The organism is uncultured Rikenella sp. (assembly GCF_947628055.1).
Taxonomy (GTDB): Bacteria; Bacteroidota; Bacteroidia; order Bacteroidales; family Rikenellaceae; genus Rikenella.
The window spans coordinates 1-47004 of the sequence record NZ_CANQYJ010000002.1 but is presented as its reverse complement, the minus strand read 5'-3'; the positions used below and the strand labels follow the sequence as shown (position 1 = coordinate 47004).

The following is a 47004-nucleotide window of genomic DNA, read 5'->3' as shown; positions in this document are numbered from 1 at the left end:
TTCCCTCCAGCTCCACGAATTGCTGCAAATCGTTGATTTACGGTAATTTACAAAAATCATTCCGTGGTTAATTTGATGCACTTTTGTAGAGTGGCCGATTAACCGCTTCTGAGGGCTTCTGTATTCTTGAGTATGGGGATACTTCAAACACAGATGCCTTATGAAAATTCGGAATTTCAGAAAGGTGGAAGTTATCCTTCCGAAAGCTTCCACATTCAAGGGGCGCTTGTGCGTTCTCTACTCGGTTTATAACCCACGGACGGATCGTATGGAACGATACCGGATCGTTCGGGGATTCAAAGCGTGTGCAGACAGGCAGGAAGAGAACAAGCTGGCCGCCAAAATCATCAAAGAATACACACTCAAGCTCCGGGCCGGTTGGCGACCGTGGGCGGACGACGCGGTCATCTACTCCGACGAGACCGAATATCATACCATTGCTGGAATGTTCGGCACCCGGCGACAAGACGGTTCGCATATCCGGCGACATGTCTCGAAATTCATCGAAGAGAAACGGTTGGCAGTATCCAAGAAGTCGATGGAGAGCTATGTTTCCAAGCTCCGAATCTTTGTGCTTTGGCTGGAGAAAAACGACCTGCTCGATCGACGGGTGTATGAACTCGACGACGACGTCATCAATCGTTTCGTTACCTATCTGATTCAGGAACGGCAGCTGGATCGTCTGTCGATCGAAAAGTACCAGCAGAATCTGAACCAGTTTTTCAAATACTGTTTGTCCCGAAAACTGATCGACCGCCTACCTACTACTACCATTCCGAAACCTCCGAAGCGTCAGGACATGGCCGCCCGGCCGATCGCCGATTGCGACATGCAGAAGCTGCTGGCTTTGGTGGCCAAGGAAGATCCACAGTTTTTTGTGGCCTGCATGTTCGAGTTTTTCCTGTGTTGCCGACCGGGAAACGAACTTCGGCTACTAAAAGTGGAGGACATCAATCTCTTTACGCAGACCGTCCACATTCGGGCAGCAAATGGCAAGACCGGAGCGCGTAACATCACGATGCCGGAGGCATTGATAGAGCTGTGTCGAAAGCATAGAATTACCGACTACGCTGCTTCGCACTACGTTTTTGGTAACGATGGAGAGCCGGGGCCGATCCCGTGGGGCAAGAACTACTTTAACCGTCGGTTCCGGGAGTTTCGGGAACGGCTTCACCTACCGTCGGGCTACAAGTTCTACTCCCTGAAACACACGGCAGCCGGTAAATTGCTGGAGTCGGGCGCGTCGATCGTGGAGGTGCGAAACCATCTCGGCCATCGGGATTTTGAATCTACGATCCATTACATCCGCCGCCATTTCGGCGAACGCTCAGAGAAAGTGGCGAACTTCCGCCCGGATTTTTTGAAGGGGTTATAATTCAGGAGGATAAAAATATTTCTTTTTTCATTGTTATTGTGCAGCGCGCGATTATGTTTGTTGTGTCAATAATATTTAAAACGAATGAAAGAGTTAATTGCGATACTCATTCCTATCTTGAGTCTTCTTTTTCCAATTTGGAATTTACTTCAGAAACGCAAGAAAAGAAGAACCGCGTCTTTACGTTGTAACTGCCGTGATCTCGGCAAGGGAAAGTACGTTTTAAAGATCCGAAATAAGGGACAAGCAGAAGCACAGAATATCAGACTGCAAGAATTGCAGGGAGTCGATATTATTGATGAGGAGCTATTCCCTTGCAATTGTCATGCTCAAGATCTGATACAGATGCAATTCTACCTCACTAAAGATATCTGCCCTGAAAAGTTAGAAATACGGGTGATTTGGGATGACAAGGATAAAAAGGATAAATGGCTGGATAAAGTTTTTCCATTGTAAGAACTATTATCCTTTCTTCTACCCTTTTCACGCGCATAAATAAGGGCGACGAGGGCTACTCTACTTGGATTCCGAATCCCAGTCGCCTTTTGTTTTTGATCGCCCGTTCTAAGGTGGGCGGTCGTGCGGGAGATAAGGCCTATTTCGTTTGGTCGAACCCTCCGAACTCAATGTGCTTGAAGAGGTAGTAAAACGCGATCTTGTGCCAGCGGGTCAAGGGGCGGTGGCCGTTGAGCAAGATGCTGAGCGTGGATTTGGATATACCCGTATGGGATTCGATGTGCTTGGCGCGTAGTCCGAGCCGTTCCATCGTAGCCCTTACCCATTCTGCGTCCACTGCGTCGATGTCTGCCCGGTCGTAATTTACTGCCGAAACCGTTAGTTTCCATTCTGGGGGGATTTCTCCCTCGAACATGGCCCGGACACGCTGTTCGATCTCCGCTTTTGATAGAGTCTTTTCCCCGACCCGCTCTTTTTGTTCGGCCCGGACGATGAGCCGGGAGCCATCGAATGAAACAATCTCAATGAAGAGGCGTCCCATCCGGCGGTATTGTCCGGCAAAGGTGCTCAGGCGTTTTTTGGCTTCGGTGGACAGGGGTAATATCTCGATTTTTTTCATGATCCATGTTTTTATTTATAAGAGGGGGCAGGGTTGCTGCCCCCTCTCTCGTTTTACAATTTGATAAGTTCGATGTTTCCGATGTCGAAGATGGCTATTTGCTTGTTTCGTCTTCCGAACTTGATTGCCTCGTCACGGTCGGTGAAGATTTTTACGCTGTCGAAGTAAAATTGCCCGTCCTCGTCGTTAAACCACCCTCCCACTATCCTGTCGTGTGTCTCTGCGTGTTGGATTACTTTTTGGAGACCTTCGACACCGAAGCAGTTTTGTGTTTCTGCGTAGGCGGCCGAGATGCCGTTGGTTACTTTTTTCAAGGTGTCAAGCTCCACCGTGAACCCGTCCGGGTTGTTCTGTGCAATTCGGAGAATTGCGGTCGTTTTGTTGTTCATTGTGTTTCGTTTTTAAGCGGCGTTACCCGCGGTTTGACATTACAAAGGTAGTAAAAAGTTTACAAGATGCAAACTTTTCATGAGAAAAAGTAAGGTTTTGCATAAAAAAAGCGACCCCGGAGGGCCGCTTGACAGATTGAAATAAAGTTGCTTATTTTTTCCACTTTCTCCACGCCGCCCAGCCGAGGGCGAGGAGGACGAGGCCGACGGTCAGCCACGGGAGATGACTGGGGCGGGCTTTCTTTTCGGTTTGTCGGGCGACGATCGCCTCGGCTTGAGTTTCGCGGCGGGTGCTGTCTTGAATGACTGCCTCGGTCTGTTGTTTGAGCGTGTCTGCTGTCTGCCGGTGGATGTCGGTTTCCCGGTTCCGGCGGCGATCGACGACGATAACGCGCTTGAGCGGCGGACGGCCGGTGGCGGAATCGATGGGCCGGGTCGTGTCAAACTCCAGTTCGATGCGGCGGGTGTCCTCGGTTTCGGAGGTGGAGGTTTCGGTCTCGGTGCGGGCGGTCATCTCGGTCGTTTGGCGGGATTCCGTGTGCAGGTCGGTTTGCTCGGCTACGGCAGCTGTCGTATACAACGTGTCGTGCACCTTCTTCGAGGTCGAGCAGCCGGTCAATAGCAGGCCGACCGCGACTATACTATAAATAGGTATCCGTTTCATTTGAGGTGTAACGTTTGGTTTCTGTTTGCTCCTGCGCGGTAGGATATGTGGATCCACTTGTAGTCGGACTCGTCGATTAGCTGATCGAAGGCGATTTGGCCGGCGGTCTGCATTTCAATGATCTTATCGAAGAGTCGTTTGTTGTCGGCCGGCGTTCCCGCCGTGATATCCGCGGCCTCGCCTTTCAAGTGTTGGGAGGTCGATACGCCTCCGACCGCCGCGTTCAGTTTCGGGCTGCGGTAGCCGCTGTTGACGGCAATCGGGCCGCCCCACACGGCCCGGATCGGGTCTAAGAGTTGCTCGATGAGGGTTTGTAGCTTGCCGGCGATCGCTGCCGAGGGCCGGTTTTCAATGCCGCGCCGACGGGCGGTTTCCGACGCGCAGAGTTCCTCGATGGTAAAATAGGTCATGTTAAAATCTGTTTTCAATCTCAGTTACTACTTATTCAAAAAAACACGATTTTCTTTGCATATCCCAGCGACAGGTAAAGGCATCGCGCGGTTTCTTTGCATAGCCTCAGAACCCCGACTGCGGTTCCCGGTCGGCACAGCCGCGGCGGTTGCAGAGGCGGATCTCGACGGACATCAACTTCAACTCCAGCTCGTGGATGCGGGTGTCCTTCTCGTCGCATCGGTCGCGCCACTGGCCGATGGTGTCGAACAGGGCGGTGATTCGCTCCGTCTGTTCGTTGTTGCGGGCGTGGGCAGCGACGAGCTTTTGTTCGCGGTGCTCGGCGATCTCTTTCCACTCGTGGGCCGCCAGCGTGTTCAGATCGGCTTCGGCTTTGGCGGCCTCGGCCTGTTTGATACGGCGGTTTTCGCGCCGGTACATCCAGACGCCTCCGCCCAGCAGGCCGGCGGCGGAGAGGACACTCAGCAGGTTGCTAATATGGGTCAGCCATTCGGTCATAATTCACTCTTAATATTGCGTATTCTTGTTGCGCGGGGGCGTCTGCCACGGCGTGACGCCCGCTTGGTAGTCGTTACGGGTGATGATGCCTTCGATGTTGAATTTCTTGCCGGTTACCAACGTCACCTCCAGCGTGAAATAGGCGTAGTTCAGCGACGACTGACCGAATGCCGTCGAACCGGGGCCATTGGAGTTGTAATACGGGTTCCACTCGATCGTCACATATTCTTGCGGAGTATAAAAGCTCTCACGCACGGACACATAGAACGGCGAGGAGACGTTCACCAGCCGAGCGCTCTGAATCTTGACCCGCGCGGAGGTATCGGTGGTTTTGTAGAAGCACAGACACTGACACCCCTTGGCATTGTTCGGAACTTCGAATCTCATCCCCGGCCAGCTGGCGGAGAGGCCGATCCCGAAGTAGTAGTAGTCCGGGCATTGGGCAAAAGTGTTTCCGCCCACCCCGCAGATGTAGTACTTCGTAGCCGTATAGCCGCAATAGCCGTCTACCTGCGTCGCCGAGCCGCTGTTCACATTGTAGTTGGCGGAGTACTGCGTCGTGTCGCTGAACTTGAAGACATTCCGGTAGGTCGTGTAGTTCTGCTTGTAGGTGCCGGAACAGGAATAACCGCTCCCCCGGCTTTCGCGGGTGGAGGTAACCGTTTCGGTCTCGTTCGGCTGGGCGGTGGAACTTTCCGCTCCGGTTGCGCCGTTGCTGTAGATCGGCCACGTGACGAGGTTGTGCGATCGGGTGCGGCTCCCCTGTGCGCCGGTGCCGGTGGGAAGTGTATAGGCCCATGTGCCGTAGACGTGACGCGAGCCGGTGCCGGTTTGGTAGGGACAGCTCGTGCCATCGTACGACTCCTCGACGGTGTCGGCAGTCTGTGTCCATCCGCCCCAGTCGCCCCACGCGCCGGCAGTACCGTTGCTATAAATATCGCGATAGCGGTATCGGACGTAGGTGTAGCAATGTCGCGTCATACGTCCGTTCACAGCCGGGGTGTCGCACGTCCAACCGCTGTACTCGGTCTTGGACTCGGACTGCGATTCGGTGTCGGTGCGGTAGGGGCAGCTCGTCCCGTCGAACGCCTCTTCGGTCTTGGCGGCAGTCTGCTGCCATGCCGACCACTCGCCCCACGCGTCGGTGGTGCCGTCCGACCACACGGCCCGCGTCCGGCTCCGGGAGTCGGTATACCGGACGCGAGTCTTGCGGCCGTTTACGGCCGGGGTGTCGCAGACCCAGCCGGAGTATCGGGTCTTCGTCTCGCTCTCGGTGTCGGTGCGCAGCAGGTAGCGGTACCCCTCCCACGCGGCCATCGAGCGGATGTCGCGATCGGCGAAGTAGTCGGGGTTCCGGCAGTTCTCGGTCTGATCGCGAAAGCTGCCGGTAGTACCGCCGTTGCGGGCGATGATCTGTCGCAGGGTGATGGCCATAGTCGTTATTCGGATTCAGGGATGCGGAAGTCGGTGGCGGTGAGCGTACCGGCGATGGTGGTGTCGCCGCTCTTCGGAACATACTTGGCGAGCTCTTCGGCCAGCGCCTCTTTCGTTACACGCTTACCCAACTCCGCAGCGATCTCGGTGGCGAAGTTCGGGTTGTCGCCGAGGGCGGCCGAAAGCTCCTGCAGGGTGTCGAGGGCTTCGGGGGCGTTGTCGATGAGCGTGGCGACGGTGTTGCGAATCTCCTCTTTGAGTTCCGACACGGCGGTTTCCAGCGCGGCGGCGAAGCTGTCTGCGAGGTTCCGGGCCTGTTCGTCGGCATACTCTTTCGCCGCTTGCAGGGTTTCTGCGAGGGCTCCCGCTACGGCGCTGGCGTCGGCTTTCTTGTTCCATGCTGTCCGCTCCTCCGGGGTGATGTGGATCTCGGTCTCATCGATGTGTTCCCGCAGCGGCTGGAGGGCGATGAAAACCGCCCCGCCGGTGGGGAATCCGGCATTGTCGGCCTCGATCAGCCCGCGGAAGACATCGCGCAAGACGCGCAGCCGGGCCTGACCGATGCCGCCGCCCATATCGCCCACGAGCACCGGGCACTCCAATCCGGAGCTCTCGAACCGGTTCAAGTCGTCGAAGACGCGAACCCCTTCGGCGAGGTTCGCGCCGTTGGTGTAGTCCTGTGCACTCATGCCTGCAGCTTGATTTGTTCGATAATGGCGAGGATGTCGGCGGTGATCTCGCAGTAGATCGTGGCACCGATCTCCTCTTTCAGGTTGAGCAGCAGGCGGCCATTGGCCAGCTGGCCGACGCCGAGCTGCTCGAAGTTACCGTCCGGAGTCGGCGCGTGAACGGCGAGGTCGATGCCGGAGGGAGAGCCGCCGTTCATCCGCTTATACGTGAAGATGTACTTTCGCCCGTGCCGCTCGGCATTGGCGTGGGTGATGGTCTCCGTCGCGGTGGTGGTGATTTGCAATTCCTGTTGTGTCATGGTATGGATTGGTTTTAGTGAATAATCGTCAGGCGGTTCGTACGTCTCCGGTGTCGATGTCGATATAGAGCGGTTTCCAGTTCCCGTCGACGCCGGATTTCGACTGGAGGCCGGAAAAAGTGACGAGCGTTTTGGGTGCTTTCAATTGAAGGAAAGCAAGTCCGTCCGCGCATCCCATTTTACCCATATCCTCACCTCCCGGCAATTTGACAATGACGAAACGATCCGTCAGGATCGCCGTGGCGGAAACATATGGATTCCCGCTACCTTTGCAGACATAGAATCCGTTTTTAGTCATTCGGGAATAATCACCGTCGTATTCATCGTAAATCGCCATCGACGGGAGTTCGTTCCAATTGAACCCGGACAGTTCGAATACTTCACGATCCCGGTAATCCACGGCACGTATCTGCTGTGTTTGATCGTCGATCTCGATCCGGGTACCGCTCTCTTTCGTCCGCAGCTTCCGAACGGTCAGGTTCTCCACGTCGATGTACTCGGCCTTGACGGTGCCGTTCAGGTTCACGATGCCGTCTAAGGTCGTCTCGCCGATCAGCCGGATGCGGTTCGCCTCGATCTTCACCTCTTCGGCGCTCTGGTTGATGGCCGAGATCACACCGTTCAACCCCACTTTCTGTTCGATGCCCTGCGCATTGACCGTAATCCGCGACTCGGCCATGTCGATTCGGTTATTCAGGTTCTCGGAGAGGGTGCCGACGGAGAGCGAGATGTCGGAGGCGGTCTGCGTCAGTTGCGAGACCTCCTGCGTAACGCGTCCGTCGAGGGTCTCGATGCTCGACACGGCCGACTCGATCCGGCCGGCGGTCACCGAGAACTCGGTGGCGACGTCCTTGCCGTTGCGCAGGACGAAGTCGCCCTTGGCGCGGATGTTCTGCGTATAGAGGCCGACCTCCTCCGGGGCGATGTCGGGGAAGTCGCCATCGACCACGTCGCCGATATACCCGACCTGCACGGCGGTATTATAAGGGCGTAGCACGGTGTCGTTCACACCCCGCAGAAAGACCATCTTGCCGCTCTTTCCATCGACATAAACGGAGTTCTGCCGGGCGGGGTCGCTGTAGTTGCCGCGCCGGGCGAGCACCATGTGGCGTTGGGGCGGAGCGCCCTGCACGAGGCGGGCGGTGAACCCCTCGCCGGGGCCGAAGACAGAGACCACGCGCAGGTAGGTGGCGGTGGGCAGCACGCCGTCGTGGCGAAAGTAACCCACCAGCAGGTCGTCCGTCCGGAAGGGAACGCGATCGTCGCCATCGTAGCTCTTCTGCACGATATGGTACATGCCGGGGCCGATGGAGGTAACGAGCTGCACGTCGTGCTGCGTCCGCAGCGGCCGACCGGCGTTGTCGACGAGCCGGGCGGTGTCGCTCACCCGATTGACGGCGATACCGTCGGTGAAGTACTTGATGTTCCCCTCGACCGACTGTCGGTTGTAGACGATCTCGGTCGTCGTGATGCCGTCCCGCACGCCGAGCGTCCGGAACCAGAAGTCGCCCTCCGGGGTGCCGCCCCATGCGCTGCCGAACACTCCCGGCACATACTCGGGATGCCCGATCGGGCCGGTCAGCGACAGCTCGCGCCCGGCGATGTCCTGTGCGACAAAATCGAGATCCGGGCGGCCGCCGTGGGGGTGGTAGTCTTCGACGATATGGCCCCACTCGTCGGCGTTGCCGTAGCGGTTGAATCGTTCGGGATCGGGAAGCGTCGGCGGCTCGTGCGAGATGCGGGCGACCCGGCCGGCCCGATCGACGCGGATCGGTGTGGTACCGGTAACAACATCTCCCCCGCCGCCCGTGCCTTGGCCTTTCAGAGAAGAAGCCGGGATAACTCCCCAGCGTTTGCTATAAGCGTATTGGGCCGGGATCAGGACATCGCCCTCCGGGTCGAGGATCGGGAACTCATTGAGCCGGGGCGTCAAAAAAAAAAAGTTCTGCCCCCGGCCCGACGATCTCCAACCGTTCGGGAAGCTCATCGCGGGCGATATTCAGATAGCGGGATTGGTGAGAATAGGCGAAGGTGAACTCGTACCCGGCGGCCTCCCCGGCGGTCGCCTCTAACTTGGGTTTGGAGACGTAGATGCACTCCAGCGAGGAGTCGGCGAGGTGGTACCGGCGGCAACTGGAGAAGAACTCCAGCACCCACTGCCGCGTCCGTTCGTCGGGCAGGTAACCGGTGTACTTCGTCCACGCCTTGCCGTAGTCGATGCCGAACTCGAAGGTATCCCCGTCGAAGACGGCGTTCCGGCTCTCGGACTCGCCCACCTCTTTCCGATCGCCGGTGAAGCGGATGGTGTCGTACCCGCCCAACGAGTTCTCGAAGACGAACCAGTCCACGGTCGGCTCTTCCCCGGTCTCGCGCAGCACGTACCGCTGCACGAAGCTCTGCCGTTCGCCGCCGGCCTCTACCCACACGTCGAAGTAGGTAGGCTGCCGGTCGAACAACCCCCGGATCCGGCCGTAGTTCAGATCGAGGCTGTAGACGCGCCCGACGGTCAGTTCTTGGAGGGTGACGGTTTCCGGCTCCGCCCCGGTCTCGTCGTCGGTCGGGGCGAAGTAGCCTTTCACCCGCACGGCGCAATCGTTCAACGCGACGTACCGCAGCCACTGGGGTTCGTGGTAGCCAACGTACCGGGTTTGAGGTTGCCAAGTCAGGAAGTTGCTCTTGAGGAAAAGCGGGGTGTCGATGCTCTTGGCGTTCACACCGCCGGGCAGCACGCAGAATGTGCCGGCCTCTTCACCGTCGATACGGTAGGTATAGGTGGTCAGGGGAAGCCCCTCGGCGGGAACGTCGTCGAGGCCGGGGGCGTGCAGGTGGGCCTCGAAGAAGGCCCGCAGGGGAATGGTAACCCGGCCGGAGGCGTCGGGTTCGTACCGCTCCTCCAACAGTCCGTCGATGGCAAACGCGATCGCCCGGTCGCTCATCACGACGAGGTCGCCCAAATTCCCGGCGAAACTATACTCCTGCGGCTGCTGTACGATATTGGACATCCCGATACTCTCCTGTTTTCAGCAAAAGTACCGGGATCACAACGCCGGGAAAGGACAAAAAAGAACCCGCACCGAAAACGGATGCGGGCTATGATCGAGACTTCAAAACAATCAATCTTCCGAAGTGCGGTATCCGATCTTACGGCGCGGCGCCGATGATTCCTCCGATTTGCTCAACAACTTCGTCAAAGCCTGATAGATTTCATTGAATTGCGTATCGGTACTGATCTCCAACTCTTCGATCCGCCGCTGCAACTCCTCATAACCGGCAGATAACCGGCGCATCATGACGAACGTCCGCATAATGGCGATATTCATTTTGACAGCCGTGTCGCTGCGAAGAACGGACGAAAGCATCGCAACGCCTTGTTCCGTAAACGCAAAAGGCATGTGGCGACGACCGCCCCGTTCGTTTGAGATCACAGATTGTGATGTCAAACTCTGTTTCAGTGAGTTATACTCGGACTCCGTCATTTCGAACATAAAATCCGGAGGAAAACGATCACTGTTCCGGCGCACCGCTTGTTTCAAGGTACGGGTCTCTACTCCGTACAATTCAGCCAAATGGAAATCAAGCATAACCCGGCATCCCCTCACCTCAAAAATCTTATTTTGAATAACCTCTAACTCCATGATAAAGCGGTACACGTTCCGAACAAAGGTAATTATAAATTTTCACACCTCTACGAATTCGACTTCTGCGGGATCGATGCGGTTCTTCTTGAGGGAGACGTTCATGGATCGGATGAAGAAGTGGCGGCCGTAGAGGGCGAACTTGTCCCGAAGATCAAGTTCGTGTAGGTCGAGCGCCGTGAAGAGCACCTCTGTCGTTACGACCATTCGGTCTTTGGCCAGCCACTCCGCGAATCGCTTGTGGCGCGCCAGCAGCCCGTCCGGGCCGTGCCAGTAGAGCGACAGGTCGCCGTACCGCTCTCCGTTCGCCCCGAAATTCGTTGCCGAGAGTGCCGGGAAGTAGTTCGGGGTGTAACCCGAAGTCATACTCCACTGTTGGATCTCCGACTGTAGCCCCTGCCACAGACCGATAAGCAGCTCATCCGATCGTTCGGTACCGATCGCCTCGATCTCCGGGCAGAGGATGTGGCGGTACCAGTTCTTGCCGATGTCGTCGTCGTTCAACCAATAGCGGTTCGCCACGCACTGCACCCGCTTCGCGTTCACCGTCATATCGTAGCCGGTGTCGGTTTCCTCGGTCTCCTCCGCATCGTCGTCGGCGGTCGCCTCGTCGGGCATATCCTCCTGTTTCACGGCATAGTAAGCGCGACTTTCGTTGTCGAGGATGATGGTCTGTACCTGCCGGGGCTTCCGCACCCGGACGGAGGTAACGACACCGGTGCCGTCGGAGAGGAAGCCCCGGCTCGCCATATAGTGAATCCCCTCCAATATGTTATCCACCTCCTTGATCTCACCCTCCGGCTGTTCGCCCTCCTCGCTGTCGGCGAAGCCGGCCGTGTACTGTTGTCCGGCCTCACGCGAGATAACAGGCGTGCCGATCAGCCGGTCGGGGCGGATGTCCCGGACGATATTGCGGTTCAACACATCGGCGTTGCTCTCGATCGTGAAGTTGTCGCCGCGGACGTACATTGATGCACACGGGAGCTTGAGCATCTCCACGACGAAGTCGGCCGACCAGACGTCGGGCATGAAGTCCTGCAGCCGAACGGCGTAACCGGCACTCCCCCACGCGTCGGTGTCCGGCGTCCAGCACGGGAGGTTGTCGGTGATGTTATACGACGGGTGCCATAAGGTCTGCAACGAGAGCTTTTTCCACTCGCCTTCTTTGAAGATGTTACGCTCCAGCTTGTCGCCGAAAATCTTGTCGAAGATATACCATACCCGCACGGCCGGGAGGATTTTCAACAGGTAGAAACGATTCGCGGCATTCTTCAGAAAATGCTGGTAACTCCGTCCGTGTATGTCCATCGGATTGATCCACCGCGCTCGGGTGTTCAGCAGGAAGTCTTCGGGGTTCTTGGGGTCGGGTTCCAGCCACTCCACGTCCTTGATCGCGACGGGCGGGGCGAAAAATGGGGCGTCCGGGTCTGTCATATTACGCCGCAGGATGCCGTCCCAAACGGTCATAGAGGTCTCTTGCGCAAACGACCCGTTGTAGGAGAGCGGTATTTTGTCCATCTCGACGTGGTAGAGTTTCCGATTCAGGGCGGCGGGGAGGACGCTGCCGGAGAAGTTCACGGTGATGACGTCGGAGATCTCCTCGATGGTCTGCACGCCGCTGGCGATCTCGATACCGGCGAAGAGAATCCGGGCGGGCCGCTCCCGGAAGCGGTCGCCGGCGGCCGCCACCCGGTCGGGGTTCCCGAATACCTGCCGGTTGCGCGGGGTCAACGGCAGGTCGTAGCTCAGGGAGTAGGTGGCGGGGATCCGGTCGCTGGAGAAGAGCGGGTTCTCGAACACGAGGTCGATGCTGATGTCGTCGCTCAGGTCGATCGGACGGTCGTCTACGTATATCTGTAACATGGTTCTTTCTTTCGTTAGGGGTTACTTGGCCCGCCCGCCAATGCCGGCGCGGCGCTGCTGCTGTTCGATCTTCTTCTGTATCGTGAATAGTCCGTCGCGCCCGTAGATGGAGAGGAACACAGGGAGCGGTTTATCCAGCTGGCGGCTGAGTTTTCCGACGACATCGCGCACTTCGCGCAACAGGCTATCGTCGTATACGGGGGTACGGGTACCGGACACATCGTTCCCGGAGGCCGCGAACGTCGAGGAGTCCCCGCCGACGTATCCGCCGGCGGCGCGCCCGGGGATCGCTCCGGCGGCCATCGCGGCGGAGAGGTTCACGGGGCGGAACGAGCCGCGCAGCCGCGCGGCTTCGATCAGGTTCACCATGCTGGCCACCTCCGGCACCCGCAGCAGGTCGTTCGGCACGACGTATTCGGTACCGGCCTCGCCGGTCAGCACGGGCCGGCCGCCGGAGGTCTGAATGACGGTAGGCCGGTGGACGAAGCCGCGCTTGCGGGGCGAGAACTCGGCGTCGAACCGCTTGCCGTCCTGCTCCCGGATGACGCCGATCGGCCCGCCCTCCTCTGCTCCGGGCAGCGGGGTGGCGAGGATCGCGGCGGTCTGGACGGCCCCCAATGCCGCTACGATTCCGGCCAAAATCTCACCCATTGGAAACGGAACTTGCAAAGCCGCAGTAACAGCCACTGCCGTATTGATCAGGCTGTTGAAAACGGCCAGCGCCTTGTCGCGTTTGGCTTGCTTCCGCTCGATCTCCTCCCGCTTGGCCTCGGTCTCGTCGTCCAACCGCTGCACGGCTTCGTTGTAACGTTCTTGCGAGATAGTGCCGCTCTTCAGCTGCCGTTCGAGCAACTGCTTTTTCTTATTCTGCGCCTTCTCGTAGTTCTTCAGCTCCCGCTGCTCCATCGCGGTCATCAGGTTGCTGACATCGGAGAACGCCGAGCCGATCGCGCCCGCCACGGCCAATATCTCCTCCATCCCGAACTTCCCATCCTTCAGGTTGGTGTAAAACTTCTTCCACTTGTCCGGAGTCATCCCCAACACATCGACGTTGTTTCGCGAGTCCTCCCCGCCGAGGGTCGGAGGAGGGGTCGCCCCCAACTCTGCCAGCTGCTTCTTCAGGTCGTCGATGATCTTCTGCAACCGTTCGATGTCGTCCTCCGTCGCGGCGACGCCGTTGGCCAACAGCCCGGTCTCGCCGACCTCCTCGACAATGGCCTGATAGGTGGCGAGCATCTTTTCGAGGTCGGTTTTCAGGGCGGCTTGCTCCTCGGCGGCATACTGCCGCTTCAGCATCGAGTCGGCTTGTTTGTCCGTTCGCACACGCCGCAGCTCCTCCTCGCTGTACCACTTCCGGAGCAATGCTTTTTTCTTCTCGAAAGTATCCGCGGCGGCCAACTCATCGTTATGCGCCTGCTTTTCGGCTGTGGCCTTGCGCTGGATCGCCTTTTGCTGCTTGCTCAGCTCTTTCGACAGCTCATCGACGTAGATCGAACTCAACTTCTCGTAGTGCGAACGTTTCAACTGGAGGTAGGCGGCCTGTTCGTTGGCGGTCATCTCCTCGAGCTCCCGCCCGAAGAGGCCGAGATCCCGCAACTGCTTCTCGTAGGCGTCGTTCTCTTTGTCCTCGGCGCTGTCGCCCTGCGCGGCGATCTCAAGCAATTTCTTCTCCCGGTCGCGGGCGGCCTTCTGCTGCTGGTAACGTTTGTCGAGCAGCTGCTCTTCGAGCTTGGCGAGGTCGGAACCTTTCTCTTTGCCGGCCTCGATCCGCTTTTCGAGGGTTTGGATCTCTAATGCGAGCAGCCGGCGGCTGTACTCCTCCTCGGTGGCGATCTCGCCGCTCATCTGCTTCTCCCGAAGCGCCGCCTTGGCCTGCAAGTATGACTCATCCGAGGACAACGACCATTTCGACCCGGTGCTGCCGGTGGTCTTTGAGGCCTTCCCTGTCAGCACTTCCAATTGTTTTTTGAGGTCGCTAACCGCCTTATCCGCATCTTCTATCTCTTTGGCCGAAGCCGTGGAATCCGCTGCGCGGAGTGCCTGCAACTCTTTTCGTGCTGTTTTGAGAGATTCTCGCAACTTAGCGACTCGAACCGAAAGAGCCTCTAACTCCGGCTCTTTCTTTGTGGTAGTGTCATTCTCGTTCTCCTGCTGAGGCTTGGCCTCCACCAGCGCGTCCAGCTGGCCCAGCTCCTCTTTCGTTTTGCGGGCGGCTTCGGTTACCTTATCGAAGGCCGCTTCGACTTTATCGACGAGGAATCCGTATTTGCGAGCCGTATGGGTGTAGGCTCCAGAGGTGGCCTGCACAGAGGTCGTGATGACAGAGTTCATCTCCTCCACACTCATACCGAACACCCGGGCGGCTCCGGCTACGAAAGCGGCCTTGTCTCCGGTCTTCTCCAACTGAACGACCAGTGCGCCGAGCTGCTGTTGCGCCAGCGCGACTTGCTTCTTGGTTTTGTCGCCGCGCGACAAATAAGCCTCCATCAGTTTATCCAATGCGCCGCGCTCCGCATCGAGCATCTCTTTCTGCAATTTCTCGGCCTCCTGCGCCCGGATCCGCATCTTGATCCCTTCCTCCATCTTCTGCGAGGCGTAGTCGAGCGCCGCGGCTACCTCCTCGTTGCTCATCTTCTCCGAGAGGAGGTTCGGCAGGTACTCCTTGTACCGTTCGTTGATAAGCCGGATCGCCTCGGCCCGCGTCTGCGATCCTTGCGCGCTCTCGGTCACTGCTCGTTTCAGGTCGTCGTGCGTGGCCCGCTCCTGCGACAGTTCCACCGCCAGCTGCGAACTGGCCTCGCTCGCCTTTTTGGTCGCGCTGGAGAAGGCGGCCATCGCTCCGACAGCCAAACCAATCGCCATCGCGATCCACCCGATCGGCCCGATCGAGGCGAAGAACGCTTTGGCGGCTACGCCCGCCGCCCGGAAGTTCCCCGCCAGCAGGAGTTTCGCCGCGGCCCACGCTTTCGTTGCGGCGGGCATGCTGCGGATCTGCACGAGGTTACGCTTGGCGGCCATCGTATTGACATTCATCGCGGCGGTCTCGGAGACCAGCGAGAGGGTGGCATCTTTCGTCCCGGCAGTAAAACGGCGTTTGGCAACGTTGTAGGCTTCGACGGCGGCCCGGCCGACTTTCAGGCTGACGAACCAAGCGGCAAAGGTGACACCGAGGACGGAGAGCGGAGTCAGCAGCGCGGTGAAGAGCTGGATGGTACCGCGGATCACGGGGTTCAGCCCGTCGCCGAGGCGGATAATCAATCCCTCGAGTTTACTCTTGAAGGTATCGAGGTCGCCCTGCACGTTGTCACGCATGATGGCGGCGGCGTGCTCGGCGGCGCCGGCGGAGTTGTTCAGGGCAGTGGTCAGTCCCTCGACGGCCGGGGCGTTGTCGGCCAGCACGGTAAGGGCGGTCATGGCGTACTTTCCCACCTCGTCCTCGGCGTCGGCCAGCGTCAGCCCCTTTTCGTTCAGGTCGGCAAGGGCTTCCGAGACGCTCTTGCCCTCGATGGAAATCTCGGACAAGATCCGTTTGAGGGCCGTCCCGGCCTGCGACCCGCGAATCCCCCGGTCGGCGAGGATGCCGAGCATGGCGGTAGTCTGCTCGATAGATATTCCGGCTTTGGCGGCGATCGGGGCGACGTACTTCATCGACTCGGAGAAGTACCCCAAGTCGAGGGCCGATTTGTTAAACGAGGCGGCCATGACATCCACGACGCGGGTCATCTGCGAACCGTCGTACCCGAAGGCCCGCAGCGTCGACCCGGCGACGTCGGCGGCAGAGGCGAGGTCGGAACCGGTGGCGGTGGCCAGGTCGAGGGTGGCGGAGGTGATCTGCAGGATCTGCCCGGGGGTGAAGCCGAGACGGGCATAATTGAGCTGCAACTCGGCGACCTGCGTGGCGGTGTACTCGGTCGAGGCGCCGAGCTCCTTGGCGTTCTCTTTTAGCTCCTTGAATTGCCCTCCGGTGGCGTTCGATACGGCGCCGACCTTGGCCATCATGTATTGGAAATTCTTGAAGGGTACGATCAGCCGGCTGACAGAATAGAACATCGCCGTCAGGCCGAGCGGCAACGCGCTGCCGAGGCTCCCCATGAACCCTTTCCCGGAGGCCTGCATCTGCTTTTGCGCGGTGTCGATCTGCCGTTGCACCCGGTTCAGCTTCTCCAGCGTCGATTTGTACTCTTTCGAGTCTTGATTCAAGAGCTTAAGGTTCTTGCGCAGATTCCGCTGGGCAGCTTCGAGCTGGTTGAGCGGGACTTTGTTGAGATTCCGCAGCACGTGATCCACATCGACCACGATCTTTTTGTACTGGTTCAGCTCTTTCTGCAGGGCCTTGATCTCTTTGTCGTAAGCTGCAGCCCCGGAGGTGTTTCCCCCCTTCAGGGCTTCCCGCCGCTTCTTACGCAGATCATCCAGATCGGCGGAGAGTTCTTTCACCTTACGCCGCGCCTGTTCGTTGTTGATGACCACGTCGACAACGGCCTGCTCTTTCTTTCGTCCCATACTGCCCGAATTTTTGACGAAAGTAGATCGCTCGCAACCGGCTGAAAGGACAATAAAAAAGCCCATCCCGTGATGGGATGGGCCGTCTATCACTGCCGTAAAAGCAGTCGTCAAACAACACTACAACGTGATAGACAAGAGTTGTGCGGCCAACTTATGCAGTCCATCTTCGATTCGTTTGCGTTGTGCCGGGCGCGGTTTACGAATGCCGGCTTCATAGTGCCATAACTGGCGTTCGTTGATCCCCGTAATTCGGCTCAGCGCCGCTTTAGTAAACACGCCGCTATACGCATGGAGCAGTGCCTCTGTGGTCAGCCGATACTCGAACTCATACTCGCCATCGAAAGGCGCCGGTACCGCATCGCCGTCCTCGCGCATTCCGTCCAAGTGGAACGGAACGATTTCATTCACGTTCCGCACGATCTCATCGAGAGAAGAACCGGTCGTTACACAGCCCGGTAGTTCCGGCAAATGCGCACCATAGTTCTTCCCGCTGTAACTTACTTCGACAATTGCTTTTTCCATATTCCTATCTCCCTGTTATCTTTGCCGGACTATTTATTTCAGTCCGGCTTGTTTCAAAATCGAATTGACCAGCATGTGATCGAGTTCGTGGCTTTTTCCATGATCGGGTATTGTAACTCGTCCCGGTTTCATCGGATGTTTGTATTGACGATGGCTGCCCCGCTGAGCGACGAGATACCAGCCGTCGGCTTCTATGATTTCGATCATCTGCTTGACTGTCTTTCTCATCTTTGGTAGCGTTTGTTTGACACCACAAAGATAGTAAAAAACCGAACGGATACAAATAAATGATACATATTTTTACTACTATTTTTACACTAAACGCAAGAGAGGCCGCCCGGATTATCCGGACGGCCTCTCTTTTTTTGGGGGGGTATTTATTATTGGTGGTTATTTTTCCGGAGCAGACAGGCTCTCGATCGCTTTGCTCAGCATCGACAACCCGCTGATGAGTTTCAATACTTCGGCAGCTTCGGAGGGTTCATAGTCCGCTGCGAATCGGGAAATAACCTCATTCAGCAGGCTGACACGCGATTGAATCAAACTGTTCCGGTCTATACCCTCTCCTTGAAGATCGGCCAATGTTTCGACCAAAGAATCGGTTAGGATGACCGTGCATTCCCGACCGTTGACTGTTCTCGAAATACTTTCCATAGCACTCCCCTCCCCTAATTCAGTTCCGGAATCATCGTCATCAACTTACCGTAATCCGGTCGTCGACGGCTGAAACACTGGAGGGCCAGCAGCGCGTCCCACTCGAACTGGCGACCATCATGGAGGGTTACGCAGATTCGTTCTCGGCGGAAGCATCGGGCCTGGTGAAGCAGATAAACTCGTTCGAATAGTCCGCTAAGGTAGAAATAATCGACCTTGAGGGTCGTGGCCGGCAAGAGACCGGAACCGGAGAAAGCGACCGTAGCTTTTGCCGGGATGAACGTCAGCAGGCGTCTTACACCGGCCGGCGTGAGAGTTGGATTAGTTTTCATTGGTGGATAGCATTTTGTGGCACGAATAAAAAACGGCGCGCCTGTCCCGTTGCTATCCACCTTGATGGGCTTTGTGAAGGCACTAACCTTTCACACGGGGGTGCGCGCCGAAGCGTTTAGATATGTTACGTATGGGTATAAAAAATCCACCGCTTGAAAAAAGGGTGGGCTTCACAGCCCATCAGAAATGGATAGCAATGCAAAGATGGCGATTCTTTCCGAATATCCAAACAAAAGAGGCGCAAATTTTTGCGCTTCTAATTGTGTTACTCAGCTGAATGAGTAAGGGTATGATATAACCCTTTTATCGCTTCCTCTTGAGTTTTACAGAAAATCCGTTTGCCTTGCAAACCTTCGAAACTGAATGCTCCGAATTTTTCCATAATGGTTCCATACACCCCATCTTCAAAGACCACATTGTCTCCTTCGACCTGATACGGTGGAGTACTAATCTCAGAATAAGGAGGCAGCACACCTTCTGATCGCGTCTCGGGAGAAGTTTCTGGCAATGGTTCTTTCTTGAATTGTTCAGCCAGTAAATTTTTCACGCCGCGAACGTCGGCTGCGATTTGGAAAAACTTGACGATCATAAGAATCTGTAAAACCAGCAATCCCAATGCGATCAGGATAAAAATTACTCCGACTGCTTCCATGATATTGATTGTATTGGTTGTTTTGTCCAAATATAGCATTTTCCCGCCGGGAAACAAAAGCACCTATCTCTCCTTTATTTTTTGGCCTAACATTTGTAGGTTATAAATTTATTACCTATCTTTGTTGTAACAAATACGATTCACAATGCCTACTCTCTTGATTATCTTCGGAATTCGATTCTATTTCTATTCGCGTGAACACCTCCCGATTCACGTTCATATTGAAACCGGAGACGGGAAAGCGAAATTTGAGATCGAGACGGATGTCAAATTGGTGGAAAACAAAGGCGTAAAGATTAAAGATATCAAATTGGCCGAAGCTATCCTTGAAGAAAATCGGGAGAACTTCGTGAATGAATGGAATAATTTCTTCAGAGAGTCATGAAAATAACGAAAGTATGGTTCGAAGATGAAAAGATATTCATCCGAACCGATACGGGAGTCGAAATGTGGCAGTCTTTGCTGTGGTATCCTCGGTTACAAGCTGCTACGGATGAACAACGCACTGCGTATAAGATCGACAAATTCGGTGATGCTTTGCGTTGGGACGAGATCGACGAGGATATCAGTCTCGAAAGCTTCACTTATGAAGAGCGGGAACCGGTCAATCCGATTGCGCAGGCTTTCAAAGCGATGCCATTTATCAATGTGTCGCAGTTTGCCCGGATGATCAATATTCCTCAGAGTCTGATGGCTTCGTATATCGCGGGGCGTAAAAAACCATCGGAAATGCAGCGAGCTAAGATTGAAGCTGCGTTGCACGAATGCGGAAAAATTATGCAAACAGCCTCTCTGTAAGTGAGATCTTAGGCGGTTATGAAAGCTCTGAAAATATGGTTCGAAGAGGGGCGGATACACCTCACGACCGACGAGGGGCGGACGGCGAGCCTCCCGTTGAAGGCTTTCCCGCGCCTGTATAATGCTACAGATGAACAGCGACAGGATTATACCCTGTCGCCTTTCGGTATCCATTGGGAAGAATTGGATGAAGACCTGAGCTTCGAAGGTTTTTTTGCCGAAGAAGGCAAGCCCAAAAATGAGATCGCACAAATCTTCGACAACTTGCCGGAGATCAACGTGAACCAATTGGCCCGGGTGATGGGAATCAATCAGAGTCTGATGGCGAAATATATTTGTGGTGTCGCCACTCCATCGGAAAGCCGCAGACGGGAAATTGAGGCGGCCCTGCATCGGCTGGGGCACGAATTAACCGCGATTTCGATCCGATAAAAAAGCAAGGCCCCGAGATGGGGCCTTGTTCGTTACAGTTCGATCGGATCGGCGGAACTGCCCGCGTCTCGGATATTGCGGACGATCGCCAACTGGGTGTTTTGCGCCAGCCGTTCGGACAGGATGCCGCGCAGGACGGCCAGCTGCTTGTAAAACGTGTCGGTGAACCACGGTTTCGGTCGGCGGGAGGTCGCCCCGGTTCCGATCATCGCATCCCGGTTCTGTAGATTCACCCCACGCCCGACCCCCATGTCGACGAACTTCCCGTAATACGCGAACGCGAACTCCACCCGCTGGAGGTTGCCGCCGGCATGCCATAATACGTGCGTCACGAAGCTACGCACCAGTTCTCCATCATGGATACGCAGCATACGTACCTTGTTGTCGAACTCCTTAAGTACGATATCGGCCCAAGCTTGAACTGTCGGCTGGAGGGCGGTAACGGGGTCGGTCATTCTCTCGAGATCACGAAGTTGAACGAATAGCCATAACACTGAAATCCGATCGGGCCGAAGCTGGAGTACCGGATATCGGACGCCTCGAATCCGTAGCAAGGGGTGCCGTATTCGTGCGAATCGGCCTGTATCTGCCGCAGTATTCGTTTCCCGATCTCGAAAGCCTGCAGCAGGGCCGCTTTCCGATGAGCGGCGTCGGTAACGCCATCCAACTGCACCAGCACATGAAAAGCATGGAATGACCGGTCGAGGCTTCCGGCCGACCAATCCAGCGAACCGTCCGTGCCGATATCCACGGCGAGGCAGGGAAATTCGGCCGCCCGGACATCGTCGGCCAGCTCTTCCAATCCGGACAGCCCGCTAATGCGGACTACCTGCTTCAGTTCCGGGAATCGGGCGATCCGCTCTTCCAAGTATTGATCCAGGTCGATCATCACGATTCCGCTTTTTCAGCCGCCCGGACACGCCGGTTCAGCTCGTAGAACACTTCATGCAACTCTGTGGCCTTGATTCGCTCGTTGTCGATCACGCGCCCCTCGTTCAGACTCGACAGGAGTCCCAACAATACCTCGCCGCCGGATGCCGGCGACTCATCGCTCCCTGTCGCGGCGTAAAGCGCCGGGTATTTTCGCGTCAGCATCTTCTTCGCCCCGATGAACCAAAGTACCACGGCCTCCAGCTGCCACCCCGGAAGATAAGCGATCCGCCGGGCCTCGGCCTCTACCTTCTCAGGATCGAATAGGCCCGACTTCGGATAGAACGCAGCACACATCATGCGCAGCGCATCCGGATTCTGTGTGCGAACATAAGCAGCACAGGCCGTGTCCGCTGTGATAAACTGCTCGAACGTGACACCGTACAGCTGGGCATCGGGCGTCGGAAGTCCGTCGAGAATCGGGGCGGCCATCGGTTCCGGTTCTTTCGTCACCCACCGCATCGCTTCCGCGATGGACGACACCTGTTCGGCGGTCAGCAGCACATTGCCACGCTGACGATGGTAGTAGCGATAGACGATGCGGCCCTCCTCCGTTACGCGTGTTCCGCGCGGGCGGAGGTCGGCAAACTCCAAACCCAACCGGACAAGGAATTCTGTTTCGGCGACGCCTAACGACAGGTAATATGCCACCCGGGTTACCTGCCTTGAGGTCAGTTCACTCCACCCCTGCGGGAGGGTGATATTGAGCGTCTGCAACACCGGGGGTGTTGCTTTTTTCTTGCGCTTTTTCATAATTACATGACAAAAAAGGGTTGTTCTTTCTTCTCCGGGGCCGGGGCCGTGATTTCGGCATACAGTTCCGAGGCTTTGAACGCCGGAAAGGCATCCGGATCCGCCTCCAGCATGCGCCGCACCCGGGCGATCGACTGTTCGCCGAGCTCCATCCGTTCGTTGTAGAACGCCGCCAGTGCGAATTTCAGATCGCTGAGGATTCGCCGGTGGTTTTCCGAAACATTGTCGGCGGCCACTTCATCCAGTATCGCCCGCGTCAGCTCCCGGCTGATCCGCGGCTCGATGTACCGCAGGATGACCGATTGGATGGCCGGTCGTTCGGCCATGAAGTCGAGGTTGTTTCCGACGAACGATCCGTAGCGGCGGAACTCTCGCAAGGTCGGCAGGAACGAATCGGTCATGACGGTGAACGCCGGGGAGTTCGACCACAATCCCCGGTAGGCCGGGGTGTCTTCGAGATAATCCAGCAGCTCGCCGACCGCCTGTGTGATGCTGGCCTCGAAAGAGGCGACCAGCGCGGCCACCCGCTCCCTGGAGGCCGGTGCCAGCTTTTCGTCGTTCACCACAGCGAATCCGTTAGCGGTCTCCACGAGGTCGAGCTTCGGAATCGCCAGCCGGTACGCCTTGTAAGCCAGCAGTCGCTCCGTGCAGCGGTAGAGCTCCGATTCCGAATCCATCGCCTCGATCTCGACCATGAACTCCCGGCCGAGCAGCGTGGAGATGATCCAGCTGCGGGCGTCGGCGATCGCCTGTTCGTATTTCGCGATACTCCCCCCGGCGATGGTGGGGATGTATCCGCGCATGATCTCTATCGTCTTCAGCATATCAGTCGGGGTTTTGGTTGGTTTCTCGTTTGCCTGACTTCTCGATGTCGAGGGTCGGGAACTCCACGTCGGGGACGGCGAAGACGATGTTGCGATCCCAGCCGTTGAACCGGGCGACCAGCCGAAGCGGTTTCAGCAGGCGATCGCGATAGGGGCGCATCATGGCCTGTTTGATCATGAAGAGCTCCCGTTTGTCGGATCCGCCGAGGGAGCCTTTCGACCGCCCCGGGGTGGCGCCATTCAGATTCGGGTGCACACCCATCGCGTAAGAGATGATGTTGTTGGCCTCCTCGGCGTCTTCAATGAATTCGCCCCCCTTGATGGCCGATTCGACGTGTTCGATCTGTATGTATTTATCCTCGAGGGCGGCACCGCTGCCGGAGGGCGCAAACTTCCGGGTGGAGATGAGGGTTCCGCCTTTCGTGTTTTCGTTCGCCAAAAAATCGATCAGCTGCTGCGTGATCTCTTCCCGCATCCGAATCTCTTTCTCCCGATCGCCCGCGACGTTTTTGAGCCGCGCCATCTCTTTCCAGTACTCGTCCGAGATGTAGACCACGTAACGAACGGCCAAGTGGTTCTTGAGCAGGGCCGCCTTGAACTTCGGCAGCAGAACCGAAAGATCGTACCACCCGGAGCGGAAGATGCTCCACCAGTTCGGCCGCGAGTAGTAAGTATTTCCTGCGGTCGGCATCCCGACCTGCAGCACGAAGCGCCGGTTCCGGGGTTTTGTCAGCAGGGTTTTCAGGTGGTCGTACGTGTGGTAGCGGCTCAAGACGGGGGTGCGGCACAACTTGCCTTTTACAGCGCCGCCTTCCCACTGGTTGTAGTAGTGCCAGCGGATCTCCGAATCCTGTTCCTCCATCGACCCCCACCGGCTGAAGGCCGCTTCGAGATGGCGCAGACTGACGATCTTGGTTCCGGCCCGGTTTACGATGATTTCCGGAAAGACGTTAAAAAAGGTCATCATGTCGTTGACCTGTTCGAGGAAGAAGCCGTCGATATCGTTGTCTTCGAAAAAGCGCAATACCTCTTCGTCGGCACACTCCTCATAACCGACGATCTTTCCATCCTCGACAACGCGGAGCATGGGCTTGATACCGAGCCCGTAGCCGCTGAGCTGGTTGAACTGAAGGTTCGCACCCACCACGTCGTTCTTGCGGATACGCTCCAAAAGATGGGCGGGCAGATCGTTGTCGTAACCCCACGGTGCGATCTTGTACCCACCGGCCATGATGGGATCGGCCCCCGGCTCGAATACGTCGCCCGCCCCGGAGTAGTCGAGTATAGCGCGCGCCTCCGGACTATAAGCGACGCTCCCGGTGATCTGAATGATGTTGCTCATAGGTAGACCTCCTTACCGTTGAATTCGACGATCGTATAGCGGTTCACTTTGCGGATCTCGCCGGAGGTGTAGATCTTGACGTTTAACGTCTGACCGGAGCTGTGGAACGAGGTGCAGACACATCGATCCAGCCGTATTCGTTCCCCCCGCTCGCTGACGAAAGCCAGCGAGCATTCGCCGCGTTCGATCGCTCGGTGTAATTGCGAGATGTGCATCGTAATCTTTTTCTGCAATATTACGCCGCGGGTAGCCGAGGGAAAGGACACGACCGCGGCGCAACCCCTCGGCATATTACGTTCCCGCGACCATAGTGTAATTACACTTCGACGGCAGGGCGGCGCGGGGTCGGCATCGGCAAACAGATAAATTTTCGCTGCCGAACCGAGCCTAAGGCCCTGCATGCCTTCGCTTTTTGAAAATATAAGCGAGAATCGACCGACAGGCGTTTGGGGGGGCTAAAACAGCGTTTGCGAGCGATTTTCCGGCTGGTAATTACACACCATCCACTCCTCCTGTCTTCTTCGAGAGTCTTTGGAGGCCGAGATGGTGCGTTCGATGCGGTGGATCGTCCAGCCGTTGCGATCGGCATAGGCGGCGATCGTATCGTTCGGGAACATCGTCAGCATGAATTTCCCCTCGATACGTTCGAGTAACTGGAGGAGACGTTCGAGATCGGCGTCGACGAAGGTGTCCGTGTAGTGGCCGCAGTCGCTGCCGACATACGGCGGATCGACAAAGTGGAATGCCCCCGGGGTGTCGTAACACTCGATGACTTGCAGAGCGTCGCGGTTTTCGATCGTTACATTTTCCAGTCTCTTACACAGATGCTCCGTGAAGTCGTCCTTTGCGTTCCGCATCTTCTTGACCATCGTTCCTGTGAAGTCGTATCCGAAAGTGCCGTCCAGCATCGAAGCGAACGAGAGCTTCGACAAGGCCCAAACCGCCCACGCCCGCTGCGCCGGTTCGAAGAAGTGAGGATAAGTATATATGTGGATGGCATGGGCGTGCATATCGCGCGAATGCAGGGTCTTGTCGATCTCGCGCTTGAGATCGGAATAGTAGACCGACGCGCACCAGTAGAAGTTGACCAGTTCGCCGTTCAGATCGTTGATGATCTCGGCCGGAGCCGGCCGTTTGGCAAAGAGTACCGCCGCCCCGCCGCAGAACGCCTCGGTGTAAAGGTTGTGCCGTGGGACGAGCGGTAGGATGTGCTTCAGCATGGTCTGCTTTCCGCCGTAATAGGTAATCGGTGTTCTCATCTTTTTATCAGCTATTTTGGTTACTTTTGCATTGCTAAACAGGAGTACCCCCGTCAGGCTTTCGGGCCTTCGGCTGGGGGTACTCCTGTTTAGCGACTGAGACACCGTTCTATTTTATAGAGGCCCGAGGCCTTTTTATGTCCGTATTTCGATGCCGGAGAAGGTATTGCCGCCGGTTCCGGCGTACGGATAGAGGTTCATGCCGATGTAGAGCGTATCCCACGCGTCGGTACCGTCGGTTCGGTACTCCAGCACATCCTCCTCCGTCTCGGCGTACTTCTCCCCGGACTTATCTTTCTGCCACCCTTTCGGCCCGATGCGGGTTCCGGCCGCGCGCATGGCGATCAACAACGCTTCGTTGTTCGGCTCATTGAATGTGGGCTGCAAGTAGTTTCCCTGCCCTTTGAATCCTTGGTCGATGATCAAGTACTTCTCGTAATGCCGGATCGGATTGCCGATGTATTTGCGATCGACCCGCCAGCCGTTTTTCTCGAACTGGTCGCAGATCACCGACGCGAAGTCGTCCTCGTTCACGGCGTAGTTGGATCCGAGGGCGGTGCTGTCGAAATAGTAGACTACCTCGTGCCGGTCGTGGAAACGATAGTACTGACAGAAATCGTCGACCAGCTCGCGGAGCTTGCGATCGTACTTCACGTAGAACGATCGCAAGGTGCGCATCTTGATGCCGCTCTGTTGTCCGGCGACCAGCCAGTTGATATTGGCGTTGTAGTCGAATGCAACGGCGATCGGTTGGCCGGGTATCAGATCGGCATCCTGTCGGCAGTCCGGTATCCGGTCGAATTCATAACCGACCGATTCGAGATGGGCATTGTCGAACGCGGTGTAAAGATGCGCGTCGGTCAGGCCGGGATAGAAGCCGTCTTTCAGCTTACCGGGCCGGATGCAGAGGATGGAGGTCAGGAAGACCAGCGGCGGTAGGTCGCGCTTCATGTCCCGGATATACTTTTCGCCCAGCACCAATACGTTCTCGATGCTGGAGCACTCCCGGTAGTAGACGGCATGGCGGCGCAATTCGGCCAGGCTCTTGCGAAAGTAGGAGAGCCTACGAAGGTTGTATGCAGTCGGCTCCGCCTGCGACAGGCGGTGGGTTTCGAGTAAGCAGACCTTGATCGCTTCGATGGCATCCGGCGTGGCTTTGTCGGCGTAATTCAAAAACCACGACCCCTTCTTGGTCGTGGGCATATCCGACACGAAGAGCATAGAGTTCAGCCACGGGCAATCTTTCCACGGGCCGGGGAATCCGCCGTTCGCAGGAAATGCTTCGTCTTTCAGCTTCTCGAAGTTCAGAAATTTGGCTTCGTCGCCCATCAGATATTGAAGCGTCAGCGAGTTGGCAGAACCCGGAACATCCTGCGAGATGAGATACCAAATCGAACCGTTATACCAGCTCACCACATGGTCATACGAGATCGGCTCCCGGACGGGTTTGGCGAATCCGGCCGCTTTCGGCGGTCGAACACCCACAAAATAGTGGACATTGCGCTTATAACCCATATCGTCGAGGGCCATCAGCGTTCCGGGCAGCGTCCGGGTGAGAGCCTGCTGAAAGGTCGCACAGACGATGCCGCCGGTCGATCGGGGCATGTGCTGCGTGTTGCGGAGCATCCACGGGGCGACGATGCCGTGCGTCTTCCCGAAGCGCCGGCCGGCCACCATGACCGTCGTGTGGGCAGCTGTCAGGTAACACTCCAACTGAATGTCGTTCATGTATAGTCTCCGGCGATCGCTCATGACTTAGCCTCCGTATATTCGACCTCGATTTCGTCCATGTACTTCTTGCGCACTTTCTCGACCAGTGCGCGGGGGTTCTCGACATGCTCGATACCCAGCACAGAGGGGTCGGTGACGAATTCGACCGGCTGCGGCTTGATCTCCTCCCACGGCAGCGGCTCCTGCTCCTCCTTGTCGAGTCGCGTATATTTGCCGAGTTTATCGGCTGCGGCCACCATCGCTTTGATGTCGTCGCTCGCTTTCGCCCGCTGGATCGCCTCCTTCAACGTTTCGACGACCGTGTAACGGATCCACGCCTTTTCCGAGGAGCGAATATTGCCCACCAACAACTCTACATGCCCGATATAGCGATATGCCTGCCCAATGGAGGTGATGTCGAAGTAAATTTGCAGAGATTCAGCCAGCTGCGCATTTGTTACGTACGGCCTCTCCAGTCGCTGGGTGAGGAGGTATCGGTAGATCAGGATCTGCTTCTTCTCCTTCTCGGTGGCGTCGATCTTATCCAAATCGTCGAACAAGCGATCTTTGAACTTCTCTATGGTCGATACCTTCATGCTTAGTGGTTTAAAGCAAAAATAGCCCGCGAATGCGGGCTACAAAGGACTATCGGTAAGCGTGTCAGGCCGCTACTCGATCAGTCCAAGGGCTTGCAGACGAGAGGCGTTGTCTTTGAATCCGCATCCGGCAGCGGTTATCACGGCCACATATTTGCGGAGCTTGGCGAGGCAGTTTGCTCGTTTCTCTTCGTCTTGCTCCTTGTCAAGCTGGTTCAGGTACCGAGTGACTCCTGCCCGAGCCGCATTCAAGGCTTTAGCGTCCACCGTACCGGTATTGCCCGTTTCGGTAGGAGGCTCCGGCAGGGTGCCATCGACTGCCCACCGGTCGATCATCTCCCAGCAGACCCGATTCCTGTCCACCTGTTCGAGCAATGCAGCCCGGAGCGAGGCTCGTTCGGAATCGGTGGCCACAAGCTTCATCTTTTCATGGAGATGGCGCATCTGCTTGTAAGCATCGCATGCCTTCAAGTAGATCTTCTTCAACTCCTCTGGCAGATTCTCAAAACGGATGCTACCGTCCTGAATGACCTTGATCCGCTCTTGGGGTTTCAGCTCCGGAATGATCGGCAAATCTTCCTGTTTCGATGGCACCGCGGCAAAGGCATCGATACCGACCAGCTTCGACAGCTCGTATAATACTTTCAGCGGCGCGCATTTGCGCTGCAGGTAGGATTTCAGGTTCCGATTCTTACCGTACCGACAGTATAGCAGGACGCCGGCCTCGTAATCGCGCGGCCCATCCAGCCACTGCTTGATTTCTTCTTTCATTTTCGCGGTTATGAAAAAACGGGAGGGGTTCCTCCTGTTCCGGTTCGACATCGCTTACTCACCCGTACCCTACTCCGGCAGAGTCAGAGACGACTCGGTCGAAGTGAACACGCCGGTAGCACAATTCAGTGTTCCGTCGGAGGTCTCCAACAGCCCCTCGTAGTTCGGCAGCGGATAGAAGTCCGGAGCCTCCACCTCGATCGTCATGCCTTTGGCCGACCCGAACGAGTCGCCGGTGTCGCCCTTCATGCTCGTGCTGGCGTTGAAGTCCTCAGAGCCGATCACGGCGTAACGAACACCACCGCCCGCTACGTAATGAGGAATGACGTAGATCAGGTTGGAGTTGATGGTCGAAGCGGCCGTGATCTTTGCGTTGTCGCTGAGGTCTGGATAACTCAGCGTCGCCTTGTTCAGGATCCCCTGACAGTCGGTTTCGCCGGTCGGCTCCCAAGTCAGCTTGCCTTTTCCTTGGGTGCTGTAAACCGTGATCCACTTGACGCCTTCGCGCAGGACGAAGTCTTCCTTGTAGACGACAGTCTCCTTGTCGATCTTCGGAAAGGTGACGATGTCGCGCTTGAAGACCGCATAACCGATCGGTTTGATACCGGACGGATTGGCCTGACCGTCGGCCCAATCCAAATTTTTAAGTGTACTTCCCATTCGTTTCTGTTTTTACGATTTCTAAAACCTGTTGCGCTCGTTACTCGCCGGTCGTCGTGGTGAACTGACCGACCAGCAGACGCTGCGGCGAGATGCTTTCGAGTTGAACACCGAAATAGAGCATCATGAAGAACTGGAGAGCCTTCGGGTTGTCCGGACGACGGATCTCTACCTGTTCCATGTCGCTCATCTGGTCGCAGCCAACCAGCATGTTGTTGCGGACAGTGAAGATGATCTTCCCGGTATCCTTGAGCCCGGTCATCGGAACGAGTTCGACGGTATCGTCGGTGCCTTCGAGGAAGGTTTTTTTGAACTCCTTGTTGTATGCGACCGACCCGAATTCCGCCAGATACCACTTGTTGTACTGATTGTAGATCAATCGCGGCACAAAAAGTTTGATTCTGCTTTCGCTCTGAAGTTCTTCGCTGACGGCGTCGTTGTAGGCTTCCATCAGTTTGTCACCGACATTCGCTTCGTTGACCGAACCGAGATCCGCGAAGTTGCCTTTGTCGCTCGTGATGTTTTTGTCCGTGATCTCTTTGTCGATGATCGTGGCGAATCCGTCGAACAAATCCATCGTGGTGCTGCCACTGGCATTCCGCTTTGCACTCCAGATCGCCTTGTAGAACTTGTTGCTGACGCTTTGCGCCATCAGGAAAGCCATCTTGCGGGCGATTTCGCGGTCGGTCAGGGGAGTCGCTGCGCGGTCGGTAAAGAGGGTGCCGAGGAGCATGTTCGGATCGAACTCGCGGACAACATCGCCTAAGAATGTTTCGAGCTCGCGGAGCGTGATTTCGGGGATCCCTTCGACTGCGTCTTTTGCCGAGCGATACGGTCGAATTTCTGCCCCTTCGCTGATTTCACCAACCACTTCCTTTCCGCGCACATTGGCGCGCATGGTCATGTGAGCCAATACGGGCTGAAGTAATGCCAGCGGCATGGCCAGCAGTTCTCTTCGATACTTGGTGCCAGCTGCCTTAAGTGCTTGGAGCTGGTCGTCGGTTAACTTTTGCGGCATGGTATGTTAGTTTTGGGATTTGACAAATTCGATTGCATTGGAGAGGGCTTCTCCGAAGTTGGCCGCTCCGGCAACGTCTGTCTTGGTGCCGTCCGCCGGAGCAGATACGGATGCGGTTTCTGCTCCGGGGGCGTTGTCGAGCTGTTCGCGCAATTCGGCAAGCTGCTTGTCCTTCTCTTTCAGCTCCTGTTGCAGCTTAGACACCTCTTCTTGTTGATTTTTAATCGCGGAGAACGCGCCGATGTGCGATTCGACGGCTGCCGCCTGTTCGGCGGTCAGCGTGATCGACCCGTCGGCGCTCTCGAATGCGGCAACGCCGGCGGCTGCCGCCAACGCTGCATAGTTCATTTTAGACATATTGCGTGTTGTTGATTTGGTTTTCGGAGCGCTGGGAGTCGCAAAGGAGGCGGCGATCGAGAGAGCCTCCTCGAAGTTGCCGATCGTATCGACCAGCGTCCCGACGACGTCTTTGGCGAAGTAGGTGGCCCCGCTCAATTGACCGACAGCCACAAGCGGCCGATTGGCGCGCACAGTCTTTTGGAATGTGTCGGCCAGCACGGCGAGGTGGTCTTGAATGGGCTTGAGGTTCCCGGCGGCGGCTTCCCGGCTTTCGGCGTTCTTGTCCGTGGATTGCGGGGCATAGATGTCGCGAATGACAATTCCCTGCTGAGCGTAATAGCCGCGCATGTCGGCCCACGTGCACATGACGCCGATCGAACCGACAATCGAAGTGTCGGTTCCGGCCACGATCTTCCGGCAGGCAGAGGCGATCCAATAGGCCGCCGAAGCCGCCATACCGTTCACGAAAGCGACAACCGGTTTTGTCGCCGCCCGGATCGTCGCGCCTAACTCTTCGGTACCGGCGACGGTTCCGCCCGGACTATCGATGTTCAGGACGATTGCGTCGATTTCCGGATCGGCGTCGTACTCCCGGATCATTCGCCCGTACGACTCCATCCCGGCAGCACACATGCTGTCGTACTTCGAGAGGACTCCGCGCAGGGTGATCACACCGATGCGACGGGTCGTGCCGGATCCGGATGCGGGAATAATCGTATGTACCGAGGCCAGCGCGGCCCGCTCTTCCGGCGTCATTCGCTCGAACTCGACGTTCGGGGTAAACAGGCCGGCGACGAGAGCGGTCAGCTTCTCGGCCTCGGTGTTCGACAGGTAGAACGGCTCTGCGAGAACAGAGCGTAAGAGATTGAAATTGAGAATCATCTTGCAGCGGCGATTTTCCTACTGCAAGATTACTGAGCGTAAGGGCCTTAGAAAGGACTGACCTCCGCCGGATGCAGGGCGCTCAACTTAACGGTGACCTCGTACCCTCGAAACCCTCCGAATGTTCCGCCGAGGTCTCTTTTGACGGTGAATTTGAAGCGCAATTCGCCGCGATCGACCACAAAACGTGTGCGATTGACGTCGTCCACGCGAATCGTCGTTGCGCATCGCAACCGGGTTATCAAGGCCTCGTTTTCCGGCGTCAGACCGGCCACCTTGAACGACAATTCGTGTTCGTACAAGGTGCCCTGACTGCTCTCTTTCGAGGTGCAGACGTAGGCCCCGGTACGGCCTACGATGGGAATGTCGTACTCCGTCGCGTTCGAGGTGAATTGCACTGCTCGGATGACCGATATATTCTTGTCGCTCATACCCCTTGTTCTATGGTTGCGCCAAATTCACCTGTTTTTGGTGAGTTTAGACGCAAAATAATTTTAATCGACTCAGAATCAATGCCTTTCGGCTAATTCCATCTTTTTCCGCCTCCGTCGAAGGCGCATATTCGCCTGCTGGCGCATGATTTCCCGCATTCTTTTCAGGGTATTCAGCTCCGATCGGTAGAAGCGTTTCTTGAGTGTTTCGATCCCGCCCGCGAAGTGTCCGTCCATCCCGTTCGCAACGATAAACGCCTCGATCGCATCCATCAGTTTCGCCCCGGCCATCCGCGCCTCGGTGCAGCTGGCATCGAGATTCAAATCGAACTCCCGCCTGAGCACCTTGTTGATCGCATGTTCGGCATGCGGCGGCAACCACACCGCCCGCCCGCGGAACCGTTCGAAGCTCCGAGACCTCGGCAACCGAAAAGTTACCGTCTCTTTCCCGCCGTGCTCCTCCGCCGTCGGATAGTCCGACGGTTGCACGAGCGAACAAATCACCGTACCGGTCAGCGAATCCGTATTCAACGTATAGGCACCGTCTTCCCGGACAACGAACAGGCCGTTCAGGTAGGCGCGCAGAATCGGGTCTTTGATATGAATCTTGACTTCCATGATCGAACTACACAAAGTTAGTGAAAATCAAATAATTAAACAAGAAAATTCGACCTCTTTCCAGCCGGACGAAATGTCCGTTTTTTGTGCTGCAAAAATTCGTATCTCTTGTTTACCTACTACTTACAACGCCTCGCAACTCGCTGTATTTCAATACATCCAAGTAGTAAGTACGTGGCCGGGCCGAAAAAAGTAGTAGGTACGTAGTAGATACGGCGGCGGGCGGCGCATTTATTTGTTCGTCAAATCGTTATACAAAAAAGTAGTAAGTAGTAGTTAGATTGCATTTCAATTTTATAAACGCGTTCAAAATATATATCTATATAAAATTATATAGATATACACCTGAGCGTGTGCGTGTTACACGCTTACAACGTCCGTACCCGATACTTGTATCTCCGCTCCCCGGCACCGTAGATCATGTCGCGCCGGAATCCGAGCGCGGTCAGCGCCTCGCCCAGGTGCTTCGGCGTCATGTAGCGCGCCACCTCCGCGCGCACCATCCGCCGCCGCTGCAGTTCCGTCAAAATCTCGGTCGGCGTCAACCACTGCGCTGTCGCATCGTCCTCCTCCGGAATGTCGAAGGCTTGCTGCAACACCGCGCTGGCCGGCGTCTCGATCATATAGCGTTGGTTGGCCTCCTTCAGTTCGGCGAACTCCTCCTGTGTGTAGCGGTGGTCGTAGTCGGGACTCTCGGCCAACGCGAGCGCCTCGGCCCACAGCCGGTTGACATCGACGTTCTCGGCATAATCGAAGTCGATGGAGTCGAGGTAGATCGAGATGAAGCGGCGCGTCCCCAGCGCGGGGCACAGGAAGCCCGATTTGAAGCCCGTTCGGTTGTTGGTGGTCGCCACTACCGAGGCGATGCGCGGGCGCACCACAGGGCCGAATTCGCCTCGCAGCTTCACCGGCAGACTCCGGGCGGACAGCACCTTCTTGAACTCCTCGGCGGTGGAGGCGCTCAGCCCGTGCATCTCGTCGTACAGCACGAGGAAGTTCGATGTAACAGCCTGATCGATGTTGAAGACGCGCCGGTCGGCGTGGCTCAGGGTCATCATCTCCCGCAGCGGCTCCGGGCAGAGGAACTTCGCCAGCGAGGTCTTTCCGTTTCCCTCGGTGGCGCTAACGAAGACCAGCGCGGCTTCGTTGGCCGACTCGCCGATCGCGCAGGCCGCGGCGGCCACCAGCCATTTGCGGATGAACCGCGCAGCCATCTCCCGGTAATACCCCTCCGGCCGATCGTCGAATTCGCGCACCCGCAGGTGCGCGATCAGTCGGTCGATATGGGATTCTCCGTCGGGTTCGATCTCCCGAAGCCCGGCGAAGTACTCTTTCACGGGGTCGTAGCTGGCAATTTGGTTGGGCGAGTTCAACAGCATCCGGATGAGTGACTTGGTGTGCGGGATGCCGGCCTGCATCATGTGGATGCTGATGTCGTCGAGCGACGGCGGAAAGGTGTAGGCCCGTGTCCCGGTGCTGGCGATCCGCATCTGCGTGCGATCGTATCGATTCACCTCGATGCGGTAGTTGGCCTTCAGGAACTCGATGACCGGCGTCACCTTGTCGGCGGAGATTGTGGAACCGGTCGTCTTCAGCGGCTGAACGCGTGAGTTTCGTTTGGTTATCTTCATGGTCAGAATGGCAATTGTCGTCCCTCGGCCGGAACGTCGGGGTGATAGTCGGTCAATTTACTGAGGTCAGGCGAATAGCGAAAGGCCGCGGTGCCGAGTTTCCCGTCGCGCTGCTTCCGTACGAAGATCATCCCGACATCTTTCGGCAGTTCCGGGCCGCCTTCGTATTCGCTGACAACGAGTTCGGGATAGTAGGCCGGGCGGAACGGCATCAGCACGACGTCGGCGTCCTGCTCGATCGCTCCGGACTCGCGGAGGTCGTAGAGCTGCGGCTGCTTGTCGGCCCGGCCTTCGGCGGCCCGGTTCAGCTGGCAGAGCAGCACGACGGGGATGTTCAGCTCTTTGGCCAGCTTCTTGAGGCCGCGCGAGATCTCGGCCACCTCCCGCTCCCGGTTCTGTTTGTAGCTCCCGGTGGTGTTCTCGCTCTCGATGAGCTGGAGGTAGTCGATTACCAGCAGGTCGAGTTCGCCTTTGCGCCGCTTAGTACGGGAGACAGCCCGAAGACGGCTCAGTGTCGTCCCGGCGGTGTCGTCGATGTAGATGTTGAGTTTTCCGAGCTCGCCGCGGGCCTGCTCGTAGGCCTGCCAGTCGTCGCTGCTCATGCGGCCGCTGCGGAGCCGGTTACCGTCGATACCGGCGTAGGAGACGAGTAGGCGGTCGGTCAGCGAAATGCCGGTCATCTCCAACGAGGCGATCATCACGGAGGCCCCCTGCCGCTCGGCGGGCGACTTGCTGAGGTGGAGCGCGACGGCAGTCTTCCCCATGGCGGGCCGCGCGGCGACGATCACCAGCTGTCCGGGCTGCATCCCCCCGGTCAGCTCATCCAGCCCGGAGAGGCCGTACGTCAGGCCGGGCATCTTGCCGAGGTTCGCCTGCGCCAACCGCCGATCCATCACCTCGCCGTGTTCCTTCAGGATGGTGCGGATGTGCCGCTCGGTGCCGGAGCCGGCGAAGAGCATGTCGATCCGGGAGGTCATCGTACCGTACTCGGCGACGGCATCGTCGAAGTCGCCGGCGTAGCACTTCCCGGCGAGGGTGTTGCACTCGGAGATCATCGACCGCAGAACGGCCATCTGATAAAGAATTCGGGCGTGGTACCCGGCGTGCGAGGCGGAGCCGACGACCTGCGTCAGCTCGGCGAGGTACGAGGGGCCGCCGACGGTTTTCAACTTGCGCTGCTGCTGGAGTTGTTGGCCGACGGTCAGCAGATCCACCGGAGAACTGTTTTCCGCCAGCGTCCGGATCGCGGTGAAGATCAGGGCATGGCGGTCGTCGTAGAAGGTGTCGGAGGAGATCAGCCCGGCGACATCGAAGTAGACGTTACGTTCGAGCAGCATCGCGCCGAGCAGTGCTCGCTCCAGCTCGATGTCGTGCGGCGGCAGATAGCCGTTCTCAACTGATCGGGATGGTGATGACGTTCTTCTTGTTGCCATTGTCGTCTTGCTTTTCGTCGTTTGTATTGATCTCGAACACGTTTGCCGTGCCGAGGGCCATGTAGAACTCGATGGCGGCGATCGCGGCCGCACGCTGGTTCTTGGCGAACTGGCGGATGAGCTTCAGCCGGGCGATCTCCATCCGGCTCTCCATCACGATGCGGTGCTGCTCCTCCAGGTACTCCTTGTAGGTCTGCCATACCTGCCGAAATTCGGCGTCCTGCCACGGAAATTTGACGGGCAGAGGCTGCACTGACGAGCCGATCAACTCCTCGATGGCGTCGGAGGTCTCGACGACCTTTTTCCACGATCGTTCGACGGCCTGCCGGCATTTGCGGCCCGCGCCGGCGTCGGGAACAAGGGCCAGCGCCTCTTCCAGTCGCCGCCGGGCCTCTTCGAGCGCATCCACATGCGCGCTCCATTCTTTGTCGATTTTCATAAGATACATAGGTTAGAAACCCCGACCGGCGAAGGCCGGGGATAAATGGATTAGCATTGCCCGAAACGGGCGTCGTAAGCGCTCTGCATCCGGGTGCAGAGCTTGTCGAGGGTGAAGGCCCGGACGATGAATGTCCGACGACCGGCGAACTTGGCGCGCGCCGTATAGCGGTGGCTGGCGTCGCTCGACAGGCGGATTCTCCGGGTTTGAGGATAACGGGCCATGAAATAGGCCGTGAATTGGTCGCGTACGAAGCTCGGCAGCTTGTCTTTGGATGAACGGTACACCGTTCCGCCAAAGCACAATTCATTCGGGTGTTGCATTGAATGAATGTGTTTGGAAAAATGATACAATAAAGAAAGCGGAGCTTCCTCTGGTTGCAACACCCACATTCTATTTCCGGTTGTCCGGGACGAATGAATAGAGAAAGGCTCCGCCTGTAATAAGGTGAGCAAAAATGACAATTCGCCGCCGGAACGGACGGAATAGTATGTAGATGTTGCACTGCAAACATAACACTATTTAGGGAATTGTCGGGCATCAAAGGCGAATTATCCGATTATTTTTTCGAGCTGAATAAGATACATAGGTTAGAAACCCCGACCGGCGAAGGCCGGGGATAAATGGATTAGCATTGCCCGAAACGGGCGTCGTAAGCGCTCTGCATCCGGGTGCAGAGCTTGTCGAGGGTGAAGGCCCGGACGATGAATGTCCGCCGATCGGCGAACTTGGCGCGCGCCGTGTAGCGATGACTGGCGTCGCTCGACAGGCGGATTTTCCGGGTTTGAGGGTAACGGGCCATGAAGTAGGCCGTGAACTGGTCGCGTACAAAGCTCGGCAGCTTGCTTGGCGAACGGTACACCGCTCCGCCAAAGCACAATTCATTCTGGATTGGCATTGAATGAAAGTGTTATGGGAGTTGAACAAAAAAGAAAGACGGAGCTTTCTCAGGACGCCAATCCAACATTCTAACTGCTTGTACAGGGAGAATGAATAGAGAAAAACTCCGCCTATGATATGGGCAGAAATGACGATTCTCCACTGCAAAAGCAGAATCAGCATGTTGAATTGGCATTGCAAACATACTACATTTTGGAGAATTGTTGCAAGATGGACGGCAGATTTTTCTGCACTGTGGATTCCGTACGAAGCTCGGCAGCTTGTCTTTGGATGAACGGTACACCGTTCCGCCAAAGCACAATTCATCCTGAAGTCGCATTGAATGAATGTGTTTTGAGAAGTGATACAATAAAGAAAGCGGGGCTTCCTCTGGTTGCGACTCCAACATCCTAACTGCTTACACAGGGCGAATGAATTGAGAAAGGCCCCGCCTATTAAAGGCTGGATATGACAATTCGCCGCCGTGAGGGCAGTTGCATGGTATTGAAGTCGCACTGCAAACATAACACTATTTCGGGAATTGTCGAGCATGGAAAAGAAAATTAATCGAACAGGGTTCTAAGGGCCGTCAGGCTTTTGTCGGTCAACGCCTTGCGCACGGCCTTTTCATGCCGCAACTGCTGCTCCACCTCCAGATAGCGATCGAAGTCCGCACCGCTCTTCTCCGCCTTGAGTCTCAGATCGGACAACTCTTTCTGCAAAGCGATCGTTCGTTCGAAAGATTGTTCGCGCTCGTCATAGTTGATGTATCGCTTGTGAAAATGCTCGTACAAAGCATGGTAGCACTCTTGTTGATAAGAGATCAGCCTATCACGAGATTCGGCACGAACATTATCCGGATGGATTGTGAAAAGCCAACCATAAACGAATTCCACCGGTAAACAGAACATTTCGTATCGTTTCCCATCGGTTCCAGTCGAGGTGCTCAGCCCCCCAACTGAACTTAAAATCGGATGTGCTTGAATTTTGTCTCGTTGAGCTTTCGGATCGACTCCCAGTGCTTCACATATCGGTTTGATCGGAACGCACATGTCGGAAGTGACGACGATCTCTACTTGGTTGATTGTAGCGATAATGGTGTCTTTCATGATTATTCGGTTTTAGAGGTTTGTACTATCAGTTTTTCTAACTGGATGAGCAATCGTCGAAAATCTACCTGCTCAACCGGCGGCAGGTCGTTCAGAATCCGCATCAGGGCGGTGTGGAGCGTCTCGGCCTCCTCCCGGCTCATCTCCAGTATGCTTATCCGCCCGGCGGCGTCAAGATCGGGGTACATGGCTATCGGGTTCGTTGTTGGCGTTGGCGACGGCGAGCGAGGCGGTTCGGTCGCTGTCTCTTGCGTATTCGGTTCGGCTTTCGCGGCGGGTAGCCGTGAGCGCGCATCGGGAAGTGGTCGCGGATGAATCGGGACTCATAAGCAATGATGTCGAACTGCCCTGTCGCCTCGGCGATGCTTTGGGTCAATGCGTGCAGTGCATCCCGGACTCTTGTCAGCGTCTTCATTTTCCAAAGTGTTTTTTGCAATTCGCAGCTGTGATTACCGGATTCGCCCACTCTCGCTGAAAGCGTTTCCAGTCGGATGAGTAGGTGCCGCGATCGTCACGGTATAGCATTGCCATCGGCATGAATCCGGCACCCCATGCTTCTCCCATGCGCTTTTGCGCTTTCTCGAACGTGTCGCCTTTGTAACCACAAAGCACGTAGCATCGGAGGACATTGGATGCTTTGGTGAATCCTGCACCGAGGAGCATCTTTCCAGCTTCGATAAGCGGTTCGAGATCATTGGGCGTATCGTAAGCGAACCACAGCGATTCAGGTCTCAATTCCCGGAGACGAGTCGACATCTTCGGCGTGAGGATCGCCGCCTCCAGTCCTCCAACAAACTGCGGCCGGTGGGATTGGCGGGCCAGCATCTCAAATACAGCGTCGATATGCTTCGTGGAACAGGCCAGTAGGTTATCGTCGGTAACGATCCATCCGTCCGTTACGGGAAGTTCACGGAGTTGGAAGCCTTCGCGCTTGGGGACGGCGCAGAACCAGCATCGGTTCGGGCAGCCGCGCGAAGTGATGACATAACCGTGTTTCATGTACATGCCCGGCACAAAGTCTCTGCCGGGCTCGTTGAAGGCTGGGCCGCCCATCTTGACCGGAGCAACCGATGCCCATTGCTTCGCGGCCCATTCGGCCCACGGCAAGTCCCAAGTGAAGACGACCGAGATATGGACTTCGTCGGCTTCATCGAACATGTCGGGCGTTGTGCCAATCCGTACCAGTTCATCATTCGGGGTGGCGTTCGTCCTACGCGGGAACACTCTGATTATTCGTTTCATTACGCAGTGAGTCTGACTTGTTCGAGAGCCGCGCAAGTAGCGACGCAAAAGAGGTCTATGTATAGCAGTCTGATCATTTCGGCAATTTCATAAAGCACATCCAGTGCGTTTTCGAAGCCTTTCCGGATTTATGCCCAAACAGCGGCTTTGCGCTGATAATTTCAAGGATACGTTTCACGGTTACTCGTGTCTCGTTCCACTTAAAGATCAACACTCCGTAGTTTTCGAGAACACGCATACACTCATCAAATCCGGCCTTTATATCAGTTTCCCACGTCGGGAGCAATCGCCCGTACTTTTTTGCCATCCAAGCGTTCTCACCCAACTTCTTCAAGTGGGGCGGGTCGAACACAACCAATCGGAACGAACCGTCCGGGAATGGCATCTGTCGAAAATCCGCCACGACATCCGGATGCACCTCCAACCGACGTCCGTCACACAAGGTATATTCGGCATCCCGGCAGTCCATGTAGACCGCCAGCGGATTCTGCTTGTCGAACCACATCATCCGCGCTCCGCAACAGGCGTCCAATATCAACTTCTTCATTTCAGTGTGTAACAAGTTTCACGAATGGTCGGATGTTCTTCGATTCGCCCGGCGGCGACCAGATGCTGCAACGCGATATCCATTCCTAACGCAGGAAGACGGGCGTGAATCTCACTGTACAACGCATGGAGCGGTTCCTGTCGCCGCAATTTTTTCTCTGAAATGATCTCCTGAATGATGTTCATAATTCTATCTGTATTCATAAGTATGGGGATACTTGCTCCTGCCGCAGACTCGAACTGCGGCGTTTGCCAATCAGGAGACACGCTGCACGGTAAAAATATTGGCCTCGTAATTTGGTATAATCTCAAAATCATACCCCTGTTGTTTTAAGCGTGATTTAGCTACTCGAAACCCTGATAATAATGTGCTTTCGATAGGATATTGTCGGGTTTCCCCAATAACGAAAGACATCAACGTAGCTCTATACTCCGGGCGAGTGATTAACTGACGACGTGATCTTATTCTCATCGTTTGTCTTATATTTGAGATTTGATGAAATTTCATGAGCAAATATAATAACAATAATGAGAAAATCTCACTATTTGACTGAAATTATCTCAAGTAAACTATGTTTTTTCTCACAACCATTTGAAATACACACATCTACCTTTGAATCATGAATATTAGAGAGAACATCAGAAGGATTCGAGAATCGAAAGGTCTGAAGCAGCAAGTGATTTCCGATGCGTTGGGCAGTGATCCTGCCGTAGCCAGCAATATCGAAAATGGAAAGCGAGAGATAAAAGTCAGCGAATTAGAAAAAATAGCCCAAGCATTAGATGAAGATGTACTTTATCTCTTCACCTATCCAGAACGTTTTGTAAATGCAAATACGTTGGAAAGCTATTCACAAAAGAAAGTATCCATCACGTTTGAAGTCTCTCCCGATATACGTGATGAATTGTTAAAGATAGTAGCTCAAAAATAACCTAAATAACATACCGGAGCATCCCCAAGAACCAAATTATACAGAAAATAACAGCTTGGTAATCAGAATGATTACTCAGTAAATGTCGTCTCCCTCCAGCGCAATACAAAATAAAACCTACGATAAAATGGCAACGCATATCGACACCGGGCAGTGGGGTGAAGAGACAGCAGCGGAATATTTGTGCGCCTGCGGGTGGAAAATCGTGGAGCGGCGATGGAGAGACACAGCAGCCCGAGGGATGAGAACCGATATCGACATCATAGCCATTTCGCCCGATGGAGTGTACCACTTCGTCGAAGTCAAGACCCGGACAGGGAGAAGCTCCGTACAAGAAGATTTTTCGCCCGAAGCCGCCGTGACCCCGGCCAAAGCCCGGCGCATGGCACAAGCCGCAGAACGGTATATGGCCCACCGGAACCTGACCGCAGAAACCGCAGTGGACTTGGTCGCCGTAAGGACAGTCGACGGCACGGGAACCCCGGAAATCCGTTACTATTCCGACCTGGTACGGTAAGACGGAGCCCGCAGACAGAGCGAAAAAGAAAACAACCGCTTTGCAATCCATTATAAAATGTTACCTTTGAAAATCTGCACATTCTGCAAATTGCAGTCAATCCGTGCAGGCCAAACGAAAAACGGGAAATAAATTCGACCCTATATGAGCGAAAATACAAGACAAACGCCCGACATGCTTTTCGAGGTGAGCTGGGAAGTATGCAACAAGATCGGCGGCATCCATACCGTCGTGGGTACCAAGGCATTGACCGCAGTTCAGACATTCGGCGACGAGCACTATATCGTCATCGGGCCCGACCTGACCAGCGAAAAAGACAACCCCGAATTCGAGGAAGACTCGAACCTGCTGAAAACATGGCGGCAGATGGCCGCTGCCGAAGGACTGCGCATCCGCGTGGGACGTTGGAAGACGGTCAAGGGAACCCCGATCGCCGTGTTGGTCAACTTCTCGGCCATTATGGGGCGGAAAGACGAGATTCTGGCCAAACTGTGGGAAACCTACAAAGTGGACTCCATCAGCGGCCAGTGGGACTACGTCGAACCGGTGCTGTTCGGCTTCGCCGCGGGCAAAGTCATCGAAAGCTACGTGAAATGCCACAACGAGCCGGGCAAACACGCCGCAGCCCACTTCCACGAATGGATGACCGCCAGTGGCGGCTTGTACCTCCAGAAAGAACGGCCTTCCATCGCTACGGTATTCACCACCCACGCCACCGTGATCGGCCGGTCGATCGCCGGGAACGGCCTGCCGCTTTACAGCGGGCTGGATACTTTTAACGGCGACGATATGGCCCGGCAGTTCGGCGTGACGGCCAAACATTCGATCGAGAAAGCAGCCGCCCATCACCTGGATGCTTTTTCGACCGTCAGCGAAATTACCAAACGGGAATGCAAAGCATTGCTGGAAGCCGAAGTATCGGCCGTGACCCCGAATGGGTTTGAAGACAGCTTCGTATGGCAGGGCGAAGAAGCAGAGACCAAACGGCGCGAAGCCCGCGACCGGATGATCCGGGTGGCGGAAGCCGCGCTCGGCATCGAATTGCAGAACGACCCGCTGATCGTCTCGATCGGAGGACGCTACGAATTCAAGAACAAAGGGATCGACGAGTTTATCGACTCACTCGGCGAACTCAACAACAACGACTCTTTGCGGCGGGATATACTGGCATATATTATGGTGCCGTGCTGGAATCACGGGCCGCGCAGGGATTTGCAAGGAACTCTGTCCGGCGAAAAAGAGTGCTGTATGGATTATGCCGGGGCATTGAACGCCACGCATTATCTCGGCGACCCGGACAACGACCCGGTGGTGAACCACCTGCGGGCGCGCGGCCTGCTCGGACGGGGGAACCGCGTGCATACCGTCTTCGTGCCGAGCTACCTGAACGGCGACGACGGGATTTTCGACAAAACCTATTACGAACTGCTGGTCGGGATGGACGTAACCGTCTTCCCGTCGTACTACGAACCGTGGGGATATACGCCGTTGGAAAGCATCGCTTTCTCGGTGCCGACCGTGACGACCGATCTGGCCGGATTCGGCCTGTGGGTCGAACGGCACACTGGGCAGGGACACAAAGGCGTGACGGTGGTGCACCGCGACGACACCAATAGTTCGGAGGTGGTTGCGGCCATTGCCGAAACGCTGGCCGCCTATACGAATATGGGCGACGACGAAATGAACGACCACCGCCGCTCGGCGCGTGAAATCTCGAAGACCGCATTGTGGTCGAATCTTTACGCCCATTACTTAGACCTCTACGGAATAGCGCTGGAAGCCGCCATACGCCGTGTAACGCGGAGCTATACCGACGGAGGAGCCATGCACGAGCAACTCAATTACATGCGCCAGCAACTGGTGCTCGAAAGCAAGCCGAACTGGACCCGGATGATGGTCGAAAGCTCGGTGCCGGAACGGCTTCGGCCGCTCGAAGAGCTGACCAAGAACCTCTGGTGGTCATGGTACGACCCGGCGCGGCAAATGTTCGAGTCGATCGACCCGGAACTGTGGAACCGAGTCGACCGCAACCCGATCGACATGATCGACCGGCTCAACCTCAAGAAACTGCGCGAGCTGGCTGAAAATCAGGATTTTCTGGCCCGGATGGACGCAGTCTATGCCGAGTTCCGGAGATATATGGCGGCCAAACCGCAGGATGCACGGCCGAGAGTGGCTTATTTCTCGATGGAGTACGGCTTGCACCACACACTAAAAATCTATTCGGGAGGATTGGGGATACTGGCGGGGGACTACCTCAAGGAATCGTCGGATAAGAATGTGCCGATGACTGCTGTGGGGCTGCTCTACCGGTACGGCTATTTCACCCAGCGTCTTTCCGCCGCAGGCGACCAGGAGGCCAGCTACGAGCCGCAGGATTTCTTCAAACTGCCGATCTCTCCGGTGCGCGATGCAAAGGGTAATTGGAAGACAGTGACCGTCAATTTCCCCGGACGGAAAGTGGTCGCCAGAATATGGAAGTGCGATGTGGGCCGGACGGAACTCTACCTGATGGACACCGACCACGACCTGAACCAGCCGGAAGACCGCAGCGTGACGCACCATCTTTACGGCGGCGACTGGGAAAACCGGCTCAAACAGGAGCTCCTGCTGGGAGTCGGCGGCATCCAGCTGTTGAACACCTTGGGGATCGAAGCGGACATTTACCATTGCAACGAAGGGCATGCGGCTTTCATCGGACTGGAACGGGTGCATAATTTGATCGCCCGGTACGATCTGAGCTTCTCGGAGGCGATGGAGTGCGTGCGGTCGTCGTCGCTCTTCACGACCCATACGCCGGTGCCGGCCGGGCACGACGCATTCCCGGAAGATATGATCCGGCAATACATGTCGCACTATCCGGAGCGGCTCAAGATTACGTGGGAGCAGTTCATCAACCTCGGGAAGACCAACCCGAACGACCCGAACGAGAAATTCTCGATGAGCGTGCTGGCATCCAACATGTCGCAGGAAGTCAACGGGGTGAGCTGGCTGCACGGCGAAGTGAGCAAAGAGATACTCAAAAACATCTGGCCGGGATATTTGCCTTGCGAACTGCATATCGGATACGTGACCAACGGAGTGCATTTCCCGACGTGGGCGGCCACGCGGCTCAAGGAGCTGTACTACAACACTTTCGGCGAGTCGTTCCGAGCGGGAGACTACTCGAAGGAAAACTGGGAAAAGATCTACCATATCGACGACCGGACTTTGTGGGATACCAGATTGTACCTCAAAGAGCGCTTGATGAAGAAGATACGCGCGCGGGTGGCCGATCCGGTGCAATTCCGGTTCGACTCGCCGCGGCAGATCGTCCAGATACAGGAATCCTTGAAGAACGACGTGCTGACGATCGGGTTCGCACGGCGGTTCGCAACGTACAAACGGGCGCACCTGCTCTTCACCAATATGGAACGGCTGGAACAGATCGTGAACCATCCGACGCGGCCGGTGCAGTTCGTCTTTGCAGGCAAGGCCCATCCGGCGGACAAGGCGGGGCAAGACCTCATCAAGAAAATCGTCGAAGTGTCGAAGATGCCGCAGTTCCTGGGGAAAGTCATTTTCCTCCAGAACTACGACATGGAGCTGGCACGGCGGATGGTGCAGGGGGTCGATGTCTGGATGAACACCCCGACGCGGCCGTTGGAGGCTTCGGGGACGAGCGGCGAAAAGGCCGTGATGAACGGGGTGCTTCACTTCTCGGTACTCGACGGCTGGTGGGTCGAAGGATACAAGGAAGGGGCCGGCTGGATGCTGCCGATGGAAAACACGTTCGACGACCCGCGTTACCAGAACGAAATGGACGCCGAAATGATCTATACGACGATCGAAGAGCAGATCGCGCCTCTCTATTACGAGCGGGACGCCAACAACCTGCCGGTGAAGTGGATCGGCGCGGTCAAAAAGTGTATCGCGGAGGTGGCCTCGCAGTTCACCACCAACCGCATGATGCAGGATTACGAGGACCGGTACTACTCGAAACTCTTTGCGCGGCATGAACGCATGATCGCCGACGATTTTGCCGAGGCCCGCGAGATCGCAGCCTGGAAACGGCGCGTGAGCCGCTCGTGGGACAAAGTGCAGGTGCTCGATTTCAAACAGTACGATGTGGGGCATTCGGAGATCAAGCTGGGCGAGCATTACAAACTGGAGGTGAATGTGGATATCGACGGCCTGATGCCGGAAGATATTGGTGTAGAAGTGCTGGTGGCGGATCAGATCACGAACGACGGAGGAAACAGCGGCAAGATCAAACTCCGGAATACCTTCCAATTTGAATTGGTGCAAATGGAGGGGAGCGTGGCGACTTTCCGGCTCAACTCGACCCCGGAAAACGCAGGCTCTTACGACGTGGCGATACGGGTCTATGCCAAGAACCCGAAACTGCCGCACCGCATGGACTTCGCCTTAGTCAAATGGGTGTAGGATCATACGAGTAGATGAGGGGGAAGGCATAGGCGGATGCCTTCTTTCCCGCCGCTCCCGCTCGCGGGGCATTACTCTCTATTTGCTGCGGGGAACCGCCGCGCTTTCGCAGCCGCACACCACGGGGCGTCGAAGGAGACGCACTGCGGCGGCCTATTCCGCGCGGGGGCTTTCTGCGGTATTCGCCTTTCTTGCAAGGCAGAGTTCAAATGTGGCGGACTCTGCCTTTGCTTCGTACAGACCGGCCGATGCCTTACGACAGGTATAGCATGAACGTTTAAAAACAGAAAGAGGTATGGAAAGAGAAGAGACCACCCGGCAGCAGAAAGTCGGGAGGCAGATACAAAAAGACATCAGCGACATTTTCCTCAAAGAGGCGCGGCACTTGGTGCAAGGCGCTATGGTGACCGTTTCCAAGGTGCGCGTGAGCCCGGATCTGACCTTCGCCAAAATATATCTGAGCGTATTTCCGTTCGACAAAGGGACGGCTTTGCTCGGCACCTTGAAAGAGAACGCGGGGATGATCCGCTACGAACTCGGCAAACGGGTGAAAAACCAGCTGCGGCTCGTGCCGGAAATTGCTTTCGCCATTGACGACTCGCTCGAATACGTGGATCGCATCGAAAAGCTCATCAAAGAATAACCCTCTTCAAAACAGTCCGGATTTATGACCTTCAGAATCTTTCCCAAACTGGCCGCCATGATGGCTGCCGGTTCTTTCCTTTTCGTTTCCTGCGGCACGCACCCGACGGTGCAGCCCGAGATCCGCGTGATCCCGAAACCCGTTTCGATAACCGGAGGAAACGGCGTGTTCAAGCTCAAGAGCGGCATGACCGTCTCCGCCGACTCGGCGTTGGCTCCGGCAGCGAAATACCTGACCGAAACGCTGCGGAAATCCTCGGCCCTGCAACTCGAAAAAGCCAAGCCCGGTAAAGAGGGGAATATCCGGCTGACACTCGGCCTCGACCATCCGAATCCCGAGGCATACGCCTTGACCGTCGACGGTCAGGGCATTACCATTCAGGGAGCCTCGCCGCGCGGGGTGCTGATGGGGATCGCGACATTGCGGCAGTTAGTGCCGGTCGATTCGAAAGACAGCCGGATACCCTACGTTACGATCACCGACGCACCGCGCTTCGAGTGGCGGGGGGCGCTTTTGGACGTGAGCCGCCATTTCTACACCACGGAACAGGTCAAGGCATTCATCGACCTGATGGCGACCTACAAACTCAACAAATTCCACTGGCACCTGACCGACGACCAGGGGTGGCGCATCGAGATCAAGCAGTATCCGCTGCTGACCGAACGCGGGGCGTGGCGCCGGTTCAACGGGCAGGATCGCGAGTGTATGGCGGCGGCTGCGCGGGAGGACAATCCGGACATGCTCATTCCGCAGGAGCTGCTCCGGGTCGAGGACGGGGATACCTTGTACGGCGGATTCTATACGCAGGACGAGATTCGGGACGTGGTGGCCTATGCTGCGGAGAGG

At 56.4% G+C, this 47004-nt stretch carries 53 protein-coding genes; 10 read left to right on the top strand and 43 right to left on the bottom strand.

The window, feature by feature from the left end; genetic code table 11:
- Positions 1 to 268: 268 nt before the first annotated feature.
- Positions 269 to 1375 carry a site-specific integrase gene (locus Q0Z93_RS00440; protein ID WP_298061432.1) on the top strand — a complete coding sequence of 369 codons (1107 nt, stop codon included), beginning with the start codon at positions 269 to 271 and terminating at the stop codon, positions 1373 to 1375.
- A gap of 84 nt (positions 1376 to 1459) precedes the next feature.
- Positions 1460 to 1831, top strand: coding sequence for a hypothetical protein (locus Q0Z93_RS00435; RefSeq protein WP_298061430.1), 372 nt, complete (start codon positions 1460 to 1462; stop codon positions 1829 to 1831).
- Between the two features lie 139 nt (positions 1832 to 1970).
- On the opposite strand, the gene Q0Z93_RS00430 is transcribed toward Q0Z93_RS00435, so the two are convergent.
- The 18 genes from Q0Z93_RS00430 to Q0Z93_RS00345 form a co-directional block, all read right to left on the bottom strand.
- Positions 1971 to 2450 carry a hypothetical protein gene (locus tag Q0Z93_RS00430; protein ID WP_298061428.1) on the bottom strand — a complete coding sequence of 160 codons (480 nt, stop codon included), beginning with the start codon at positions 2448 to 2450 and terminating at the stop codon, positions 1971 to 1973.
- Positions 2451 to 2503: 53 nt separating this feature from the next.
- Positions 2504 to 2839, bottom strand: coding sequence for a hypothetical protein (locus Q0Z93_RS00425; protein ID WP_298061426.1), 336 nt, complete (start codon positions 2837 to 2839; stop codon positions 2504 to 2506).
- A 151-nt stretch (positions 2840 to 2990) separates the two neighbouring features.
- A complete protein-coding gene (locus tag Q0Z93_RS00420) occupies positions 2991 to 3503 on the bottom strand; it encodes a hypothetical protein (protein ID WP_298061424.1) in 513 nt (170 codons plus the stop codon).
- The gene (locus tag Q0Z93_RS00415; RefSeq protein ID WP_298061421.1) at positions 3500 to 3913 is read right to left on the bottom strand and encodes a D-Ala-D-Ala carboxypeptidase family metallohydrolase; all 414 of its coding nucleotides are present in this window, start codon (positions 3911 to 3913) and stop codon (positions 3500 to 3502) included. Before Q0Z93_RS00415 ends, Q0Z93_RS00420 begins: the two co-directional genes overlap by 4 nt.
- A 106-nt stretch (positions 3914 to 4019) precedes the next feature.
- Positions 4020 to 4412, bottom strand: coding sequence for a hypothetical protein (locus Q0Z93_RS00410; RefSeq protein ID WP_298061419.1), 393 nt, complete (start codon positions 4410 to 4412; stop codon positions 4020 to 4022).
- A 9-nt stretch (positions 4413 to 4421) separates the two neighbouring features.
- Positions 4422 to 5846, bottom strand: a complete 1425-nt coding sequence (locus tag Q0Z93_RS00405) for a hypothetical protein (protein WP_298061417.1) — start codon at positions 5844 to 5846, stop codon at positions 4422 to 4424.
- Positions 5847 to 5851: 5 nt separating this feature from the next.
- Positions 5852 to 6535 (bottom strand): hypothetical protein, encoded by a 684-nt coding sequence (locus tag Q0Z93_RS00400; protein ID WP_298061415.1) that lies wholly within the window; start codon positions 6533 to 6535, stop codon positions 5852 to 5854.
- Complete coding sequence (locus tag Q0Z93_RS00395) at positions 6532 to 6834, bottom strand: hypothetical protein (protein WP_298061412.1); 303 nt, start codon at positions 6832 to 6834, stop codon at positions 6532 to 6534. The genes Q0Z93_RS00400 and Q0Z93_RS00395 overlap by 4 nt, the downstream gene beginning before the upstream one ends.
- Positions 6835 to 6862: 28 nt before the next feature.
- Positions 6863 to 8767: a hypothetical protein gene (locus Q0Z93_RS00390; RefSeq protein ID WP_298061410.1), complete on the bottom strand. Its 1905-nt coding sequence runs from the start codon at positions 8765 to 8767 to the stop codon at positions 6863 to 6865.
- A complete protein-coding gene (locus Q0Z93_RS00385) occupies positions 8748 to 9836 on the bottom strand; it encodes a hypothetical protein (RefSeq protein ID WP_298061408.1) in 1089 nt (362 codons plus the stop codon). The genes Q0Z93_RS00390 and Q0Z93_RS00385 overlap by 20 nt, the downstream gene beginning before the upstream one ends.
- 111 nt (positions 9837 to 9947) lie before the next feature.
- Positions 9948 to 10469, bottom strand: a complete 522-nt coding sequence (locus Q0Z93_RS00380; protein WP_298061435.1) for an ORF6N domain-containing protein — start codon at positions 10467 to 10469, stop codon at positions 9948 to 9950.
- A 42-nt stretch (positions 10470 to 10511) separates the two neighbouring features.
- Positions 10512 to 12332 (bottom strand): hypothetical protein, encoded by a 1821-nt coding sequence (locus Q0Z93_RS00375; RefSeq protein ID WP_298061406.1) that lies wholly within the window; start codon positions 12330 to 12332, stop codon positions 10512 to 10514.
- A 21-nt stretch (positions 12333 to 12353) separates the two neighbouring features.
- A complete protein-coding gene (locus Q0Z93_RS00370; RefSeq protein ID WP_298061405.1) occupies positions 12354 to 16835 on the bottom strand; it encodes a phage tail tape measure protein in 4482 nt (1493 codons plus the stop codon).
- 120 nt (positions 16836 to 16955) lie between these two features.
- Positions 16956 to 17360, bottom strand: a complete 405-nt coding sequence (locus Q0Z93_RS00365; RefSeq protein WP_298061403.1) for a type II toxin-antitoxin system HicB family antitoxin — start codon at positions 17358 to 17360, stop codon at positions 16956 to 16958.
- Between the two features lie 33 nt (positions 17361 to 17393).
- Positions 17394 to 17588, bottom strand: a complete 195-nt coding sequence (locus Q0Z93_RS00360) for a type II toxin-antitoxin system HicA family toxin (protein WP_298061401.1) — start codon at positions 17586 to 17588, stop codon at positions 17394 to 17396.
- Positions 17589 to 17750: 162 nt separating this feature from the next.
- A complete protein-coding gene (locus Q0Z93_RS00355) occupies positions 17751 to 18014 on the bottom strand; it encodes a hypothetical protein (protein WP_298061399.1) in 264 nt (87 codons plus the stop codon).
- A 14-nt stretch (positions 18015 to 18028) separates the two neighbouring features.
- Positions 18029 to 18346: a hypothetical protein gene (locus Q0Z93_RS00350; protein ID WP_298061397.1), complete on the bottom strand. Its 318-nt coding sequence runs from the start codon at positions 18344 to 18346 to the stop codon at positions 18029 to 18031.
- Between the two features lie 266 nt (positions 18347 to 18612).
- Positions 18613 to 18999, bottom strand: coding sequence for a hypothetical protein (locus Q0Z93_RS00345; RefSeq protein ID WP_298061394.1), 387 nt, complete (start codon positions 18997 to 18999; stop codon positions 18613 to 18615).
- 145 nt (positions 19000 to 19144) lie between these two features.
- Here Q0Z93_RS00345 and Q0Z93_RS00340 point away from each other — a divergent pair, with 145 nt between their 5' ends.
- Genes Q0Z93_RS00340 through Q0Z93_RS00330 form a run of 3 tightly spaced genes read left to right on the top strand, consistent with a single transcriptional unit; the run spans position 19145 to position 20229 of the window.
- On the top strand, positions 19145 to 19384 hold the full coding sequence (locus Q0Z93_RS00340) for a DUF4160 domain-containing protein (RefSeq protein WP_297627027.1): 240 nt from the start codon (positions 19145 to 19147) through the stop codon (positions 19382 to 19384).
- Positions 19381 to 19797 (top strand): DUF2442 domain-containing protein, encoded by a 417-nt coding sequence (locus Q0Z93_RS00335; protein WP_298061392.1) that lies wholly within the window; start codon positions 19381 to 19383, stop codon positions 19795 to 19797. The genes Q0Z93_RS00340 and Q0Z93_RS00335 overlap by 4 nt, the downstream gene beginning before the upstream one ends.
- A gap of 18 nt (positions 19798 to 19815) precedes the next feature.
- Positions 19816 to 20229, top strand: coding sequence for a DUF2442 domain-containing protein (locus Q0Z93_RS00330; protein WP_298061390.1), 414 nt, complete (start codon positions 19816 to 19818; stop codon positions 20227 to 20229).
- A gap of 32 nt (positions 20230 to 20261) precedes the next feature.
- Here the strand turns inward: Q0Z93_RS00330 and Q0Z93_RS00325 are convergent, their stop codons facing one another.
- From Q0Z93_RS00325 to Q0Z93_RS00205, 25 genes are all read right to left on the bottom strand, one after another.
- Entirely contained in the window at positions 20262 to 20600 is a 339-nt protein-coding gene (locus tag Q0Z93_RS00325; RefSeq protein ID WP_298061388.1) for a hypothetical protein, read from the bottom strand.
- A gap of 80 nt (positions 20601 to 20680) precedes the next feature.
- The gene (locus tag Q0Z93_RS00320) at positions 20681 to 21118 is read right to left on the bottom strand and encodes a hypothetical protein (protein WP_298061386.1); all 438 of its coding nucleotides are present in this window, start codon (positions 21116 to 21118) and stop codon (positions 20681 to 20683) included.
- The gene (locus Q0Z93_RS00315; protein WP_298061384.1) at positions 21118 to 21912 is read right to left on the bottom strand and encodes a hypothetical protein; all 795 of its coding nucleotides are present in this window, start codon (positions 21910 to 21912) and stop codon (positions 21118 to 21120) included. The genes Q0Z93_RS00320 and Q0Z93_RS00315 overlap by 1 nt, the downstream gene beginning before the upstream one ends.
- Before the next feature lie 2 nt (positions 21913 to 21914).
- Entirely contained in the window at positions 21915 to 22736 is an 822-nt protein-coding gene (locus tag Q0Z93_RS00310) for a DUF6712 family protein (protein WP_298061382.1), read from the bottom strand.
- A 1-nt stretch (position 22737) separates the two neighbouring features.
- Complete coding sequence (locus Q0Z93_RS00305; protein WP_298061379.1) at positions 22738 to 24078, bottom strand: hypothetical protein; 1341 nt, start codon at positions 24076 to 24078, stop codon at positions 22738 to 22740.
- Positions 24075 to 24293 carry a hypothetical protein gene (locus tag Q0Z93_RS00300; protein WP_298061376.1) on the bottom strand — a complete coding sequence of 73 codons (219 nt, stop codon included), beginning with the start codon at positions 24291 to 24293 and terminating at the stop codon, positions 24075 to 24077. Before Q0Z93_RS00300 ends, Q0Z93_RS00305 begins: the two co-directional genes overlap by 4 nt.
- Before the next feature lie 240 nt (positions 24294 to 24533).
- Positions 24534 to 25337: a DNA adenine methylase gene (locus Q0Z93_RS00295; RefSeq protein ID WP_298061373.1), complete on the bottom strand. Its 804-nt coding sequence runs from the start codon at positions 25335 to 25337 to the stop codon at positions 24534 to 24536.
- 135 nt (positions 25338 to 25472) lie between these two features.
- Positions 25473 to 27089: a hypothetical protein gene (locus tag Q0Z93_RS00290; protein ID WP_298061371.1), complete on the bottom strand. Its 1617-nt coding sequence runs from the start codon at positions 27087 to 27089 to the stop codon at positions 25473 to 25475.
- Complete coding sequence (locus Q0Z93_RS00285) at positions 27086 to 27643, bottom strand: hypothetical protein (RefSeq protein ID WP_298061369.1); 558 nt, start codon at positions 27641 to 27643, stop codon at positions 27086 to 27088. Before Q0Z93_RS00285 ends, Q0Z93_RS00290 begins: the two co-directional genes overlap by 4 nt.
- Positions 27644 to 27715: 72 nt before the next feature.
- Complete coding sequence (locus Q0Z93_RS00280; protein ID WP_298061366.1) at positions 27716 to 28414, bottom strand: hypothetical protein; 699 nt, start codon at positions 28412 to 28414, stop codon at positions 27716 to 27718.
- Positions 28415 to 28483: 69 nt separating this feature from the next.
- Entirely contained in the window at positions 28484 to 29074 is a 591-nt protein-coding gene (locus tag Q0Z93_RS00275) for a hypothetical protein (RefSeq protein WP_298061365.1), read from the bottom strand.
- A gap of 40 nt (positions 29075 to 29114) precedes the next feature.
- Complete coding sequence (locus tag Q0Z93_RS00270) at positions 29115 to 30092, bottom strand: hypothetical protein (RefSeq protein ID WP_298061364.1); 978 nt, start codon at positions 30090 to 30092, stop codon at positions 29115 to 29117.
- 6 nt (positions 30093 to 30098) lie between these two features.
- Entirely contained in the window at positions 30099 to 31313 is a 1215-nt protein-coding gene (locus tag Q0Z93_RS00265; protein WP_298061362.1) for a S49 family peptidase, read from the bottom strand.
- A gap of 47 nt (positions 31314 to 31360) precedes the next feature.
- A complete protein-coding gene (locus Q0Z93_RS00260) occupies positions 31361 to 31744 on the bottom strand; it encodes a hypothetical protein (protein ID WP_298061360.1) in 384 nt (127 codons plus the stop codon).
- Between the two features lie 78 nt (positions 31745 to 31822).
- Positions 31823 to 32362 (bottom strand): hypothetical protein, encoded by a 540-nt coding sequence (locus Q0Z93_RS00255; RefSeq protein WP_298061358.1) that lies wholly within the window; start codon positions 32360 to 32362, stop codon positions 31823 to 31825.
- Positions 32363 to 32730: 368 nt separating this feature from the next.
- Positions 32731 to 33993: a VapE domain-containing protein gene (locus Q0Z93_RS00250; protein ID WP_298061356.1), complete on the bottom strand. Its 1263-nt coding sequence runs from the start codon at positions 33991 to 33993 to the stop codon at positions 32731 to 32733.
- A gap of 2 nt (positions 33994 to 33995) precedes the next feature.
- Complete coding sequence (gene dnaB / locus Q0Z93_RS00245) at positions 33996 to 35426, bottom strand: replicative DNA helicase (protein WP_298061354.1); 1431 nt, start codon at positions 35424 to 35426, stop codon at positions 33996 to 33998.
- Positions 35386 to 35874 carry a hypothetical protein gene (locus tag Q0Z93_RS00240; protein WP_298061352.1) on the bottom strand — a complete coding sequence of 163 codons (489 nt, stop codon included), beginning with the start codon at positions 35872 to 35874 and terminating at the stop codon, positions 35386 to 35388. Before Q0Z93_RS00240 ends, dnaB begins: the two co-directional genes overlap by 41 nt.
- 41 nt (positions 35875 to 35915) lie before the next feature.
- Complete coding sequence (locus Q0Z93_RS00235) at positions 35916 to 36188, bottom strand: hypothetical protein (protein ID WP_298061349.1); 273 nt, start codon at positions 36186 to 36188, stop codon at positions 35916 to 35918.
- Positions 36189 to 36493: 305 nt separating this feature from the next.
- On the bottom strand, positions 36494 to 36763 hold the full coding sequence (locus tag Q0Z93_RS00230) for a hypothetical protein (RefSeq protein ID WP_298061348.1): 270 nt from the start codon (positions 36761 to 36763) through the stop codon (positions 36494 to 36496).
- Positions 36764 to 37307: 544 nt separating this feature from the next.
- Positions 37308 to 37853, bottom strand: a complete 546-nt coding sequence (locus Q0Z93_RS00225) for a phage antirepressor N-terminal domain-containing protein (protein ID WP_298061346.1) — start codon at positions 37851 to 37853, stop codon at positions 37308 to 37310.
- A 2-nt stretch (positions 37854 to 37855) separates the two neighbouring features.
- Entirely contained in the window at positions 37856 to 38041 is a 186-nt protein-coding gene (locus Q0Z93_RS00220) for a hypothetical protein (protein WP_298061344.1), read from the bottom strand.
- A 223-nt stretch (positions 38042 to 38264) separates the two neighbouring features.
- Positions 38265 to 39011, bottom strand: coding sequence for a hypothetical protein (locus tag Q0Z93_RS00215; protein WP_298061342.1), 747 nt, complete (start codon positions 39009 to 39011; stop codon positions 38265 to 38267).
- Between the two features lie 157 nt (positions 39012 to 39168).
- Positions 39169 to 39642 (bottom strand): class I SAM-dependent methyltransferase, encoded by a 474-nt coding sequence (locus Q0Z93_RS00210; RefSeq protein ID WP_298061339.1) that lies wholly within the window; start codon positions 39640 to 39642, stop codon positions 39169 to 39171.
- A complete protein-coding gene (locus Q0Z93_RS00205) occupies positions 39639 to 39827 on the bottom strand; it encodes a hypothetical protein (RefSeq protein WP_298061337.1) in 189 nt (62 codons plus the stop codon). Before Q0Z93_RS00205 ends, Q0Z93_RS00210 begins: the two co-directional genes overlap by 4 nt.
- Before the next feature lie 434 nt (positions 39828 to 40261).
- On the opposite strand from Q0Z93_RS00205, the gene Q0Z93_RS00200 reads away from it, so the two are divergent.
- The 5 genes from Q0Z93_RS00200 to Q0Z93_RS00180 all read left to right on the top strand — a co-directional run.
- Positions 40262 to 40573 (top strand): helix-turn-helix transcriptional regulator, encoded by a 312-nt coding sequence (locus Q0Z93_RS00200; RefSeq protein ID WP_298061334.1) that lies wholly within the window; start codon positions 40262 to 40264, stop codon positions 40571 to 40573.
- 127 nt (positions 40574 to 40700) lie between these two features.
- Entirely contained in the window at positions 40701 to 41090 is a 390-nt protein-coding gene (locus Q0Z93_RS00195) for a YraN family protein (protein WP_298061331.1), read from the top strand.
- Positions 41091 to 41234: 144 nt separating this feature from the next.
- Positions 41235 to 45515, top strand: coding sequence for an alpha-glucan family phosphorylase (gene glgP / locus Q0Z93_RS00190; RefSeq protein ID WP_298061328.1), 4281 nt, complete (start codon positions 41235 to 41237; stop codon positions 45513 to 45515).
- A gap of 295 nt (positions 45516 to 45810) precedes the next feature.
- Positions 45811 to 46158, top strand: coding sequence for a 30S ribosome-binding factor RbfA (gene rbfA, locus Q0Z93_RS00185; protein ID WP_298061325.1), 348 nt, complete (start codon positions 45811 to 45813; stop codon positions 46156 to 46158).
- 24 nt (positions 46159 to 46182) lie between these two features.
- Positions 46183 to 47004 (top strand): family 20 glycosylhydrolase (locus Q0Z93_RS00180; protein WP_298061322.1); only part of this gene is annotated, 822 nt, incomplete at its 3' end.

Excerpts from the sequence above, each read along its gene's own strand:
- Q0Z93_RS00440 (WP_298061432.1), top strand. The coding sequence starts at position 269 with ATGGAACGATACCGGATCGTTCGGGGATTCAAAGCGTGTGCAGACAGG.
- Q0Z93_RS00435 (WP_298061430.1), top strand. The coding sequence starts at position 1,460 with ATGAAAGAGTTAATTGCGATACTCATTCCTATCTTGAGTCTTCTTTTT.
- Q0Z93_RS00430 (WP_298061428.1), bottom strand. The coding sequence starts at position 2,450 with ATGAAAAAAATCGAGATATTACCCCTGTCCACCGAAGCCAAAAAACGC.
- Q0Z93_RS00425 (WP_298061426.1), bottom strand. The coding sequence starts at position 2,839 with ATGAACAACAAAACGACCGCAATTCTCCGAATTGCACAGAACAACCCG.
- Q0Z93_RS00420 (WP_298061424.1), bottom strand. The coding sequence starts at position 3,503 with ATGAAACGGATACCTATTTATAGTATAGTCGCGGTCGGCCTGCTATTG.
- Q0Z93_RS00415 (WP_298061421.1), bottom strand. The coding sequence starts at position 3,913 with ATGACCTATTTTACCATCGAGGAACTCTGCGCGTCGGAAACCGCCCGT.
- Q0Z93_RS00410 (WP_298061419.1), bottom strand. The coding sequence starts at position 4,412 with ATGACCGAATGGCTGACCCATATTAGCAACCTGCTGAGTGTCCTCTCC.
- Q0Z93_RS00405 (WP_298061417.1), bottom strand. The coding sequence starts at position 5,846 with ATGGCCATCACCCTGCGACAGATCATCGCCCGCAACGGCGGTACTACC.
- Q0Z93_RS00400 (WP_298061415.1), bottom strand. The coding sequence starts at position 6,535 with ATGAGTGCACAGGACTACACCAACGGCGCGAACCTCGCCGAAGGGGTT.
- Q0Z93_RS00395 (WP_298061412.1), bottom strand. The coding sequence starts at position 6,834 with ATGACACAACAGGAATTGCAAATCACCACCACCGCGACGGAGACCATC.
- Q0Z93_RS00385 (WP_298061408.1), bottom strand. The coding sequence starts at position 9,836 with ATGTCCAATATCGTACAGCAGCCGCAGGAGTATAGTTTCGCCGGGAAT.
- Q0Z93_RS00380 (WP_298061435.1), bottom strand. The coding sequence starts at position 10,469 with ATGGAGTTAGAGGTTATTCAAAATAAGATTTTTGAGGTGAGGGGATGC.
- Q0Z93_RS00375 (WP_298061406.1), bottom strand. The coding sequence starts at position 12,332 with ATGTTACAGATATACGTAGACGACCGTCCGATCGACCTGAGCGACGAC.
- Q0Z93_RS00370 (WP_298061405.1), bottom strand. The coding sequence starts at position 16,835 with ATGGGACGAAAGAAAGAGCAGGCCGTTGTCGACGTGGTCATCAACAAC.
- Q0Z93_RS00365 (WP_298061403.1), bottom strand. The coding sequence starts at position 17,360 with ATGGAAAAAGCAATTGTCGAAGTAAGTTACAGCGGGAAGAACTATGGT.
- Q0Z93_RS00360 (WP_298061401.1), bottom strand. The coding sequence starts at position 17,588 with ATGAGAAAGACAGTCAAGCAGATGATCGAAATCATAGAAGCCGACGGC.
- Q0Z93_RS00355 (WP_298061399.1), bottom strand. The coding sequence starts at position 18,014 with ATGGAAAGTATTTCGAGAACAGTCAACGGTCGGGAATGCACGGTCATC.
- Q0Z93_RS00350 (WP_298061397.1), bottom strand. The coding sequence starts at position 18,346 with ATGAAAACTAATCCAACTCTCACGCCGGCCGGTGTAAGACGCCTGCTG.
- Q0Z93_RS00345 (WP_298061394.1), bottom strand. The coding sequence starts at position 18,999 with ATGGAAGCAGTCGGAGTAATTTTTATCCTGATCGCATTGGGATTGCTG.
- Q0Z93_RS00340 (WP_297627027.1), top strand. The coding sequence starts at position 19,145 with ATGCCTACTCTCTTGATTATCTTCGGAATTCGATTCTATTTCTATTCG.
- Q0Z93_RS00335 (WP_298061392.1), top strand. The coding sequence starts at position 19,381 with ATGAAAATAACGAAAGTATGGTTCGAAGATGAAAAGATATTCATCCGA.
- Q0Z93_RS00330 (WP_298061390.1), top strand. The coding sequence starts at position 19,816 with ATGAAAGCTCTGAAAATATGGTTCGAAGAGGGGCGGATACACCTCACG.
- Q0Z93_RS00325 (WP_298061388.1), bottom strand. The coding sequence starts at position 20,600 with ATGCTGCGTATCCATGATGGAGAACTGGTGCGTAGCTTCGTGACGCAC.
- Q0Z93_RS00320 (WP_298061386.1), bottom strand. The coding sequence starts at position 21,118 with ATGATCGACCTGGATCAATACTTGGAAGAGCGGATCGCCCGATTCCCG.
- Q0Z93_RS00315 (WP_298061384.1), bottom strand. The coding sequence starts at position 21,912 with ATGAAAAAGCGCAAGAAAAAAGCAACACCCCCGGTGTTGCAGACGCTC.
- Q0Z93_RS00310 (WP_298061382.1), bottom strand. The coding sequence starts at position 22,736 with ATGCTGAAGACGATAGAGATCATGCGCGGATACATCCCCACCATCGCC.
- Q0Z93_RS00305 (WP_298061379.1), bottom strand. The coding sequence starts at position 24,078 with ATGAGCAACATCATTCAGATCACCGGGAGCGTCGCTTATAGTCCGGAG.
- Q0Z93_RS00300 (WP_298061376.1), bottom strand. The coding sequence starts at position 24,293 with ATGCACATCTCGCAATTACACCGAGCGATCGAACGCGGCGAATGCTCG.
- Q0Z93_RS00295 (WP_298061373.1), bottom strand. The coding sequence starts at position 25,337 with ATGAGAACACCGATTACCTATTACGGCGGAAAGCAGACCATGCTGAAG.
- Q0Z93_RS00290 (WP_298061371.1), bottom strand. The coding sequence starts at position 27,089 with ATGAGCGATCGCCGGAGACTATACATGAACGACATTCAGTTGGAGTGT.
- Q0Z93_RS00285 (WP_298061369.1), bottom strand. The coding sequence starts at position 27,643 with ATGAAGGTATCGACCATAGAGAAGTTCAAAGATCGCTTGTTCGACGAT.
- Q0Z93_RS00280 (WP_298061366.1), bottom strand. The coding sequence starts at position 28,414 with ATGAAAGAAGAAATCAAGCAGTGGCTGGATGGGCCGCGCGATTACGAG.
- Q0Z93_RS00275 (WP_298061365.1), bottom strand. The coding sequence starts at position 29,074 with ATGGGAAGTACACTTAAAAATTTGGATTGGGCCGACGGTCAGGCCAAT.
- Q0Z93_RS00270 (WP_298061364.1), bottom strand. The coding sequence starts at position 30,092 with ATGCCGCAAAAGTTAACCGACGACCAGCTCCAAGCACTTAAGGCAGCT.
- Q0Z93_RS00265 (WP_298061362.1), bottom strand. The coding sequence starts at position 31,313 with ATGATTCTCAATTTCAATCTCTTACGCTCTGTTCTCGCAGAGCCGTTC.
- Q0Z93_RS00260 (WP_298061360.1), bottom strand. The coding sequence starts at position 31,744 with ATGAGCGACAAGAATATATCGGTCATCCGAGCAGTGCAATTCACCTCG.
- Q0Z93_RS00255 (WP_298061358.1), bottom strand. The coding sequence starts at position 32,362 with ATGGAAGTCAAGATTCATATCAAAGACCCGATTCTGCGCGCCTACCTG.
- Q0Z93_RS00250 (WP_298061356.1), bottom strand. The coding sequence starts at position 33,993 with ATGAAGATAACCAAACGAAACTCACGCGTTCAGCCGCTGAAGACGACC.
- dnaB (WP_298061354.1), bottom strand. The coding sequence starts at position 35,426 with ATGGCAACAAGAAGAACGTCATCACCATCCCGATCAGTTGAGAACGGC.
- Q0Z93_RS00240 (WP_298061352.1), bottom strand. The coding sequence starts at position 35,874 with ATGTATCTTATGAAAATCGACAAAGAATGGAGCGCGCATGTGGATGCG.
- Q0Z93_RS00235 (WP_298061349.1), bottom strand. The coding sequence starts at position 36,188 with ATGCAACACCCGAATGAATTGTGCTTTGGCGGAACGGTGTACCGTTCA.
- Q0Z93_RS00230 (WP_298061348.1), bottom strand. The coding sequence starts at position 36,763 with ATGCCAATCCAGAATGAATTGTGCTTTGGCGGAGCGGTGTACCGTTCG.
- Q0Z93_RS00225 (WP_298061346.1), bottom strand. The coding sequence starts at position 37,853 with ATGAAAGACACCATTATCGCTACAATCAACCAAGTAGAGATCGTCGTC.
- Q0Z93_RS00220 (WP_298061344.1), bottom strand. The coding sequence starts at position 38,041 with ATGTACCCCGATCTTGACGCCGCCGGGCGGATAAGCATACTGGAGATG.
- Q0Z93_RS00215 (WP_298061342.1), bottom strand. The coding sequence starts at position 39,011 with ATGTTCGATGAAGCCGACGAAGTCCATATCTCGGTCGTCTTCACTTGG.
- Q0Z93_RS00210 (WP_298061339.1), bottom strand. The coding sequence starts at position 39,642 with ATGAAGAAGTTGATATTGGACGCCTGTTGCGGAGCGCGGATGATGTGG.
- Q0Z93_RS00205 (WP_298061337.1), bottom strand. The coding sequence starts at position 39,827 with ATGAACATCATTCAGGAGATCATTTCAGAGAAAAAATTGCGGCGACAG.
- Q0Z93_RS00200 (WP_298061334.1), top strand. The coding sequence starts at position 40,262 with ATGAATATTAGAGAGAACATCAGAAGGATTCGAGAATCGAAAGGTCTG.
- Q0Z93_RS00195 (WP_298061331.1), top strand. The coding sequence starts at position 40,701 with ATGGCAACGCATATCGACACCGGGCAGTGGGGTGAAGAGACAGCAGCG.
- glgP (WP_298061328.1), top strand. The coding sequence starts at position 41,235 with ATGAGCGAAAATACAAGACAAACGCCCGACATGCTTTTCGAGGTGAGC.
- rbfA (WP_298061325.1), top strand. The coding sequence starts at position 45,811 with ATGGAAAGAGAAGAGACCACCCGGCAGCAGAAAGTCGGGAGGCAGATA.